The following is a 56,837-nucleotide window of genomic DNA, read 5'->3' on the forward strand; positions in this document are numbered from 1 at the left end:
AGAGTATGGCGGGGCCGGTCTCGGTCATCTGCACCGCTACGTCGTGACCGAGGAACTGCTTGCACATGGTGCGCCGGTTGCTGCGCACTGGATTGCCGACCGTCAGGTCGCGCCGGCGTTACTCGTGTACGGATCCGAGGAACAGCGCCGTCGCATCCTGCCGCGCATCGCCCAGGGACGTTTCTACTCCGCGATCGGCATGAGCGAGCACGGTGCTGGTTCGGATCTCGCCGCGGTATCGACTCGTGCCACCAGAACATCGGGCGGTTGGGTGCTGTCCGGCTCCAAAGTCTGGACCAGCGGAGCCCACCATGCCCATCAGGTCGTGGTGCTCGCCCGTACCAGTGCACCTGACCCGGAGCACCGCCACGCCGGACTGAGCCAGTTCCTGGTTCCGTGTGATGCACGGGGCGTAACGATCGATCCCATCGAACTGATGTCGGGTGAACATCACTTCAACGAGGTGTTGTTCGACGAGGTTGAGGTTCCAGACGCTGATGTGTTGGGAGAGATCGGGGATGGCTGGCATCAGGTCACATCGGAACTGTCGTTCGAACGAAGCGGACCCGAACGAATACTGACCACGCTGCCGCTGATCGCCGCAGTGGTGGCCCGAATGGCCCGCACCAATGACATAGACGATTCGGTGGCGGCCGATATCGGTCACCTGGCCGCTCGGCTCACCTCCCTGCGTCAACTCTCGGTGGCAGTGGCCAGGGCTTTGGTCGCCGGACAAGCCGCCGCCAACCAGGCGGCGTTGGTCAAGGACCTCGGCACACGTTTCGAACAGGAATCCGTCGATATCGTGGCTGATCTGTTGGACAGGACGTCGGCCGATCCCGATCCCGCCATCCAATCGATGTTGAATGCCGCATGGCTACATCGGCCACTGTTCACGCTACGCGGTGGCACCAACGAAGTACTGCGCGGAGTTGTGGCGCGGGGAATGGGACTGCGATGACGGCCATCGACTCTGTACTGGCCAACGGTGTGTTCGGTTCGGCCGCCGGGGTGAGCGAATTCGAGGCTGTCCGGGATCTCGTGGGTGACCTTGGCCGGCGCGCCTTCGACGCCCGGCTGGGCCGTCGGCGACGGCCGGAGACCTTCGACGGTCAATTGTGGGATGCCCTGACCGGCAGTGGACTCGACCGGCTGACCAGCGTCCCCGAGAACGAGGCGGGTCCCGCCGACCTGGCGGTGGTGCTCTATGAGCTGGCTCGGTACAGCGCCGCCGTTCCGGTGGCCGAGACGGACCTGCTGGGCGCCTGGCTGGCGCACCGTGCCGGGATCGATGCACCGTCTTCCGGACCGCTGACCTCCGGTCGTGGGGCGGGTACGGTTCTGGGTGGTCTCGTCACCGGGGCGGCCGGTGCGATGCCGTGGGCGCGAACGGCCGTTGCCCGGGTGGTGTTGGTCGAGATCAGAAGCGCCGGTTCGCCGGCTCCGACCCAGCACGTCGCACTGCTCGGCGCCACGGACTCGGTGGTCACAGACGGTATGAATCTGGCCGGCGAACCTCGCGATGAGGTGTCCTTCGCGATCGACGCGCGAACTCTGCAGCCCGTCGACCCGGCGGTCGCCGATGAGTACGAGTGCCGAGGGGCATGGGCCCGTTGTGTCCAGCTAATCGGCGCGCTCGATGCCGCGGCAGCGTCCTCGGTGCTGCACTGTCGGGAACGGGTACAGTTCGGCCGTCCGTTGAGCCGCCAGCAGAGTGTGCAACACACCTTGGCGATCATGGCTGGTGATATCGAACGTGCCCGTGCCGCAGTGACTCTGGCCGTGGCCGCCGCCGCTGACTTCGGATTCGCCGACCGCCGAACCGAGTATGCGGTGTCCGTGGCGAAGACAGTCCTGGGGCCGGTGGTCGGCTCGGTGACCGCCGCCGCCCACCAGCTGCACGGCGCGATCGGCACCAGCATCGAGCACGCGCTCTGGTTGTCGACATTGCGCGCGAGAAGCTGGATTGACGAGTTCGGCAGCACCGCAACGCATGCCCGACGCCTCGGGCGAACCATCCTGAGTGAACCCGACTTCTGGGATTGTGTCACAGGATCACAACAGGCCTCGGCGCCACAAACATAGCAGGGGAGACGAATCGAATGGGTCAACTCGACTGGACGGTTGCCGATGGTATCGGCACTCTTGTCATCAACCGTCCCGAGTCGCGGAATGCGTTCACCATGAGCATGATCCGCGATTGGGAAGAGATCCTGCGGTCATGCCGCACCGACGACGGCGTGCGCGTGGTGATACTGACCGGTGCTGGTGACCGGGCATTTTGCGCCGGCATCGACCTGTCCTGGCTCACCGAAGGCCACACGCCACTTGAGCGAAAGACGGACCTACACGCGGGTATTCAGCGCATAGCTCTGGCGGTCGAGGATCTCGACAAACCGATCATCGCCGCCATCAACGGGGTCGCGGTGGGCGCGGGCCTGGACATGGCGCTGATGTGTGACATGCGGGTGATGTCCAGTACCGCACGGGTCTCCGAGGGCTACGTCAAACTCGGGTTGGCGCCCGGCGGCGGGGGCGCGTACTTTCTGCCCCGGCTTGTCGGTCTCGCGAAGGCGCTTGAGTTACTGCTCACCGGTGAACCGGTGGACGCCGCTGAAGCATTGCGAATCGGTCTGGTCAACCAGGTGGTGGCGCCGCACGAGCTGGCGGAGACAGTGTTGACACTCGCGCGTTCCATCGCCGCCAACCCGCCGGCCAGTGTCCGGATGATTCGGCGTGTCACAAGGCAATCGGCAAGTCTGGAGCTACGGCCGGCCCTCGACCTGGTGTCGTCACACGTCGCGGTGCTGGCGACGACAGACGATGTCGGCGAGGCACTCTCGGCGATGACCGAACGGCGTGACGGCAAATACGTCGGTCGTTAGCCAGACTGGGCGAGAACCGACCCCGACAAGGTCCCGGACGAAATCGATACGAGGATCGTTCACTCGCCGTGAACCGGCAGCAGCGAAACCGCGGATCGATCTCGTCCGGGAGCAGTCAGTGGGCCTCGCCCGTCCAGGACGGATCGTTGAGCACATCGTCACGGCTGGCGTCGAGTTCCTCACCGGTCCAACGAATGGATCCGGGCGTACGCCCGAACCGGGGGACCACTGCCGGCATCCGCATCGGGCCGAACAACGGATCCTCGACGGTTTCGATGCTGCCCCTGGCCCGGTAGTGAGGATCGCTGAAGATGTCGGCCGCGTCGTATTCGATGCAATAGGCCACGTCTCCGTCATCGCAGATCTTGGTCAACTCGGCCGTGCTGTGCGAGTTCACCCAGCCGGCGAGGATCTCGTCGAGTTCGATCCGGTTGGCTACGCGCAACGCGTTCGTTGCGAACCGCTCGTCGGCTGCAAGGTCAGCGCCGCCCACGGTCTGGAGAAGTCGCTCGGCAACCGGCTGGGTGCTGGCTGTCAACGAAAACCATTTTCCATCAGCTGTTTTCCACGTACCGACCGGCGCCACATAGGTGTTCGAGGTGCCCTCACGACCTATCACCCGGCCCTCTTGGTCGAACGTTGCGGTCATCAGTTCCATCAGCCGGAAGCACGCTTCGTAGAGCGCCAGGTCGATTTCCTGTCCTTCGCCGGATTTCTGGCGCTCGAAACATGCCGCGAGTACAGCCGCAGCGCCGGTGAGTGCGCCGAAGTAGTCACCTACCGGAATGCCGGGGTGGATGGGCGGACGGTCCGCAAATCCGTTAACGGAGGAGAATCCGCTGAACGACTGCGCGATGCGACCGAAAGCCCGATTCGACTTGTTGGGTCCAGATTGTCCGAAGCCGCTGACACGCAGCATGATCAGCGCCGGGTTGACAGATCGCAGCACCGGGTAGTCCAAACCCCACCGCTCCATTGTTCCGGGTGTGAAGTTCTCGATGAAGATATCGGCCGATTTCACCAGCTTCATGAGAACGGCACGATCGGACTCTTCGTGCAGATCCAGTGCGATCGAACGCTTACCCCGGCCGTTGATCTTCCACCACAGCGGCGCGCCGGAGTGTGACCCGAGCTTGCGGATCGGGTCACCTATGCGCGGTTGTTCGATTTTGATGACGTCGGCACCCCAGTCGGCGAGATACGTACCGATCATCGGGCCGGCCACCAGCTGGCCCACATCAAGCACCTTGAGTCCCAACAATGGACCACGTGCTTCGGGTCGGACGTTCTGCGTCGTCATGATGTCTCTTTCGCTGTGAGTATGCTTCGGGTCGGCCACATTCGAGAGCGGGCTTCGCCCCAAACAGCAGGCTAACTGTGCTCGCTGGCGACGAAAATAGTTGCGATGCCACCATGGTTGGGTAGGCATGTGACGGCATCACCTGCAGCGTATGGGGGTTGGTAATAGTGCATGGTGTACCAGCTCCAGGGGCCACTGTGTCCGATAGATTCACCACGTGGACAACCCGCTGCGGGACGCCGCGACGATCGTCGGTGTCGGGTGCACCGATTACTCCAAACGATCGGGCGTATCAACGCTGACACTTGCGGTCCAAGCCATCAGCGCGGCGCTGGCCGATGCCGGACTGACGGTGCGCGACGTAGACGGAGTCGCTTGTCACCGAATTGCCGACTCTGCCGATCCGGCGCTGGTCGCCCAGGTGCTGGGCGTTGCCGACGTGAAGTTCATCCGAGATGTGTTCGGCGGGGGAAGTTCCTGCATCGCTCCGCTGGCGGCGGCGGTCACGGCGGTGGCAACCGGGCAGGCGCGCTGTGTTGTCGTGTGGCGAGCCTTGAACGCACGTTCGGGTCCGCGCATGTCAGGGGCAGCAGCCATGAAGGGGCTTTCCTCGGACGCGCAATACTTCCTTCCTTACCGGCATATCTCCGCGCCTGCCCAGTTCGCGATGTTCACCCGCGCCTATATGCACAAGTACGGAATCGGCGAGGAAGACCTCGGCAGGGTGGCGATCATTCAGCGCGACAATGCGATCCACAATCCCAGAGCGATGATGCGACAGCCGATGACGATGGACGACTATCTGGCTTCCCGGTGGATCTACGAGCCACTGCGATTGTTCGACTGCTGTATCGAATCCGATGCCGCCGTCGCTTTGGTCGTCACTTCTGCCGTGGACGGTCGCAACACCCGTCGCACGCCGGTGCGGGTCTGTGCCACCGCTTCGGGCGGCGGTAGTCAGTTGGCCTCCAATCATCGCTCAGACCTGACCGTCACGGGCGCGGCGCAGATGGCTCCGCGACTCTACGAGGCAGCCGGAGTCGGCCCCGCCGATATCGATGTGGCCGAGTTCTACGATGCTTTTACTTCGCTGGTACCGCTACAGCTGGAGGCATACGGATTCTGTGAGCCGGGCGGGGCGGCGGCGATGATCGCGGCCGGTGAAACGCGTATCGGAGGCCGACTGCCGGTCAACACTCATGGCGGTCATTTGTCGGAGGCGTACGTGCACGGCCTCAACCACGTGGTCGAGGCGGTGCGACAGCTCCGGCACGAGTGTGGCGAACGCCAAGTCGAGGGCGCCGAAGTGGCCTTGTCGACCGCCCAACCGGGGATCAACAGCGGTATCACCGGCGCTGTCATTCTCAAGCGTGAGGATCAGACATCATGACAAATCATCCTCTGGCCGACGAGGACTCCCAAGCATGGTGGGACGCGATGGAACGCGAGGAGCTGCTGATACAGGACTGTGCGGACTGCGGGCGACTGCGCTGGCCGGCGCGAGCCATATGTGGCCGATGTGGTTCGTTGCAGTGGAATTGGGTTCCGGCAAGTGGGCGCGGCACCATCGCTTCGTGGACGGTCGGTCATCGGACAACTGGAGCCGACCCGGGGACATCGGTCGTGGTTCTCGTGCGGCTGGAAGAACAGGACGACCTGTTAATGCCTGGATACATCGACGGGCCGACCGATGGTCACGATCTGCGCATCGGTCAGTCGGTCGATGTGGGATTCGACGACGTCGAGATCGACACCCAGGGGTGGCGGGTGGCAGTCCTACGATGGCGTCGGCAGTGAGTTGCCGTTATCAGCCGGCCAGCAGGCTCGCCATGCGATCCCGCGACTCGTCGTCGGCGAGCATGTGGACCATCAACAGCATGTTGGGATGCTCTAGCGGTCGCAACTGCATGAGTCGGGCACGGACCTGGCCGACCAGGGGATGGTCGATGGTCTCCACATGATCGGCTACGCCTTGGACTTCGTGACGATCCCAGATGTCTTGAAAGAAACTGCTTTCGGCGGCGAGCGTGTCGACGACTCTGGCGAAATGGGGATCGCCGGGGTATTTCGCCGCCTCGGCGCGGAAGCGGCCGACGGCACGCCGGGTCTCCAGTTCCCAGTCGACGAGGCAGTCCCGCAGCTCCGGGCACATCACCTGGATCCACAACCCATTGCGGTTCTCCGGAGACAATGTGGCGGGGTCGACAAACAGCTGCGCATAGGAGCGGTTCCACGTCACCAGGTCGGAGGCGGGCAGCATGAGGTGCGCGGCATTTGGCAACAGATTGTCGACGAGCGCCACCATGCTTGCACCGATGCGCCGCTGATCGGTGTAGGTGTTGCGTGGCGTCACTCCGGCCAGACGCCGTAGATAACTGTGCCCACTGTCGTCGAGTTGCAAAGCGCGGGCGAGGGCTTCGATCACCTGCGGCGTGGTGTGGATGTCGCGCCCCTGCTCCAGCCAGGTGTACCAGGTGACGCTTACCGCGGCGGTGTCGGCCACCTCGTGACGACGCAAACCTTTGACTCGCCGGCGGCCCCGACGCGGGATCCCGATGTCCTCGGGCTGCAACGACTCTCGACGTACACGCAGGAACGCTGCAAGCGCGTTGCGGCGGGCCTGATCTTCGGCGGTCCGCTTGCGGCCACTTACTGCGGAGGATTCGAATGATCCGGGATCGGTACACAAGGCCGGTGCGTGTCCGGGCAGGGTCAGGGTGTAGTCGTCCATGGAGCAAACTCCTCGTCGCAGCGCTGGATCCGCCTTGGGGGAAATGGGCGGTGATACGGTTCGCGAACTGGTGGCCGTGTCGGAGCGGTGTCGTCGGCTTCCAAGATCGGCCGTCGGCAGGGGATGAGCAGGGGGCTTCGAACGTTCTGTCGCGTCCATCCGCTTGGGGGCTCGAACTGGAACACCATTGTTCACATCAGGAAGACTACACTACACCGACTAGTTTAGTTTGATATTCGTCACACTTTGGAGATGATGCAGGTTATGTCCACCCCGACTCCCGCACCGAGCCGACGCGGGCGCTCAGAGAAGAAGCGTCTCGCGATTCTGAACGCCGCCCAGGAGCTGTTTCTGGCCGCGGGATTCGGCATGACCAGCGTTGATGCGATTGCGGCGCGCGCCGACGTATCCAAGCGGACTGTGTACGACCACTTCGGCGATAAGGAGAACATCCACACCACGGTGGTGGAGCGGCTGGCGGAAGGGGTGCTGGTGACCGTCGCAGCCGCCCTCGCCGACGAGCTGCCGCCGGGTTGTGAACCGCGCACTGGTCTGTTGGCGTTCGTGCGTCGGGTCGCTGCCGAGGCGCTGCCGTCCACCGACTACATCAAGTACCGCCACCTGATGAATTCGGCTACCGGCAGCGCCCAGACTCCGAAGTCAACGCGGAGTAAACCGATGGAACTGTTCATCGAGCGGATGGTGCAGTTTGTCGAAGAGGGCACGGTCCGCACAGCAAACCCGTCCCGGGCCGCGGAACACTTCATTGCGCTGACGATCTTGCTGGCGCAGGACACCATCGATGACTCGACCGTGTCGGCCGATGATGTCCTGGATTCGATTCTCGTCGACGGTGTCGACGCCTTCATCAGGGCCTATACCTGACCTTCGGCGATCACCATCGACGATCAGTCGTCGATGGTGATGGCCCGCTTCGGGCACGCATTGACGGCTTCGTATACCTCCGTGCGCTTTGCCTCCGATGGATTCTCATCGATGACGTAGAGAAGCTCGTCTTCGCGCACCTCGAAGACATCCGGTGCGGCGAAGCAGCACAGCGCGTTTGATTCACACAGGTCATAGTTCACCGAGATCTTCATATGTGTCATCGTGCCGAATGCGCGCTCGCTCAGCGAGACCTGCGCCGATGAGGGTATCGCTACCACCACACAGCCGCAGGACGTGCCGAACCGGCGACCCTCACAACAGTTCGACCACGGTGGCATTGGCGGTGCCGCCGCCCTCACACATGGTCTGAAGTCCGTATCGAATGCCTTTGTCCCGCATGTGGTGAAGCATTCTGGTCATCAGAATTGTGCCGGAAGCCCCGAGTGGATGGCCCACCGCAATCGCACCACCGAGGGGGTTCAGCACGTCATCGGGTACGTCGAAATGGTCTTGCCAGGCCAGCGGCACGCAGGCGAATGCCTCGTTCACTTCGAAGACACCAATGTCAGGGATCGTCAATCCCGTCTTGCGTAAGAGCTTTTCGGTAGCGGGGATCGGTCCGGTGAGCATCTGCACGGGATCCGAACCTGCCACGACACCGGCATGGTAGCGCGCAATGGGGGTGAGCCCGAGCTCTCGGGCTTTCTCCTCGGTACATATGAGAGTCGCCGATGCGCCGTCGGAGATCTGGGAAGCATTACCTGCGTGGATGACTCCGTCATCTTGGAACGACGGTTTCAGTGCGGCCAAGGTATCTGCGGTGGTGTTCCGGCGCAATCCCTCGTCGGACAGGAATTCTGGCTTCTCGGGCAGAGGCGCCAACTGTCGGTCCAGGGCTCCCGAGTCGATTGCCCTCGCGGCCAAAGCGTGAGATCGCGCGGAGAACTCGTCGAGGCGGCGCCGGCTGAGTGCCCACCGCTGCGCGATCAACTCGGCGCCCACACCCTGGTTGAAGTCGTGACCGGGGAAGTCACCCGCTTCCAGTTCCGACCGATAGCGATCCCTGACCAGTGGTCCGAACGGCCGGCCGAGCTCCCGGCCGGAACCGAGCGGAACCCGGCTCATCGACTCCACGCCGCCGGCGACCACGACGTCGTAATGCCCTGAACGCACAAGTCCGGCAGCGAAATCGAAAGTCGACTGACTGGATCCACAAGCCCGGTTGACCGTTACCGCCGCGACGCTCTCCGGCCACCCTGCCGCCAGCACCGCATAGCGGCCGATCTGAGCTGCCTGGTCACCGACCTGGTTGACACAACCCCAGATCACATCGTCGATCACGGCCGGGTCGATGCCGGTGCGGTGCTGTAGCGCACGCAGCACATGTGCCGACAAGTCTGCCGGGTGAACATCGGCCAGCGATCCGTTTCGTCTGCCGATCGGTGTTCGTACTGCCTCGACGATAACGGCCTCGTGCATGTGCCCTCCAGGCTCGGATACGGCTCATCGCGCACAAAACGCCGCCGGCATCCGACGGCCGGCGATGCCGTAGTCAATGATGTTGTAGCGCTGAATATCTGAACGCGCGCCACGGGTTCGTCAAATGATGCTACGTGGGGAGCCATCGGACAGTGTGGTGCCGAGACTGCTAGGCCGCAGGCTGTCGAGACCTCAGCGTGGCAGTGCCACTGATGGCATGGTCGCAATCTGGTCCGCAACCGCGTCCGATGCAGATACTGGACGGGACTGACGGAGGTAGATATGCACGACAACGATCGCGGTTCCGGTGTCCTCCTGGTGGAGGGTAGCGGCAGTGTCCGGACGGTGACCCTGAACCGGCCGGACTGGATGAACGCGGTGAACCAGGATTTGCACTCGGCGCTGGCCGATGTCTGGGCCGAACTTCGTGATGACGACGAGGTGGGGGCGGTCGTCCTGACCGGCGCGGGTAAGGCTTTCTCGGCCGGCGGCGACATGGACTTCCTCGGTCGAATGTCAACGGATCCGGATTTCCGTTATCGGAACATGGCCGAGGCTCGGCGGATCGTCACCGAACTGCTCGCGTTCCCGAAACCGGTGATCGCAGCCGTGAACGGACCGGCAGTCGGTCTCGGCTGCAGTCTCGCCGTCATGTCGGACGTGGTGTTCATGAGTGAGCGGGCCTTCCTGGCGGACCCGCACGTGACGCTCGGCATCGTGGCGGCTGACGGCGGTGTGTTGGCATGGCCGTTGGTGATGAGCATGTTGCGGGCCAAGGAGTATCTGCTGACCGGTGACCGCATCGATGCGGCGACGGCCGAACGTCTCGGCATGGTCAATCACGTCGTTGCGCCCGACATGGTGTTGCCGAGCGCGCATGCGCTGGCCCGCCGTCTGGCGCAACAGCCGAAACAAGCATTACGAGACACCAAGCGCGCCCTCAACATGCACATGAGCGCGGCCATCGGCAACGTGATCGACTTCGCGTTCTCGGCGGAGAGCGAAACCTTCGCGCTGCCGACCTTCCGCGAACAACTGGACAACTACACGACCGACCGAAACATCGGTAAGTCAAAGGCCGCCGCCGCGTCATCGTGACGGCGGCTCACGATCGAAGGAGAAATAATGACGGACATTTCATTGGACTGGCTGGTCTCCGTCGACGACCATGTCCTGGAACCGCCGCACGTGTGGCAGGAGCGGCTTCCAGCCAAATTCAAGGAGGCCGGCCCACACATCGTCAGTGATGCCGACGGTGAAGCGTGGGTCTTCGAAGGCAAGCGAAAGCCCACAACCGGGTTGGCGGCGGCCGCAGGCAAGAAGCGTGAGGATTTCAGCCCGCTGCCCATCACCTATGCCGACATGCGGCCAGGATGTTACGAGCCGAACGCGCGGATTGAGGACATGAACCGCGCAGGTGTGCTCGCTTCGTTGTCGTTCCCGTCGTTTCCGCGCTTCTGCGGTCAGGAGTTCACCGAAGCAGAGGACCGTGAACTCGGCCTGCTGTGTGTACAGGCATACAACGACTGGATGATCGAGGAGTGGTGTGGTGCAGCTCCGGATCGGCTGATCCCGATGGTGATCCTGCCGCTGTGGGACCCCGCACTGGCCGCTCGGGAGATCGAACGCACGGCCGCCATGGGAGCCAAGGCGATCGCGTTCAGTGAGAACACTTATCAGTTGGGGTTGCCGTCCATTCACGACCGCAGCGGGTACTGGGAGCCGGTGATCGCGGCAGCCAACGACACCGAGATGCCGATCTGCATGCATCTCGGCTCGTCGTCACAGTTGCCCTCGACATCACCGGACATGCCGATGCTGGGTGTCATCGCGCTGTCCCCGGTGGCGAGTACAGCCGCGGCGTGCATCGATTGGTTGTTCAGCCCCTGGTTGCCGAAATACGAGAATCTGAAACTGTGCTTGTCCGAGGGTGGCATCGGCTGGATCCCCTACGTTGTCGAGCGTTGTGACCACGTCGTCGAGGTCCAGCGTGGCTGGGCGGGCAAGGATGGTTTCAGTGCCGATGACTACCTCAAGGGCTGGGGTGGTGACGAGAGCAATATCGGCGGGCTGGATCTGTCGGTGATGCCCTCGGAGTTGTTCCGTAAGCACGTTTTCGGGTGCTTCATCGAGGACCCCTTCGGAGTGGCATCGATCGAGAAGATCGGTGTCGACAACGTCATGATCGAGACCGACTACCCGCACACCGACTCGACGTGGCCCAACTGCATCGAGGTGGCCCATAAGGAGTTGGCCGGGTTGTCCGATGAGGTGAAGCGAAAGGTCATGCAGACCAACGCTTCGCGAGTGTTCAACTTCGCACTTCCTGAACCACCCGCGATTCGGCAGTGACGACAGGACGTCCCCGCAGGCTGGATGTGTGGCTTTCGCTACCCTTCCTGCCTGCGGAGGGCCTGGTCGCGCTAACCCGAGCCGCCGAACAGGCCGGGGTGACCGGAGTCGCCCTCTCCGAGCACCCAGCGGTGCCCGCCGAATTCTCGTCACCGTACCCCTACGGCGGCGGACGGCCCGCCAGTCTGCCGACCGACACCCTGTTGCCGGACCCAATCGTCGCGATTGCGCACTTGGCGGCGCAGATGCCGAGGATCCGGTTCATGACCGCGGTACTTCTCGCGCCACTGCGTCATCCGGTGATGCTCGCGAAGGAGACGGCGACTGCGGCGGCAATGTCGGCAGGTCGCTTCGAGCTCGGCGTCGGAGTGGGCTGGCTTCGCGAGGAGTACGAAGCCTTGGGAAACAGCTGGTTCACTTCTCGCGGCGCGGTGCTGGACGAGATGCTGGAAGTGATACCCAAATTGTGGACCGGGAAGCCGGTCGCCCACCAGGGACGCCACTTCCGATTTGAAGCTGTTGCCGTCAATCCCACTCCACCGCAGCCGATACCGATCCTGGTCGGCGGCACATCCCGGGTTGCAGCCAGACGCTGCGCCGCTGTCGCCGACGGTTGGGTAGGCGCGAATCATTCGATCGAAGACGTGACGACCATGCTGGCTCGTCTGGACGCCGCCCGGAAAGCGCTGAACACAGCACACCGACCGTTCGTGACACGAACGGGACTTCGCGGCGCCGTCACGCCGTCGTCGGTGCGGGCGTTGCGTGAACTCGGAGTCGACTCACTCTTGCTCGCGCCGTGGCAGATAGGGGAGCGGCGTTCATCGATCCACAACCTCGACGTCGATGCGATCGCCGAGGCACTGCCGAATTTGGTCGACATGATTACCAGTGAATAGGAGTTATCCGATTTGAAGCGAACGATCTTCGACGACGAGCACGAGATGTTCCGCGATGCGGCAAGAACCTTCGTCGGCAGGGAGCTCACCAAGGATTTCGAGGAGTGGGAGCGCCGCGGAATAGTCGACAAAACGGTCTTCGAAAAAGCCGGCGCGGCCGGGATGCTGGGCGTCGCCGTGCCAGAGCAGTTCGGGGGAGGTGGTATCCGGGATTTCCGGTTCAACGCCATCTTTCTCGAGGAGGTCTGTCGTGCCGGTGTGATGAATGCCGGCCTCGGGATCTCCAACCATGCCGATGTGGTGATTCCCTACTTCGTCAAGTACGGCACTGCCGAGCAACAGCAGCGTTGGCTGCCCGGACTGGCCTCCGGTGAACTCGTCGGTGCCATCGCGATGACCGAACCCAACACCGGTTCAGACCTCGCTGCGATCTCCAGCACAGCGGTCCGCGACGGGCAGTCCTACGTGCTCAACGGCAGCAAGGTGTTCATCTCCAACGGTATCAATGCCGACCTTGTCATCGTGGTGTGCCGAACCGGATCCGACGGGCCCGCACAGCGAAATCTGAGCCTGTTGGTCGTCGAAGCAGACCGTCCAGGGTTCAGCCGTGGACGAAACCTGGCGAAAGTCGGTCAACACGCGGCGGATACCGCAGAGCTGTTCTTCGACAATGTCGTCCTGCCGGTGGAGAACCTGCTCGGTGAACAGGACCGCGGGTTCTATCAGTTGATGAACATGCTTCCGCAGGAGAGGTTGTCGATCGCTGTGATGGCATTGGCTCATGCGCGAGCTGCGTTCGATGAGACATTGAACTATTGCAAGGAGCGACACGCATTCGGGCAGCCGATCGGTTCATTTCAGAACTCACGTTTCCAACTCGCGACGATGCGCACCGAGATCGACGTGGCACAGGCCTTCGTAGACGCCCAACTGACCGCACACCACGCCGACGAACTCACCGGTGAGGAAGCGGCCCAGGCGAAATGGTGGTGTACGGATCTCAATAATCGAGTACTGCAGGCCTGCGTCCAGTTGCACGGCGCATACGGCTATATGGAGGAATGTGCAGTGGGCCGAGCCTGGCGTGACGGCCGTGCGATGGCGATCTACGGCGGTACCAACGAGATCATGAAGGACATCATCGGTAGACGAATGCTGGGTGTCTGATGGAGCTGGGTAGCACCGGTCTGCGAGTCGAGCGCCGGCGTCGCACGGCGTGGTGCACGGTGGACAATCCGGACCGGCCCAAGACGATGTCGGATGAGATGTACACCGAACTCGGCAAACTCATCGACGCCGTCGAAGCGGATGCCGGACTCGATGCCCTTGTGGTGACCGGAGCCGGTGACGTTTTCATCGCCGGTGGTGATCCGGCCACTCATACCGAGGACTCGGATCAGGCCGAGGATGTCGAGCTGCCCTTCGCGAACCTGCACCGAACGGGACTGCCCGTGGTCGCCGCGATCAACGGACACTGCCAGGCCAGCGGCGTGTGGTTCGCCGTGCTTGCCGACGTCGCGATCGCCAGCGACCGAGCCAGGTTTCGCCTGCCGGAACTGCGACTGGGTGTCGCCGCCCCGTGGAGCTCGGCGATACTACCCGCGGTCGTGGGCCTGGCATGGGCGAAAGATCTCGCCTTGACCTCCCGGTCCATCTCGGCTGCCGAGGCGCTCGAGATCGGCCTGATCAGCAGAGTGGTAGCGCATGATGAGCTGGCGGACGCAGCTGAACGCGTCGTCGCTGAGCTTCTCGAGGCCGCTCCCGCAGCCCGAGCTGCCTGGAAAGCGGCCGTACACAAACATATTTCGACGATCGATGATCGCAGCGTGGGGGATTCGATCAGGACTCCGGAAGCCAACGAAGGCTTCGCTGCATACGCCGAACGCCGGCCACCGAACTGGTCGTCGCGGCATCCGAGAAGGGCTGGCACACAAAAAGATGACTGACGTCTGGTACGGGCCTCGTGATGAGCCGAGTGTCGTCGGGCTCCTGCGGCAGCGGGTCGAAGAGGTGGGGGACCAGCTGTTCCTGGACTTCAGTGGGCAGCAGTACACCTACCGCCAAATCTTCGACCGCGCGGCGGGGCTGGCCTCCGGGTTGGGTAAGGCCGGGTTGATGGCCGACCAGACGGTGGCGACGATGCTCGACAACAACGTCGAGGCGGCGGCCCTGTGGTTCGCCACGAACCTGCGAGGCGGGATCTGGGTTCCGGTCAATACCGCGCTCAAGGGCAGCTTCCTGGCTCATGTGGTAGCGGATTCCGGTGCCCGAATCGTGGTGTGTGAGCAGGACTTCCTCGACCGATTCCGGGCTGAGATCCATAATCTGCCGCAACTCGAACTCATCCTGGTGCGCGGGGGCTCGGAATCCGACACGATCGGCGCCGTCTCGGTACGACCGTTGGCCGATTACCAACTTGAACCAGACGAGTCGGCTCACGTCGCGAGAACCACTCGCGACACTGCGCTCATCATCTATACCGGCGGCACAACCGGGCCCTCGAAGGGCTGCGTCATCTCCAACGGTTACGTCCTCAGCTCGGCCCGCGGTTTCATCGAACAGTGCGGTCGCGTTGAAGGTGAGATGAACTGGAGCCCACTACCGATCTATCATTTCAACCTGGTCAGCGGAACGATTGTCGGAACCATGCTGCTGCGCAGTTCCGCGTCGATTGCCGCCAGGTTCTCGGTGTCCGGCTTCTGGCCGGAGATGCAACGTTGCAAGGCTCCGGTGGTCAATCTGCTCGGTTCGATGGGTTCGCTGATTGCCCGAATGGACGACACCCCCGAGATGGTGCAGTGCCATGGCCAGATTCGCGTCGTGCATGGCGCCCCGTTCCCGGCCGCCCTACAGGACATTTGGCGCTCCCGCTTCGGCGTGCAGGTCGTCGGCGGCAATTCGTACGGGCTCACCGAGGGCTTCCCGTTGACCACGTTGGCAGCAGGTACTCCCACCCCACCGGGGAGTTCAGGCAAGGCGAACGTGGAGAGCTTCGACGTCCGAATCTTCGACGACGCCGACCGCGAGGTCGAACCGGGTGCAGTCGGTGAGATCGTCTGCCGACCCAAGCGCCCCGGCGTCATGTTCGATGGATACTGGCACCGGCCGGACGCCTTCGCATCGGCGATGGGAAATCTCTGGTTCCACACGGGTGATCTCGGCCGCTTCGATGAGGAGGGTTTCTTCTACTTCGAGGACCGCAAGAAGGATTATCTGCGGCGCCGTGGTGAGAACATCTCCAGCCAGGAAGTCGAGCTGGTTGTTCTCGGTCACGAGTCGGTAGCCGAGGTGGCGGTGCACGCGGTGAAATCGGATGTCACCGAGGATGACCTCAAGATCACTGCGGTACTGAAGCCCGACACACATCTCTTAGAGGTGCAGCTGTTCGAATGGCTCAAGGATCGGATGCCGTACTTCGCCTTGCCGCGTTATATCGAGTTCCGGGCGGCGTTGCCGGTGAGTGCAGTGGGTCGTGTGCACAAGTACCAACTGCGCGAGGAAGGTGCCACCGCGGCAACCTGGGACCGGGAACACGCCGATGTCACCTGGGACCGCCGGTAAACCCCGACGCCCCGCCCGATTCCGGGCGGGGCGTGAGGGTTTATGGTCAGAGTCGGCGGTGTGATCGTTAATGCGCTACGGGCGTGCGGGAATCGGTCCTGACATCGATGAGCAGCGGGCCGGTCCGGCGGCTCAGTGCCTCGGCGATCAGCGGTAGTTGATCGGGTGTGTCGATGCGCAGCGCCGACATGCCCATTGCCTCGGCGGTGGCGGCGAAGTTGACATCGCCGAGCAGAGGTAGCTCGTGGCCCTTACCGATGCGGTCGGTGATGGCAAGTTCGGCGCCGTAGGCACCGTCATTGAACACCACCACGACCACATCCAACCCGTACCGCACCGCGGTGAGCAGCTCCTGCAGCCCCATACTCAGGCCACCGTCACCGACGGTCACCAGGGTCGGTCGATCGGGCCGGCCCACGGCGGCCCCGAGTGCCGTCGCCAGCCCGAGTCCGATGGAGCCGAAAGCCACCGTCTCGATGAACGCGGAAGGTTCGGGGACCCGAAGCCATGCCCATCCAGGCACCACGAACAGGCCGGAATCACAGACATACGTCCGTTCGCGTGGGAACTCCCGTTCCAGGATCAGGGTGAGTTCCCGATTGTCCACCAGATCACGTTGCTGCAGAGTGAATTCCGAGCGCGGGTCGAATTGAGCAAGACGGTCGGCCAGCGCCGGCGTGCACAGCGTCCCGGATCGGGGCAGATTGACTTCGTCAAACCAGTCCACCAGGGTGCTGGCGGTAAGCGCAGCATCGGCGTGCACGGCGGCCGACACCTGAATATGGCGACCGAGCTGTGCGGACTCTACGTCGATGTGGACCACACGCTTGTTCTCGAGCAGTGAGCCTTCGGCGGTGGTGTCTGGATTCAGGCTCGCGCCGAAGGCGATCACACAATCTGCCGCCAGAATCGTCTCGGTGGCTGTCGAGTGCGACAGTGTTCCGCAGATCCCCAGATCGTAAGGCTCACCACGGAAGAAATCCTTGGCGCACAGCGTGGTGGCGACGGGGGCACCTATCCGCGCTGCCAGTACCGAGAGCGGGGTCCGTGCGTCGGAAAGAACTGCACCCCGTCCGGCGAGGATGACGGGTCTGCGGGCGGCTGCAATCGCTCCGGCAGCCAGATCCAAGGCTGCGGGATCGGGTCCGATGGCCTGCGGCGCCGCTATACGCGACTTCGCCGGTGAGTATGTGGTGCGGCAGCGTTGAATGTTGACAGCCACATTGAGCACTATGGGCCGGCGCTCGGATCGGGCACGGCCGATAGCGCATGACACGTCATCGGCGATCGAATCCGGCGAGTGCACCTGGTGGAAGCCGGCACCGGTTGGTGCGATGAGGGCTGCCTGGTCGATTCGCTGGCGGCCGTGCGGAAAGTGTGGGTCGGTGTCGCCGGCAAAGAGCACGATCGGCGTTCGGCGACGAGTCAGGTGCGTCAGTGCGGTTATCGTGTTGGTCAGACCCGGACCGTGCGTCACCGACGCCACTCCGACCTCGCCGGTGACGGCGGCGTAACCGCCTGCCATCAGTACTGCACCGTCTTCGCGGGCAGCCTTCACATAGCGCACACCGTGGGTGTCACGCAGCTCGGCCAGCACCTCGATGTTGCCTTCGCCGATGACTCCGAAGACGGTGCTGACGTTCTGATCGACGAATGCTTGGGCGAGGGCCGTGTGGCCGGATATCTCTTGCGACATTCTGGTCATCGAATCATATGTTCATGGGTGAGATCGACTCAGCGCGAAAGTCATTGGTTGCTACGGGGGTTGAGGTGATACCAGCATTACCAGCGACTTGTGCACCACCGGTGACTGGCGCAGCATCACGGTGAAGAACGGTACATCCCAAGGAGGAAGACGTGTCAACGGTTCTCGACGTCGATAGCCATGAAATGGCGCCGCTGGAGCTTTGGGGTGAGGTGTTCGGCGACGAGATCGCCCGCCGCATCAACGAAGTCGGATTCGATATCCTGACAAGGACTCGGGCCAATTCGCTGTCTGTGCCTGGACTGCAGGCGGATACCACGCCGATCAATCAGGAGACGGTTTGGCAGCTCAAAGGTGCTACTGCTCCGTCGGCGATCGATCTGCGTCGTCGCCCCGCGGTGCTCGACGAGATGCAGATATCGCGCCAACTGGTTTTTCCCACCTTCGGCCTCTTCGCCCTGATCCTGATCAACGATCCGAATGCGCATGCCTGGCTCGGGTTTGACGCGCAGAAGTTCGACGGACGCGATATCGGCCGGCGGGCGGTGGAGGCCCACAACGACTGGGCGGCCGAAATCACCCGATCGACGTCGAGTCGGGTACGACCGGTGGGCATCGTGATGACCGACGAGCCGGCCGAGTCGATCGTCGCTCAAGCTCAGCGTGCCATCGATCGTGGTATGCGGGCCCTGATGATCCCCGCCAATGTGCCACCCGCGGGTGCCTCACCGGCCCATCCGCAGCTTGACCCGTTCTGGCGTCTCGCCGCCGAGGCGGATATCCCGGTCACCATCCACCTGGGCACCGACAGTGGGTTCATCAGTTCTACGGCCTGGTCGCAGGGTGTCGAGATCTTTCATCCCTCCGACAAGTCCAGTATCGAGCTTCCGATCGAGCCGTACCGTGCGACCAACATCCACTATTGCGCGGAGAACATGGTGTCCACGATGGTGCTGGGTGGCGTCTTCGAACGGCACCCGGGGCTGCGGTTCGGTGCCATCGAGCTGGCCGCGGGCTGGGCCGGACCACTGGCCGACCGACTGGATGTCTGGGCCTCCACGATGTTCCGCTCTCGGCTGAAGGACACCTTATCCCTGCGGCCGTCGGAGTATCTGGCCCGAAACGTGCGTGTCACCCCGTTCTACTTCGAGCCGCTGGCGCGTTATTACGAACAGCATTCCAATGTGTGGCCGATGTACTGCTACGCGACCGACTTCCCGCATGTCGAGGGCGGCAAGGACTCTCGAAAGGTGTTGGAAGACGCACTGTCGTCGGCTCCACCCATTGCCAGTGAGCAGTTCTTCAACACCAACGGCGAGTTGCTCCTGCCGGCATAGGCCGCAGCGCTTTTCACCGTACATACGAAAACCAAGGTAGCTATGACACAGATGCAAACCGGTGACGGCCTAGAATCCGCCAATGCCGAAGGGTCGGCGATCACGTTCGACCACCTCGATCCCGAACTCAACTATGACAAGCTGCAGCAGGTATACCGCGGTCTGGCCGCCGGGTGTCCGGTTCCCAAGACCGACGCCCATGGCGGTTATGCGTTGGTGACCCGCTACGGCGATGTCATTGAGGTCGAGAAGGACTCCAGTACCTTCGCATCGAGCAGCGGTGTGTTGCACCCCCCGCATGAGGGCCGGCCGCCCAGCATCCCGATCGAGTTCGACGGTGCTGAGCACGTCGCGTACCGAAAGCTCTTCATGGAGGTCCTCAGCGCACCGCGGGTACGAAAACTGCTGCCCTACTTGGATGATCTGGCCGAGCGTGTGCTCGACGGCTTTGCCGTCGGAGATGACACCGACTTCGTGCAGAATGTCGCCGTTCAGATTCCGATTCGCGCGGTCGGTCACCTACTGGGCCTGGGCGAAGCCGCCAATGATCTGATCCAGAACTTCGCCACCAAGGTGTTGGAACATGCCGGGACGCCCACGATGGTGGAGGCACTCCAGGAACTTGACGTCGTGGCGGCCAGGTACTTCGACGACCGCCGCGCCAATCCTGTTGATGATTACCTGAGCATGTTGGTGCACATGGACTTCGGCGGTCGCAAACTCACCGACGACGAACTGAAGAACATCTTCCGGACCTTCGTCTTCGCAGGATTCGAGACCACTGCACACGCGATCGGCAGCTTGGTGCATCACGTGGTCAGCGACCCCCAGTTGCAGGCCGACATGAGGTCGGGGGCTGTCCCGCTGGAGGGACTGGTGGAGGAGGGGCTGCGCATGCTTCCGCCGGTGCAGACGATGTTCCGCACGGTGACCGAGTCGACGACCCTCAACGGTGCCGACTTGTCCGCTGGCGAACGCCTGGTTCTGCTCTATGCAGTCGCCAATCGTGATCCCGCCCAGTTCGAAGATCCTCAACAGTTCTGCCCGACTCGGATCAATCCGCGCCAGCACGTCGCATTCGGCATCGGTCCGCATTACTGCGCGGGAGCCACTTTGGCGCGCGCAGAGATTCATGTCCTACTGAAGGCTTTGATAAAGCGGCCGGCACTCGAACTGGTCGGCACCCCACGTCACAGCCCACACCTGATGATGGGCCAGATGATGGGAATCGACTACCTGCCGGTGCGATTTCAAGAGCAGGAGCGATGACCGTGCGCTGTGCCGTGCTACACGAGTTGGGCGCAGACCTGTCAGTCGAGACGGTCACCCCGTTGGCGCGGGGTCCGCGCGACGTCGTCGTCGAGATCCGCGCCAGCGGTATCTGTCATACCGACCTATCGATGCGCAACGGCCTTTTTCCAGCGATGTTCTCCGGACCGATGATCGGTGGCCACGAGGGTGCAGGTGTGGTCGTCGACGTCGGTCCACAGGTTTCGCGGGTCGCTGTTGGAGACCGTGTCATCACGTCGTTCCGGCCGGCATGTGGCACCTGCACCTACTGCACGGCCGGTCGCACCCATCTGTGTGATTCGCTGGCGTCGCTGCTACGGCGTCCACGTGCCGCTCGGGAGGACGGAACGCGGGCCAACGCAATGAGCGGTATCGGTACATTCAGTGAATCGCTCACCTGTGACGAAGCGTCGGTGGTACGGGTGGAGACCGATCTTCCCGACGCCCACCTGGCGCTTCTCGGGTGTGGAATGACGACCGGCGTGGGTGCGGCGCTGTTCACCGCGCGGGTCCAGCCGGGTTCGACAACGGTGGTCGTCGGCTGCGGTGGTGTGGGCCAGGCAGTCGTCCAGGGTTGTGCGGTTGCCGGAGCGTCACGCATCATCGCAGTGGATCCTGTCGCGTCGAAACGCGCTCTGGCGCTGCGGGCCGGTGCGACCGACGCCATCGATCCGGAGAATGGTTCCGCAGTCGATCAGGTACGGGAATTGACCCGCGGGTTGGGAGTCGACTTCGCGTTTGATGTCGTCGGAGGGCCGGTCACCGTGCCATCGAGCTACGCCATGCTCGACAAGGGCGGAATGCTGGTGCTGGTGGGCTACGGGCCCATCGACAGCGAATTGCGCTTGCCGGCATTCGATCTGCAGTCGCAGGAAAAGGTCGTCAAAGGCTGTGTTGCAGGATCCGCCCAGATCCGCAGGGACTACCAGAAGTTCATCGAACTCATCGAGCACGGACGGCTGAATACCGATGATCTGGTATCCCAGGAGGTCGCGCTGGGTGATATCAACGGAGCGATGCAGGCGATGCTGTCCGGTGAAGTGGTTCGCAGCGTGATCACCACCTTCTGATCGGCGTACCGAAGCGGGTAGTACGGGAACTATCATCGCCGAGCCTCTTGGCCCCCAATTGGACGGCCCGTAACGTCTGAAACAACCCTTGGAACGAAAGGTCGTCCATGCCCAAGTACTACAAGATCAGCGAAGCCGACTTCTTCGACGTGATAACCCCGCCGGAGCTGAAGTTCGCCAGTGCGGCAACACGTGAGGTGATGCCGGGCTGGGATCTCGGCTCCATCGTGATGGGGGAGGATCCGACCGACCCGGACACGGCTGTGGTCTCCATGTTGAAAATCGCTCCGGGGGACACACTTCCGCGACATGCGCACGATTGTTTCCGCGTCGAGGTCATCATCCAGGGGTCCATCACACTTCCGGACGGTGATGTTCTGCATTCGGGCGACATCATGACGTCGGGGCCGTCCGAATACTACGGACCGCACACCGCAGGTGACCAGGGTTGCCTGTCGGTCGAGATATTCTCCGCCTCCAGGGGCATGCTTCCCATCGGGGATGCCGACGACGAGGCTGCAAGTGATGTCGCGAGCCGCGTCCACGAGGTGACTTCACGCCTGCAGGGGAGGTCACAGGCATCGGCTGTGTGACATCGCCGAGGAACATCGCCGGATCGGCTTCGGCCGGCGATGCCAACCGAATAGTGCATCGAGTGGGACGACAACGGGATAACTGATACGCCTCACCCCACCAGCGCCGGACGTCAGCCAGATCGCGTCCGGCGTTTGGCGTCTTTACCAACAGTCCAGTAGTCAATCAACAGCGGAGGTCGCGGCAAGTGAACGTGAAACAACCCTTGGTGGTCGGTATCGGTGGGACCCTGCGGGCCGATTCGTCGACCGAACGGGCTCTGCGGCAATGCCTTGCCGCAGCGGAGCAACTCGGCGGCCGAACCGCGTTGTTCTGTGGCGCCGATCTCGACCTGCCGATGTACAACCCGTACGAATCCACCCGCTCATCCAGAGCCACCGCCCTTGTGGAGGGTCTACGCGCCGCCGATGCGGTCGTGGTTGCATCGCCGGGATACCACGGCGCGGTTTCTGGGTTGATCAAGAATGCACTCGACTATGCCGAAGACCTGCGCAGTGATGACCGGACCTATCTCACCGATACCCGGTGGGGAGCGATTGCGTGTGCATACGGGTGGCAGGCTGCGGTGGGAACCCTCGGTCAGCTGCGAACCATCGGGCATGCATTGCGTGCCTGGCCGACCCCGTTGGGCGTGGCGATCAACTCGGCCACGACGGTGTTCGGTACCGACGGATCCGTTGACGATGAGGTGGTGTTAGGTCAAATCAGATCGTTGGCAACACAACTCGTGGGATCCGTACACGCCACCACGTGACATTCCAAAATGCACGATGGGGCGGGTAGCCGAAGCCACCCGCCCCATCGCGTGTCACTGCGTCGAGGTGTACGCGCCGTTGCGTTACCTCGAGGCGAGCAGCACTGAGTCGGCAAGCATGGACTGCGGCGGCTCGGGATGGTGATAGAGCGCGGCAGCGTTGCCGTAGCAGATCTTCTTGATCGTCTCGACAGGAAGAGTCTCCAGTTCGGACCGGAACAGTTCCTGGCTGTCGGGCCAAGAACTGTCGCTGTGCGGGAAGTCCACTTCGAGCATCATCCGGTCCTCACTGATGACATCCAGCCTCCGGAATGCGGACGGGTCCTCAATGGAGGTGAACCAGAAGTTGCGGTGCAGGACGTCGACCGGGTGTATGGACGAGCCGGCCCAGACATCGGGCTCGGCCTCCCGCTGACGGTAGGCGCGGTGCAGACGTTCCACGACCATTGGAACCCAGGAGATACCCGCCTCGGACAGCACAATCCGAAGATCACTGTATCGCTGTGCGATTCCGGAGAAAATCCAGTCAACCACCGTCTCGATCCCGTTGAGCGGGAACAGCGCGACCTGTGCCGGGACCGGTGTGTCGGGTGAGGGGCAGCTGATCCGGCCCGACGAACCGATGTGCAGATTGATTGCCGTCTCGGTCTCGGCGCACGCCCGCCAGAACGGTTCCCAGTGGTCGGAGTGCACGCTGGGGAATCCGAGCTGAGCGGGATTCTCGGTGAAGCTGACCGCGTGGACGCCACGTTCGGCGTTGCGATAGATCTCCTTGGCGGCCAGCTCGGCGTCGGCCAGGTAACTCAATGCGCACGGGATGAAGCGATCAGGGTGCGAACCTGCCCACTGTTCGACCGCCCAGTCGTTGTAAGCCTGGACACACGCAAACCCGAGGTCCTTATCGGGTAGGCGCGACAGCGTGGTGCCGGCGAATCCCCAGGTGATGGAGGGAAAACACAGCGATGCCCACACACCTGTGATGTCCATGTCCCTGACCCGCGCGTCGGTGTTGTAGACCGATTCGCGATAGTCCTGCAGCCGCATCTTCATGGAGCGCCACTCGGTGATGGGACGACCTGCTGCGCCGTCCATACCGCTGAAGAAGAATTGCTTGTCACCGATCTGCCACGCCGGTCGTCCGTCGACTTCGACCATCCGGGGGACATCGTCTCGATACTTGGCTGCAACGGATTCGAACAGCGTCGCCGGCTCGAAGCAGTGGTCGTCGACGGAGATGACGGGACACCAGACCGGCATCTCCTCGGGCTCCGGCAGGAGCGACAACTCGTAGTCGGGACCGATGGTGAAGATGCTCGAGTCGGCGAGCGAGTCCTCTAATTCACTGGGCATGGGTAGCTGTACCTTTCCACCGCCCGTGGGCGGTTTTCCTCAATATCGAAGGGACTAGAACAACGGAACTTGCTTGGGTTCGGTATAGGCGAGCAGGCCTTCGATGCCGCACTCGCGACCGATCCCACTTTGTCGGAAACCGCCGAACGGTCCGTCGAAGCTGCCGCCCACACCGTTCACGAGAACCATCCCGGCTCGCACCCGCTTTGCCAGTGCAACGGCGCGGTCGATATCCGTGCTCCAAACACTGCCGGCCAGACCGTATTCGGAGTCATTGGCGATCGCCAGGCCTTGCGCATCGCCTTCGTACGGGATGACACAGACCACGGGGCCGAAGATCTCCTCGCGGGCGATCCGCATGTCGTTGGAGACGGCGGTGAACACCGCCGGCTCGACATACCAGCCGGTATCCAAACCCACCGGACGGCCGCCCCCCAGCGCCAGCTTGGCACCCTCTGCCTGGCCGATGGACACATAACTCTCCACCCGCTCACGCTGCCGGCTGGATACCATCGGCCCGATCTCGGTGGCCGGGTCGCTGGGATCGCCGATCACCATCGAAGACACCATGTCGCACAATGCATCGGTGAACTCATCGATCCGGCTGCGGGGAACCAGGATACGAGTCTGATTGGTACAGGTCTGTCCGCTGTTGCGGAAGGCGGCATCGCGCAGGCCGGTCATGGTGACACCGATGTCGGCATCGTCGAGTATCAGTGCGGCGGACTTGCCGCCGAGCTCCAGTGTGCAACGTCGCAGAGCACGGCCACAGATCTCGGCGACCCGGCGACCGGCCTCGGTCGATCCGGTGAAGGCCACCCGGTCTACGTCAGGATGGCTGATGAGATGCTCGCCGGCCTCGCGGTCTGCGGGCACCACGTTGAGCACTCCGGGGGGAAGCCCGGCCTCCTCGAATATCTGCGCCAGCAGCAACCCGTCGAGTGCCGTCTCCGGAGACGGTTTTGCCACCACCGTGCACCCGGCGACCAGCGCGGGTGCAATCTTCATCAGCATCAACGCCTGCGGGTAGTTCCAGGGCGCGATTGCTGCCACCACACCCGCAGGGTCGTGGATGACCGTGGCCGGAGAACTCAACTCGGTGCGTTGCTGTTCGACCTCGAATCGGTCACCCAGGGCGGCGTAGTAGGCCAGGATGTGCTGGGCAATCGGGCCTTGCGCATTGCGGGAGAACGTAATGGGGCTGCCCATTTCGGCAGTGACCAGCTCGGCAATCAGATCGGAGTTGGCCGCGTAGATCTCCCCCGCGCGGTGCAGGTATCGAGTGCGTTCGGTGATCGGCAGGCTTGACCAGCCACCGTCGTCGAACGTGCGCCGTGCGCTGGCCACTGCTCGATCCATATCGGCCGGCGATCCATCCGGTGCATGACCTACGACTGTCAGATCTGCCGGTGAGATGATGTCGCGGTTCGGCCCGCTCGAGGCCACCCACTGGCCGTCGATGAAGATCGTGTCGCGCTCACGGGAATCCAGCGAGGGACGACGAGCTGACATGGGTGACCGCCTTACGATTCGACATGGTGACCTGGTGCCGGTGCTGTGCCGGTACTCAACGTCCGATCTACACCGCACGCGGTGTGCCACTGATTTTTCTGAATCGTGTTGCTTCAAGCCTGTTGCGGTGTGTAACCCAAGCTTCATCGGAGCTGCCCTCGCGGTCAAGAAATCTGCGTGGTGGTGAGAGTGCCCCACTCGGCGCGAGGGGTGTCATCACAACCACTATCGGTGGCTGGGCCGGCATTAACGTTGGGACCACATTGATCGTGCTCTTGTCACAGTGGATAGAGAGAACTCCGGGTAATGATGGACAGATGGGCTGTGGGCGCGGTGGGCCCGGACGGTTTGGGTGGCGTCGCCGACGTAGCCGAGGCGCAGCTTGACCTCGTCGAGATGCGTTATCTGAGTGTTCCCATCGGAATTCGGTCCTTTCGATTGCCCAACGGTCACCGCACACCGACCGATTTGCCGGCGCTGGTGATCAGGCTGACCGACGGCGCCGGTGCTCAGGGTTTCTCGTTGCTCTGGTTCCAGCAGCCCAGCCAGGTGACTCTGGTCGGAGCGGGACTGCGGTACCTGGGTGGGGAGATGACAACGGGTATCCGGGACCTGGCCGGATTGGACCGGGCGCTTGACGCTGCGACCAGATTCATCGGCGAGCATGGTGTCGCCGCATTTGCGGTGTCCGGACTGCGAATGGCGTTCGAAGACCTGATCTGCAGGCGACGGCGGGTCAGCCTGGCCGACCTCGTCGGACGACGACGCGACCGGGTTGGTGTCTACCGGACCGGACTGATGCTGCAGTCGAGTATCGACGAACTGGTCCAGGAGGCCGAGGCCGGTTATGCCGAGGGCTTCCGGGCGATGAAGATGCTCGTCGGCAAGCCGGACCTCGAGGAAGATGTGGACCGGATCCAGGCTGTCCGGGGATGTCTACCTGCCGATGTGGTGCTGATGGTCGACGCGCTGCAAGGCTGGGACGGTGCCGAGACCGCTCTGCGCGCCGCCGAGCGGTTCGAGAGTTTCGGGCTCAAGTGGATCGAGGATCCGCTTCGGCAGCAAGATGTTTCCGGTTACCGGGAGCTGGTCCAACGGTCTCCGGTACCGATCGCCACCGGCGAGACGTTGTTCGACCAGCCAGACATCGAAGAGCTGGTCGAGGCGGGTGTGCCGTATATCGTTGGTGAACCTGAACGTGTTGGCGGACTGCGTGCGTGGATGCGCACTGCCGATCGCGTCCGGGAATCAGGCGCGACCATGTTGCCTCATCTCTATCCGCATGTGTCGGTTCAAATGCTTGCGACGCTGCGCCAGGACGAGGTGTGGCTCGAGTACGTGCCGTGGTTCGATCACCTGGCAGTGGAAAAACTATCCTTCGGGGAGGACGGCACAATCGGCGTCGATGCCGGCCCCGGAGCAGGGTTCACCCCTTGTCCCGATGCTTTGGACCGCATGGCCGGGGGCCCCTGGATACGGATCGACGGTCGGTAGCTGCCGACGCTCGCGTGACCGTTCTTGTAATGGTGTCACACCTACTACGCCCTGCCGTTGACTGAGCGCTGATGTGCAAATGAAATCAATGATGCCAACATCTTTCGCTGCGTTCAGCGAGATGTCGGTGAGCGCCGGGCGGGAACGAAGTAGACCGTTTTTCGACACCTCGTGACGGAGGGTAGGAGTGATCGTGGACTGGTTCGAACGTCGGATCGTGCAATACATGCTGCAGTGGCATCCCTTTGGTGGGCCGCCCGAGGATGACGTGTTGCCGCACTTTGGTATGAGCCCGCCGCAGCTGGAACGCCGATTCAACCGAATCGTGAAGAAGATGGAAAACGAACGAGATTCCTTGCGTGAAGAAGATTCGTCGCTGCTGACCGCGGTGTATCGGATCAAAGCTCGAAGCTGCGGTCAGGCGTGAGCTCAATTCGGTGGCGCCGATGTGGCGGTCACTGTCGAACAACAGAGAGGACCGGTCTGCGTGACGGCTGGTGTGATGTTCAGTTCTTCTGAAGTGGCCGACCTGGCTGCCTATGATTCAGCGTTGCTTGTGTTGCGCCTTGTACTAGGGCTTGTGATGGCGGCGCACGGTTGCAACAAGCTCTTTGGAGCTGGCGGTATCGACGGCACAGCCCGGTGGTTCGACAGTATCGGTATGAAGCCCGGCGCTTTTCATGCTCGGATGGCCTCATACTCCGAGATCGTCGCCGGGGTGTGCCTCGCGGCCGGACTGCTCACTCCGCTCGCAGCTGCGGTTTTTGTCGCACTAATGACGGTAGCCGCGTGGACGGTTCATCGCGGCAATGGTTTCTTCATCGTCAAGGATGGCTGGGAGTACAACCTGGTGCTGGCTGTGAGCGCCGTCGCGGTTTCCGGTACCGGCGCGGGTCGTTTCAGTCTGGATTATCTGGTGTTCCGCGACTTCCCTGTGTGGCATCTGCTGCATGGCTGGGCCGGTCTTGGTATCGCGCTACTGCTGGGGTTGGCTGGTTGCATGGCCATGCTGGTGATCTTCTTCCGGCCGCCGCCACCTCCACCGGTGTAGCGCCGCGGTAGAGCAGAGAAGCGCAGAGATGGACTGGAATCCGTTGCCCGCAAGCAAGATTCTTCGATCGAAGCAATGGTCAAACGGGGCACAATCGGTACCTGGGGATGCCAGCTCCAACTCCTTGACCGTGCTGGAAGCGCTTGGCTATAAACGGCAAAGCCGCTAACTGTGGCGTGGATAACATCCGGTCGCGGATGCCAGTTCGATGAGGAGTTTGAGAGACATGTCTACGAAATCTGGGTCCGTGATCCGGCTAGACCAAAGTGATTCGGAGCAGGCTGGCCCGCCAGACACCTCCGTTGTGGGGTGTCCTGGTACGTATGTCCCTGCGCCGATGTTCGTGCGAGTGACAACGGCTCCCCGCACGTGGTCGCTGGTGCCGGATTCCTGGGGTCAATGGCTGCGAGTGGGTGCCGTTGCGGTGGGACTGGGCTTCGCGCTGACGACTGGCCACGGTGTCGCTGCTGCCGACACCTCAAGCGGTTCGGACTCGTCGGGCACCTCGGCCTCGGACCGCGGGTCTTCACCATCGGGTTCGCGGCCAACGACTTCTCGCACCCAGAGTGACGTTGACAAAACTGACAAGGACCGCGGGTCTTTACCATCGGGTTCGCGGCCAACGACTTCTCGCACCCAGAGTGACGTTGACAAAACCGACGAGGAGCGCGGGTCTTTACCATCGGGTTCGCGGCCAACGACTTCCCGCACGCAGAGTGACGCTGACAAAACCGACAAGGACCGTGGCGACAAGGACCGTGGCGACCTCGCTGACGCCGACAATGACGCGGGTGCTGCCGGCAGCTTGACGGAGGAAAACGGTGACGCGGTCAAAGAGTATGACGGCCACTCGGTCGAGAGCTCAGCGGACCCTGACACACCACCTCTGCTCACTCCGGGGCGGACCATCGACCAGGCAAGCGACCGACAGAATGACCAACGACTCAGTGCGCCAACAGGCTCAGGATCCGACGCACCGCACACTCCGCCATCGGACGTGCCGGCGTTTGAGTTCGGCGCGGCCCGAGCGTCTGAAGCAGAGCCCACCGCGGTCCCGGCGGTGGCCTGGTTCGCATTCGGTGGCCGGTGCGGCCTGATTTGCAACGGTGCCAATGGCACGCAGGAACGGCCGAATGGGGTAGGTGGCGGTTGGCTGACCGGCAACGGTGGCGTTGGTTGGTCGAGCACCGAGGCGGGCGTGGCTGGTGGCAGCGGCGGCTCCGGGGGTCTGCTGTGGGGTAACGGCGGAGATGGTGGTGCCGGCGGGCTCGGTGCTGCGGGTGGGCGCGGCGGTAACGCCGGATTTTTGAGCGGTAACGGTGGCCGAGGTGGCGACGGTGGCGACGGGATCACCGGAGTTGGCGGGGAGTCTGGCGTGAACAGCGGCCGGGGCGGCGATGGCGGAGTCGGTGGCAACGGTGGTTCCGGCGGCCATGCCGGCCTGTTCTTCGGCTGGGGTGGCGAAGGAGGGGCCGGCGGCGTCGGCGGTACCGGTGGTGCCGGAACGCACGGGACCACGGCCTCGACAGCTGAAGAGAACGGTGGTCCCGGTGGAGACGGCGGCAATGGAGGCATCGGGGGTACCGGTGGTTCCGGCGGCCGTGCCGGTCTGTTCGTCGGAAACGGCGGTAACGGCGGTTCCGGTGGCGCGGCCGGCGCTGGTGGTGCCGGAGGATTCGGTGGCACCGGAGGGGCCACCGTTGTCACGCTGGCCGGCGGCCAACTCACCGACAGCGCCGGTGTCGGCGGTGTCGGCGGCTTCGGCGGTGCGGCCGGTTTCGCGGGGCTCGGTGGCGTTGGCGGTACGCGCAGCCTCTTCGGCCACGCCGGTGTAAACGGAGCCAACGGTTCGGGTGCGTTGGCCGGCACCGATGGTGGTATGGGCGGAAACGGAGGACTCGGCGGACGGCTGCCGCTAATCGGTCTCAACTCCGCCACTTCTGCGCAGGCCGCGTTGGCAGCGCTCATGAAGCGGTTGGGGCTACCGATCCAGCAGGCGACCGGAATTCAGTTGGAGGACATCAACGGACTGCTGCTCGGTCCGCTTAATGCCTACCTCTACAACCCGGTCATCGGCGAGGCGATCTTCAACATCGGAAGTACTTTCTCCTCGTCGACGCTCTCAGCGCGGGTCAAGGAGATCGTGATCCTCTCGGTCGGCGGCCAGTGGGGCTCGCCCTACGAGCTCTACGCCCATGAGCTTGTCGCCCGCATGGTGGGTGTACCCGAGGCCGCTGTCGTGTCGCTGGCCAGCGGCCAGCCCCCGGTCGGCCTGACTGGCGACGAACTCGTTGCGGCACAGTTCGTCCAGGAGCTTATTTCCACGCACAGGGTGAGCGCGGCCACTTACCAGGACGCCGTGGCGGCTTTTGGTGAGACCGGGGTTGTCGACATGGTCACTCTGGCGAGTACCTACCTGGGTGTGTCGGCGACATTGAACGCCTTTAACGTGCGCGGACCGAATCCTGCTGCACCGGCGGTGCTTCCGACGCCGGTGCCCGCCACCCCGCCGTCCTCGGACGGCCCGAACGGGTTGGGTGGCCGGTTGCCGTTGCTGGATCTGGATACTGCCTCACCAGCTCAGCTTGAGCTTGCGGCCCGGATCAAGGCTCTCGCGTTACCGATTCAGCAGGCGACGGGTATCGAGTTGGTGACACCCGAGGGGCAGTTGATTGGCCCGTTGAACGCATACCTGTACAGCCCGGTCATCGGCGGAGCGCTGTTCGACGTGGGCGACACGTTCTCGTCCTCGTCGCTGTCCCCACGGGTAAAAGAGGTGGTCATTCTGTCTGTTGGCGGGCTGTGGGGCTCAGACTACGAAGTCTGGTCGCATGCGAAGGTGGCTCGTCTTGTGGGTCTTCCGGAGGAAGCGATCGTGTCGCTCGGCAGCGGTCAGGCTCCGGTCGGGCTCAGCGGCGATGAGCTGATCGCTGCCCAGTTCGTGCAGGAGCTGGTGTCGACCTACCGTGTCAGTGACGAGCTGTACTACGCAGCGGAGGCCGCATTCGGACGAGTTGCTCTGGTCGACTTGGTCAATCTAGCTAGCACCTACCTGGGCGCCTCGGCGGTGTTGAACGCCTTCGAGGTTCCCGTTCCACCGGCGGCGACCGCCTCCGTGTAGACAGGCACGGCACACGAACGGGGCGTCTCCATCACGGAGGCGCCCCGGATCGCGTGCCTTGGCACTACACCTGCGGGGCGCCCAACGGGAACTGCGTCATCGCGCGGTCGAGTACGTCGCGCAAGGTTCCGGCGGCGGGGACGTCTAGCCAGTATTGGACCGCGGCGTGGATGGCAGCGACAACGGTCGCCGCGATTAGGCGTGGGCCGAGGTCGAGAGTCGGGTCCGAACCGCTGCGAACTCCAATTTCGGTAGCGATGGTGCGTTCGATCGCGATGTCGGACTTTCGTTGTTCGGCCTGTAACGAGGGTTCAGATCGAATTAGGCGGGCACGAGCCATCCAGTCCCGATCCGGCTCATCGTTGAATAGAGCAGCAGCGGCGGCGGCCAAGGAGTCGCGCAACGGCTCATCGGGGGGGCGGTCGCGCAAGGCCGCGCAAAGGACATCAGTTCGAATCGCTGCGACACCGACGATCGCCGCCTCCTTGTTCGGAAAATAGTTGTTGAAGGTTCGGGGAGAGACGCCGGCTTCTGCTGCGATGTCTTCGGTGCGGACCGATGCGACGCCGCGTTCGACGGCGAGGCTGAGGGCGATAGCGCTTAGCCTCGCATGCATGTCGCGCTTTTTGCGCTCTCGCAAACCCAGTGATCGTTCGTCAACGCTCACAGATCCGGTCCTCCCCTTACTCGCTCGGCGCAGATCTGTAGTTGTACAGATCTTTTGGCTTTCTCGACGGCAGTCGTGCGAGCGTACGCGGCAGTGAAGTGGAAAGGAAAAGGTTGCGCGCCGCAATGCCGAATCGAGTCCTGGGAACCGTGATGTAGGTGAACAGGTGGGCCTGCTTGCTGGCGACTAGGGGGCGCTGTGCAGCCTCGTACCGGGCAAATGCCTGCTGTGGGGCGGCGTGGGAACTTAACTCGCCGGCGAGTCGGTAAGCGCCGGTGAGTGCCAACAACGCTCCCGCCCCTGACGCCGGCGACGCGCAGTACGCCGCGTCGCCTACCAGTACGACGCGTCCCATTGACCACGACGGCAGCTTGATCTGGTCCAACGCGTCGAAGTAAAAGTCCGGCGCTGCGTCGGCGGCGTCGAGCAGGGCGGGCACATGCCATCCGAGATCACAGAATGCATTGCGGAGCAGTCGACGCTGCGCGTCGACGTCGCGGTAGTCATAGTCGATCGGATTGACGCTGTGGAAGATGAAGTTAATCAGTCCGTGCCCGGGCTCGCCGCGGTACACCGCGGCCGACTTTCCTGGTTCGTTGTAAAAAGTCGTCCAATGCTGTTCTCCCACTCTGAGATCGGCACTGGCAACCGCGTAATAGTGATGCTTGAAGATGCGAAACGCATTCTCGGGGCCGAATGTCAGGCGCCGTACGCCCGAGTGCATTCCGTCTGCGCCTATGACGAAGTCGAACCTCTGAGGTGGCCGGTGAGTGAACGCGACGGTTACCCCTATGTCGTCTTGTTGTAGCTCGGAGACAGTGTCGCCGAAAATATACTCGACGTCGGATTCGGTTGCCGCATATAGCAAGCGCGCCAGGTCGCCACGGGTGATCTCGATGTCTTCGGAGCCCACCAGCCTCTCGACGTCGGCCGCCGCGATGCGCACGCACTGTTGGTCATCGCGGTCGACGAAACGCATGCCTTGGTTGACTAACGCGCGCTCCTTGATCGCCCGACTGAGCCCCATGCGCTCAACAACCGCCAGCGCTTCGGACCGGACGTCGACCCCATTCCCGCCGCGTCGGAGTTCAGGTGCCTGCTCGACGATAGTGACCTCAAATCCGGCGCGAGTGAGCCAGAAAGCGGTGGCCGGTCCGGCGATACTGGCACCGACGATAAGAACTTTGGCTTTCGGCATGAGCGACACTCTGACATAAAGTTGCCTATTGCGCAAAATTGCTGGGACCGCAAAAATGGAGGATGTGTCGCAGAAGGACCATGGGCCCAAGGTGTGTTGCTGGCCTGGCTGCTGTGGCTTGGTTCGCTTCTATTGGCGGCGGATCCACGTCTAACCTGTCGGGCATGGTGACGCTGGGGATCGGCGCGGGACTCAAGATCACGTGGCACTTCAGAGGGAGTGCCCTCCTCGAATACGACACGCCCTGAGACAGGTCCCATTTGACCTGCCGTGAGACACCGCCGATCACTGCAGGGGTCAGCAATGCCGCCATATGGCAGTGGATCTGAGAACCTACAGTCAACAGACGCGGCTACCGTCCCAGACAGCCACGTCCACGCACCCAAGGGAGAGACCAATGCCGATCAACCCGAACGCCGTCGGTGCCAAGACTGCGCCCCAGCCGTTCGAGTGGACCGATCGCGAGACCCTTCTCTACGCGCTCGGCGTCGGCGCGGGCGTCAACGATCTGGCGTTCACCACCGAGAACAGCCATGACATCGAGCAGCAGGTCCTGCCGACGTACGCCGTGATCGCGTGCCCGGCATGGGGTGCCGTCGGCGAGGTCGGCACCTTCAACTTCGGCATGCTGCTGCACGGCAGCCAGCAGATCCGCCTGCACGCACCGCTTCCGCCGGCCGGCACGCTCAACGTGCACTCCGAGGTCGTCGACATCCAGGACAAGGGCGAGGGCAAGAACGCCATCCTGGTGTTCAAGGGCGTCGGCACCGACCCGGAGACCGGGGAGGTCGTCGCCGAGACGGTGTCCACCGCCGTCATCCGCGGCGAGGGCGGTTTCGGCGGGCAGCAGGGCGAGCGTCCCGCCGCCCCGGTGTTCCCTGACCGCGAACCCGACGCGACGGTCGCGCTGGCCACCACCGTCGACCAGCCGCTGATCTACCGGCTGTCCGGTGACCGCAACCCACTGCACAGCGACCCGTGGTTCGCCCAGACTCTGGCCGGGTTCCCCAAGCCGATCCTGCACGGGCTGTGCACCTACGGCGTCGCCGGCCGCGTGCTGGTCGCCGAACTCGGCGGTGGTGACGCGACGAGGATCCGCGCCGTCGGCGCGCGCTTCACCTCACCGGTGTTCCCGGGCGAGACGCTGACCACGTCGGTGTGGCGCACCGAACCCGGCCACGCGGTGTTCCGCACCGAGGCCGCCGAAGCCGACGGATCCAACGCGCGGCTGGTGCTCGATGACGGCACCGCCGAGTACGTCGACTGAGGCTGGACAGCTAGCTCAGCTCACGGCGCGCGCAAGTGATGCCAGTGACTCCTCGATGAAATCCGGGCCGAAGACCGGCGCCCCGATCTGGTCGCGGAACTCCTGCGATGTGCCGGACCAGTCGTAGGTCAGAGTGACGTCGGTCCCAGAGCCGTTGGGCGCCAGGTCATAACGCCACCACCAGCCGCCGGGAGCGTGGTTGCCCGCCTCATCGAGCTGGCCGGGTAACCAGCCTATGGTGCGGTCCTGATCGAACTCGGTGACCAGGTTGTGCATGACGTAGTGACCGCCGGCCTGTTCCAGGAACATGTTGACCGCAAAGAGCGTGCCGGTGCCGGTGATCGGTTCGGTGTCCACGGCGTCGCGTACCCAGTCGCCGGGTTCGGTGTCCCTGTGCCGGGTCGGGTCGGCCAACACCGCGAAGACCGCTGCCGGGCTCGCGGGGATGGTGCGGGTGATGACGTAGCGCTCCTGGGTCGGGGCGCTCATCGGTCGACTCCGTTCGGGCCGTAGAGCCTGGCGACATCGGGGGAGTCGAGCCACTTCGAGTAGGTCGGTGACTTGGGCCAGCCCTCGGGTGAATCCTGCCATTCCTCCTGGCGGCCCCACGGCAGGATGTCGACCAACGCGAAGGTGTAGCTGAGTTGCTCGGTGCCGCGACCGTTGGTGTGCCACGTGCGGTACACGGTATCGCCGTCACGCAGGAACACGTTGACCCCGAAACCCTGTCCGGGGGCCGCGTCGACGTCAGCGCCGAAGGAGCTCTCCGACGACGAGTACCAGTCCATCTTGTTGCCGACCTTGGCCTTGTAGGCCAGCGCCTCTTCGATGGGCCCGTTGGTGACGATGACGAAGCGGGCGTCGTAGTTGTCGAGGCCGCCCAGCCGGGCGAACTGCGAGGTGAATCCCGTGCAACCGCCACACTGCCACTCCGCGCCATCGGTCCACATGTGGTTGTAGACGATCAGCTGGGAGCGGCCGTCGAAGATGTCGGCCAGCTTGATGGGGCCGTCCTTGCCGATGAGGGTGTAGTCGGGCAGTTCGACCATGGGCAGGCGACGACGTTGCGCGGCGATGGCGTCGAGTTCGCGGGTGGCGGCCTTCTCGCGTCGGCGTAGGTCCTCGAGTGCGGTGCGCCAGGTGTCGTTGTCGACAACCGGGGGGAGCGCGGTGGCGGTCTTCTCGGTCACTGTTCCTCCAGAGTCGTTAGGTCGTGCTGCTCTGATGTGTTGACCGGCGCCGCGCGCGGAAATCATCGCGCCGGGCTACTCGATCTTGGTGCCGTTCCAGTCCAGCAGTGTCCAGCCGTCGGTCGGATTGCCCCGAACGACGACCTGACCGGTGTTCGGCAGCGGCTGGGTCTCCGCCAGCTCCAGCGGTGGATCGACGACGTTCATCATCGTCCAGACGGCGATGGACCCGCCGTGCGCGAACACGACCGGCCGCTGGTGGCCGCTGTGGTAGATCTCGTTCACGGCGTCGGTGAAGCGGGCCTCGAACTCGTTGCCGTCGATCGACCCGGGGATGCGGGCGTCACGGTCGCCCTGCATCCACTGCGTCAGTGTTTGGTAGAAGCCGTTGCCGGCGTCCTGTTCCGGCTGGCCCTCGAAGTCGCCTGCCTCGATCTCGCGCAGGCCCGGCAGCACGACGATCTGCTCGCGGAGATCGTCGGCGAACGGTTGTGCCGTCTGCTGGGTCCGGATCATGGTCGAGGCGTACACGCCGTCGTGCGGACTGCGCATCAACGCGACGGCGGCCTCCTTGGCCTGTTGTTCACCGAGCGGTGTGAGAGACGGGCCGGGGACCGAGGTGTCGGCGCGGCCGCTGGCGTTGCCTTGAGATTCGCCGTGCCGGACGAACGTGATGGTGATGTCGGGGTCGGTGTTGGCCGCGGCGGGTGCTGCGGTGAGGCAGGCGGCGAGTATCAGGGTGGCGAGGGCGCCGGATGTACGGCGGAGGGTCGACATCACCTGAACCTATCGTCTCAACCTTTGTCTTAGTCGACTCGGTGCGTATCGAACATCTGTTCGATAGGCTGGGGGGCGTGGGTTGGCACAACGGACCGCCGAGCTGGGCCGAGATGGAGCGAGTCCTTGGTGGCAAGCCCCGCCGGGCGGGCATGCCACTCGAGGAGCCCGTGGGTGACGGCGGTGACAGCCCGGCCTGGTCGCGCAAGCGGGGTGCCTACGAGCCGGTGGACAGGCCCGCGGGCACGGGGGCGTCAGTCCCGTATGCCGAACTTCACGCCCACTCCGCGTACAGCTTCCTCGATGGGGCCAGCACACCCGAGGAACTCGTGGAGGAGGCCGCCCGGCTCGACCTTCGGTCCATAGCGCTGACCGATCACGACGGGCTCTATGGGGTGGTGCGGTTCGCCGAGGCCGCCCGCGAACTCGACGTGTCCACGGTGTTCGGTGCGGAGCTGTCGCTGAGTAACGTCGCGCGCACAGAGGACCCCGATCCGCCGGGGCCGCATCTGCTGGTGCTGGCGCGTGGGCCGGAGGGGTACCGGCGGCTGTCCCGCGAACTCGCCAGGGCACACCTGGCGGGCGGGGAGAAGGGCAAGCCGCGCTACGACTACGACACGCTGGCTGAGGCTGCTGGTGGGCACTGGCACATCCTCACCGGGTGTCGCAAGGGTCATGTCCGCCAAGCGCTCTCGACGGGCGGGCCGGAGGCGGCCGGGGCCGCGCTCGCTGATCTGGTGGACCGGTTCGGCGCCGACCGGGTCAGCGTGGAGGTGACCCGACACGGTCATCCGCACGACGATGAGCGCAACGCCGTGCTGGCCGGGCTCGCACCCCGCTTCGGGGTCGGCGTCGTCGCCACCACCGCCGCGCACTTCGCCGAACCCTCACGGGGCCGGCTGGCCATGGCGATGGGCGCCATCCGTGCACGGAACTCGATGGACGAGGCGGCGGGGTGGTTGGCGCCGCTGGGCGGATCGCATCTGCGCTCGGGGGAGGAGATGGCGCGACTGTTCTCGCACTGTCCCGAGGTCGTCACCGCCGCAGCGGATCTCGGTGAACAGTGCGCGTTCGGCCTGGCGCTCATCGCCCCGAGGCTGCCGCCCTTCGAGGTGCCCGACGGGCACACCGAGGGAAGCTGGTTGCGGCACCTGACGATTACCGGCGCGCGCAACCGGTACGGTCCGCCCGAACGGGCCGCGCGCGCGTACGCGCAGATCGAGCATGAGCTCAAGGTCATCAACCAGTTGAACTTCCCGGGTTACTTCCTGGTGGTGCACGACATCACCCGGTTCTGTCGCGAGAACGCGATCCTGGCCCAGGGCCGGGGGTCGGCGGCGAACTCGGCGGTCTGCTACGCGCTGGGTGTCACCAACGTCGACCCGGTCGCCAACGACCTGCTGTTCGAACGGTTTCTCTCGCCGGCGCGCGACGGGCCGCCCGATATCGATATCGACATCGAATCAGACCTGCGGGAGAAGGCGATTCAATACGTCTACGACCGGTACGGCCGCGACTACGCCGCACAGGTCGCCAACGTCATCACTTACCGGGGCCGTAGTGCGGTGCGCGATATGGCCCGCGCGCTCGGATTCTCCCAAGGCCAGCAGGACGCCTGGAGCAAGCACATCAGCCGGTGGAACGGCCTGCCCGACTCGCCGGATGTCGAGGAGATCCCGAAGCCGGTGATCGATCTGGCGTTGCAGATCAAGAACCTGCCCCGGCATATGGGCATCCACTCCGGCGGCATGGTGATCTGCGACCGTCCCATCGCCGACGTGTGTCCGGTGGAGTGGGCGCGCATGGAGAACCGCAGCGTGCTGCAGTGGGACAAGGATGACTGCGCGGCAATCGGTTTGGTGAAGTTCGACCTGCTGGGCCTTGGCATGCTCTCGGCTCTGCACTACGCCATCGACCTGACCGCCGAGCACAAGGGTATCGAGGTCGACCTGTCGAGGCTGGATCTCTCCGAGGCGGGCGTGTACGAGATGCTGCAGCGCGCCGACTCGATCGGGGTGTTCCAGGTGGAGTCCCGCGCGCAGATGGCCACGCTGCCCAGGTTGAAACCGCGGATCTTCTACGACCTGGTGGTCGAGGTGGCGCTCATCCGGCCCGGGCCCATTCAAGGCGGGTCGGTGCACCCCTACATCCGGCGCCGCAATGGGGAGGAGGCGGTCACCTACGACCACCCGTCGATGGAACCGGCGCTGCGCAAGACGTTGGGAATACCGCTGTTCCAGGAGCAGCTCATGCAACTTGCCGTCGACTGCGCGGGCTTCTCCGCGGCCGAGGCGGACCAGTTGCGCAGGGCAATGGGGTCCAAGCGCTCCACTGACAAGATGCGCAGGCTGCGCGACCGCTTCTATGACGGCATGCAGACCAGACACGGCATCACCGGCACGGTGGCCGACCGCATCTACGAGAAGCTGGAGGCCTTCGCCAACTTTGGCTTCCCCGAGAGTCATTCGTTGAGCTTCGCCTCGCTGGTGTTCTATTCGTCGTGGTTCAAACTGCACCATCCGGCGGTGTTCTGCGCGGCATTGCTGCGGGCGCAGCCGATGGGCTTCTACTCGCCGCAGTCGTTGGTTGCCGATGCGCGGCGCCACGGCGTCGTCGTGCACGGGCCGGACGCGAACGCCAGCCTTGCGCACGCCACGTTGGAGAACTGCGGTCTCGACGTCCGGTTGGGGCTCGGCTCGGTCCGAAACATCGGCACCGACCTGGCCGAGCGTATCGTCGACGAACGAAACGCCAACGGGCCGTTCGTATCCCTGGTCGACCTGGCTGGCCGGGTGCAGCTGTCAGTACCGCAGACCGAGGCGCTCGCCACGGCGGGGGCGCTGAACTGCTTCGGGGTGTCCCGGCGCGAGGGGCTGTGGGCCGCAGGGGCCGCCGCCACCCAGCGACCCGACCGATTGCCCGGCGTCGGGTCGTCGTCGCACGTCCCGTCCCTGCCGGGGATGACGGCACTGGAACTCGTCGCCGCCGACGTGTGGGCCACCGGTGTCTCACCGGACAGCCATCCCGTGCAGTTCCTGCGGGAGCGTCTCGAGCAGCTAGGCGTGGTGCCGGCCAACCGACTGTTGTCGGTGCCCGACGGAACCCGGGTCCTGGTCGCGGGTGCGGTGACGCATCGGCAGCGCCCGGCGACGGCGCAGGGGGTGACGTTCATGAACCTGGAGGACGAGACCGGAATGGTCAACGTGCTGTGCTCGCGCGGCGTGTGGGGACGGCATCGCAAGCTGGCGCAGACCGCGTCGGCCCTGGTGGTGCGCGGGATCGTGCAGAACGCGACCGGGGCCGTCACCGTGGTCGCCGACCAGATGCGCGCCATGGACATGCGCGTGGCCTCGAAGTCGCGCGACTTCCAGTAGCGCGCAGACGCGCCTGCGCGCTGTCCCCCGATCGGTGGACATGGGATTCACCCGGTGCATCCACCGGTCGCCCGACAGACCCCGAGTCGAGATCACGACATAGTTGTCTCATCGCCGGAACACACCGGCAAGCAGGCCAAAAAGTCCACTCGCACAGAAGGATTCACGACATGACCACCACCATCGCCCGCATCTTCGTCCTCCCGATCGTGGCCGCCGGCATCTTCGCCGGTGCGGTCCTGGGAATGTCCGGTATGGCCCACGCCCAGAGCCTCGGCGGCCAGGAGCCCAGCGGCCCCGGCAACCTGTTCAGCCCGCAGACCTACGCCGACCCGGCGCCGACGGTCATGCCGGGCTGGTACCACAACCACGGCCCCGCCTACATCACCTACCTCACCGGCGGGGACGAGGCGTAAAGGCAGCCGGGCGTTGAGACTGCGCTGAGGGTCGTGATTCCCGACGAATCACGACCCTCAGCGCATTCTCGCGAGCCGGGGGTCAAGCGGTGGGCGTGGTCCACACCTTGTCGATGCTGATCCTGATGCGGGTGCTGTAGTCGCCCATCGACTCGGTGAGCCCAAACTGGTCGGCCGACGGACCGAACTTCGCCCAGTAGGGGCCGTCCTCTCGGCAGTCGACACCCTCGGCGTCGACGGTGGCCTCCCCGCCGATGACGATGATGCCGCCGCCGCTGCCGTCCGAGTCGAGATTCACACTTACCTTCGGGCGCTGCCTGATGTGCGCCACCTTCGCCGCGCTGGGCATCGTGTAGACGAACAACGCAGTGCCGTCGAAGTGCAACCAGATCAACTTCGGCACGGGCTGGCCCGATTTCGCGACCGTGGTAAGCCAGGCGAAGTGGGCGGCGGACAGGCGATCGGTCACATCCGGGGTCAGGTCAGCGCTCATAGGCGCGAATGTAGTCTCCGGTCATGACGCCTTCGAGCCCCCTGAACCTCACCGTCGATGAACTCCTGACCACCACCCGCTCGGTCCGCAAGCGTCTGGACTTCGACAGGCCGGTGCCGCGCGAAGTGATCATGGAATGCCTTGAGCTGGCATTGCAGGCGCCGACGGGATCCAACGCGCAGGGCTGGCAGTTCGTCTTCGTCGAGGATGCCGAGAAGAAGAAGGCGCTCGCCGACATCTACCGCACCTTTGGCACGCCGTACCTGGATTTTCCGCCGCCAGAGCGTGGCGACATTCGTGACGAGCAGATCGGTGCGGTGACGAACTCCGCGAAGTACCTCAACGAGAACTTCGAAAAGGCACCCGTGTTGATGATTCCCTGCCTCGAGGGCCGGGCGGAGGGCGCATCGGCGGGCATGTCCGCGTCGTTCTGGGGGTCGCTGCTGCCCGCGACGTGGAGCTTCATGCTGGCATTGCGGTCGCGTGGCCTCGGCTCGGCGTGGACGACGCTGCACATGATGGACGACGGTGAGAAGAAGGCCGCCGAGATCCTCGGGATCCCGTTCGACCGGTACACCCAGGGCGGGCTGTTCCCGATCGCCTACACCAAGGGCACCGACTTCAAGCCGGCCAAGCGGCTGCCCGCCGAGCAGCTCACCCACTGGAACACCTGGTAGATCGCCTCAGATGGCGCCGGTGAAACCCTGCTGGCGCCACGCCTCGTACACCACCACCGCCGCGGCATTCGACAGGTTCAACGACCGCCGGCCCGCAAGCATGGGGATGCGCACCCGGGTGGTGATGTGGGGGTCGGCGAGCGTGTCGGCGGCCAGGCCCGTCGGCTCGGGACCGAACAATAGGACGTCGCCGGGTACGTAGTCCACGTCGGCGAACGAACTGTCGGCGTGCGCGGTGAACGCGAACACTCGCGCGGGCATGACGGCCGTCCAGGCGGCGTCCAGATCCGGATGCACGGTCACCGAGGCCAGGTCGTGGTAGTCCAGCCCGGCGCGGCGCAACTTCGGTTCGGTGAGGTCGAATCCCAGCGGTTCGACGAGATGCAATTCGCAGCCGGTCGCGGCGACCATCCGGATCGCGTTGCCCGTGTTGGGCGCGATGCGGGGCGAATAGAACATCACCTTGAACACGGCGATAATGGTCGCATGGTCGCGCAGAGTCACTGGATGCAGAAGGTCACGGCCGATCCCGGACACTCGCACTGGTACGTCGAGCGGTTCCGTGCCATGGCGCGCGCCGGTGACGACCTGGCCGGCGAGGCACGCTTCGTGGATGCGATGGCTCCGCGCGGTGCCCATATCCTCGACGCCGGCTGCGGTCCCGGCCGGCTGGGCGGTTATCTGGCCGCCGCCGGTCACCACGTCGTCGGTGTCGACGTCGACCCGACCCTCATCGAGGCCGCCGAGCAGGACTGTCCCGGACCGACCTGGCTCGTCGGCGACCTCGCTGAACTCGACCTGCCCGCGCGCGGCATCACCGACCCCTTCGACGTGATCCTGTCGGCAGGCAATGTCATGACATTCCTTGCCCCGAGCACCCGGGTTCAGGTGCTGGTCCGGTTGCGTGCCCACCTCAAGCAGGATGGCCGGGCGGTCATCGGCTTCGGCGCCGGTCGCGAGTACGAGTTCGACGAATTCCTCGACGACGCCGCGACTGCCGGGTTCGCGCCCGAACTGCTGCTGTCCGCCTGGGATGTGCGACCGTTCACCGAGAACTCCGACTTCCTCGTCGCGCTTCTTCGGCCGGCGTAGTAGATATCGGCATTTGCTCGTATAGCACACGATCTGGCAACGCCGCGGTAACGACTCTGTCCGTTCAGTAAGAATTGTGGAATCGGGTGCACTTCGCTGGCATACTCGACCAATTGCCGGGCGATGACGCCTGCCCATGTCAGGGCAATGAGCTGCAGGAAGTCTTATGAACGACGCGCGATCACCGAAATTTGGACAAGCGGCCGGTAGTGCGGCCGGGCTGTAATGACGTCCTTCGAGCAGCAACCACACGGCGCCGTCGCAGCGGAATTCGATCTCCATGCGGCGCAGCCACCGAAGCGGCCGCCTCGGTGGTCGATGAGCAATTGGCCGGTTCGCTGGAAAGTCGTCGCAATCGTCTTGGTGCCGCTGCTCCTCGCGGGGATATTCGGTGGGCTGCGGGTCTACTCGGGCTGGAATGAGGCGGGCGATCTGCGGCTGGCCGCCGACCGCGCCGAAATGGCGCCGGCGATCGCCAACTACATGGCCGCGCTCGAGGGCGCGCTGCTGGCCAACTCCACCGGTGGTGACGCTCAGGCGGCGCTGACCGCATTCGACTCCAACAAGCGGGATCTCGCCCGGGCGCTCGAGACGACTGACGTGGTGCCCGACGTCGGCACGGGTGTCACGAATCTGCTCGACGGCGGCCAGGCGCTTCTGGACCGGGTCATCGCCAACAGCATCCCGCTGCGCGAGAAGGTCACGACCTACGCGCCGATCCTGCTCACCGCCGAGGACGCAGTGATCGGATCGGTCCGTGTCGAGGACGAGAGAATCCGCGCCGAGGGGCTCGGGCTGTCCCGCGCGATGGGCGCGCGCGGGCAGATGATGATGCAGCAGCTGCTGGTGAACCTCGGTGCCGAGCTGCCCGAGCCCGAGCTTCGCACGTCGATGATCACCCTGGCCGGTACCGAGCCCTCGACGTTGTTCGGGATGGCCCAGGTGCTCGGTGTCGGGTCGGCCGACGCGCAGAAGCTCCAGGCCGAGATGGTCAAGCGGATGGCCATGATGTCGGATCCGGCCGTGCCGCTGGTCAACAACCCGGAGATCACCGCCTCGCTGCAGGCGACCGATGACATCGCCACGCAGGTGATCGACTCGACCACCACGGCCGTGACGACGGGGGTCGAGGATCAGGCGTCGGCCAAGCGGCAGGAGGCCATTAGGGACTCCGTGATCGTCGGCGCCGCGGTGCTGCTGGCGCTCCTGCTCGTGACGCTGGTCGCGCGGACACTGATCCGTCCGCTGCGCACGCTGCGCGACGGCGCGCTCAAGGTGGCCCACGAAGACCTCTCCCGTGAACTCGAACGCGTCCTCGCCGGTGGTGAGCCGGGTCCGGTGAAACCGCTGCCGGTGCACACCACCGAGGAGATTGGACAGGTCGCGCACGCTGTCGACGAACTGCACGAGCAGGCCGTGCTGCTGGCCGGTGAACAGGCCCGGCTGCAGGTCCAGGTCGGCGACATGTTCGAGACGCTGTCCCGGCGCAATCGCTCGCTCGTCGATCAGCAGCTGTCGCTGATCGACTACCTGGAACGCAACGAAGAGGACCCCGAACGACTCCAAAGTCTGTTCCACCTCGACCATCTCGCGGCTCGCATGCGCCGCAACGGCGCGAACCTCCTGGTGCTGGCCGGTTCGCGGGTGGCTCGCGAGCAGGCTGACCACGTGCCGGTCTCGGCGCTGATCAACGCCGCGGCCTCCGAGGTGGAGGACTACACCCGCGTGGTCACCGCGTCGGTCCCCGACAGCGAGGTGCTCGGCGTGGTGGCCGGTGACCTGGTGCATCTGCTGGCGGAACTCCTCGACAACGCGCTGCGGTACTCACCACCCACCTCGCAGGTGCGGGTGTCGGCGGTGCACACCGGCAATGGTGGCCTCGTCATCGAGATCAGCGACGTCGGCTTGGGCATGACGGATTCCGATCTGCGCGTGGCGAATACGCGACTGCAGTCCGGTGGTGAGGTCAATCCGTACACCGCGCGCCACATGGGGCTCTTCGTGGTGGGCCGGCTCGCCGCTCAGCACGGGCTGGTCGTGCGGCTGCGCAGCACCGTCGCAGGTGACCCGAACTCGGGCACCACCGCCGGTGTCTACGTACCGGCCGAACTGCTGCTGCGCGGTGGCGCCGGGTTGATGGACACGCCTGCGTTCGGCGTGCCGGCTCAGCCCGAGGAGAGCTACCCGCCAGCTCAGTTCGCGCAGGACGAGCCCGAATTCGAGTCGGCGCCCGCTGCGCCCGCGGCGCCCGCTGCTCCGGAGTACCGAAACGGGCACGTCGACCCGGGTGTCTCCTTCCTGCCGCAACGCGATCCGGGGGCCAGCGGGATCGCCCACATCCCGGCCGGTCCACCGGCGTTCACGGAACTCGCACCGGAGCCGACGCCCGAGCCGGTGTCGAGCCAGTGGTCGGACGACCAGTGGCCGGAAGACTCGATGCCCGCCCAGTCGCTCCCGCAACGTCAGGCTCCGACTGACACGTCGGCGTTCTTCGCCTCGCGTGCACAGGCCGCCGAGCCGAAGCCGCAAGCGCCGCGGCAGGAGCCGGAGCAGTCGCAGGAGCCGGTGCGGGCCGAGCAGGCCCCGGCACCGGCGAGCGGTGACGGCAGCATCTTCGACAAGATGCTCTCGGAGTGGCTCATCGACGATCCCAACGAACTGGCCAACAGCACCGACCTCGACTGGCAGACGGTGTGGGACCGGGGCTGGTCTGCGGCGGAGGCGGCTGAGCAGGCGCCGGTGGCCGAACACACCGAGCACGGTCTGCCGATCCGCGAGCCCGGTGCCCGTCTGGTGCCCGGCGCCGCCGAGGACGATGACGGTCGCAACGGTCGACATCGCAACGGCACCAACGGCGTCCAGGACAACGGCCGCAATGACACCAGCCGCAATGACGAAGAAGGGCTTCCGGTGCGCGACCCCGAGGCGGTGCGCGCCAGCATCAGCAACCACTTCGGCGGAGTGCACGCTGGCCGGCAGGCCCGTGAGAGTAGGGAGGCAGACAGCGAATGACCCGTTCCGCCCAGCGTGAATCACTGGACTGGCTGGTCGCCAAGTTCGCCAACGAGGTCTCCGGGGTATCGCACGCGATCCTGGTGTCGGCCGACGGGTTGTTGATGGCGGCCAGTGCCCACATGCCCATCGAGCGCGCCGACCAACTCGCGGCCGTCGCCTCCGGGCTGGCCAGCCTGTCCGCCGGTGCCGCGCAACTCTTCGACGGCGGCTACGTGCTGCAGTCCGTCGTCGAGATGGAGAACGGCTACCTGCTGCTGATGCGGGTTGGTGATGGTTCGCACCTGGCCACGCTGGCCACCCGAACCTGCGATATCGGCCAGATCGGTTATGAGATGGCGATCCTGGTTGAGCGCGTCGGTACCGTCGTCCAGTCAGCCCGTCGCACCGCGCAGCGTTAGTGAGACGTCATGGACAGGTGGCGCGACGGATGGGAGTCCAGGGAACCGCTGGGTGAGCCCAGCCTGGTGCGGCCATACACCCTGACGTCGGGCCGCACGAACTCCCGGGTCGAACTGCCGCTCGAGGCACCGGTCGGGACGCTCGAGCCCGGCCCCGCGCCGCGCTGGCCGGGTAACGACATTCGGGCCCGGATTCTTCAGCTGGGCGTGAGCAGCCCATCGGTCGCAGAGATCGCCGCGTTGTTGTCCTTGCCACTCGGCGTCGCGCGCGTGCTGATCGGCGATTTGGTGACGCAAGGGTATCTTCGGGTGCATGCCACCCTTTCGGAGTCGGCGACCACGGATGAACGACGAGAGCTGATAGGAAGGACCTTGCGTGGCCTACGGGCACTTTGATGGTCCCCGAGACACCGCAACCCAGCGGCGGCGGGAGACCGCCTCAACGAAGATCGTGATCTCCGGCGGATTCGGTGCTGGCAAGACGACATTCGTCGGTGCGGTCTCGGAGATCATGCCGCTGCGGACCGAGGCCATCGTGACGAACGCCTCACAGGGGTTGGACGGTCTCGAGGCGACACCGGACAAGACCACCACCACCGTCGCCATGGACTTCGGGCGCATCACCCTGGCTGACGATCTGGTGCTCTACCTGTTCGGCACGCCCGGGCAGCGGCGGTTCTGGTTCATGTGGGACGACCTCATCCGCGGTGCCATCGGCGCGATCATCCTGGTCGACGTGCGACGCCTACAGGACAGTTTCGCCGCCGTCGACTTCTTCGAGGCCCGCAAGCTGCCGTTCGTCATCGGTGTCAACGAATTCGACGGTGCACCAAGGTATCCAGCGCAGGAAGTGCGCAAGGCGCTCGCGCTGCCCGACCACATCCCGGTAGTCCTCGTTGATGCCCGTGACCGCCACTCGGCGCGGGCGTCGCTCATCGCGGTCACCGAGTACGCGTTGACCAACCTCAGCAACGCGTCATAAATGGCGGATTCCGAACAGGTGTGGGTGGACCAAGAGTTCACCGGCCACGACTTTCGCGACGAGGACCTCAGCCGACTGCGTACCGAGCGGGTGGTGTTCACCGACTGCAACTTCTCCGGTGTCGACCTGACCGAGTCGGAGCATTACGGCTCGGCGTTCCGCAACTGCGACTTCCGGCGGGCATCCCTGCAGCACAGCACGTTTGCGCAGTGCAGTCTGCTCGGATCGGTGTTCTCCGAGAGCCGGATGCGGCCGGCGACGTTCACCGAGGTGGACCTCACGCTGACCGTGCTCGCGGCGTGTGACCTGCAGAAGGTGGACCTGTCGGACTGTCGCCTCCGGGAGGCCAGCCTGGTCGGCGCGGACCTGCGCAAGGCGGTGCTGCGGCGCGCGGACCTGATGGGCGCCCGCACGCAGGACGCCAAGCTCGAGCAGGCCGATCTACGCGGGGCGCGCGTCGACGCGACGTTCTGGACCACCGCGAAGCTCCGCGGGGCCAGGGTCGACATCGATCAGGCGATGGCCTACGCCGTGGCGCACGGCCTGGTCCTCGGCGGCGACTGACCCGCGGGCAGCTGGGCGGACCTAGCCGGCCTTGAGGCGGATCTTGAACCGCACGAAGCTCAGGTAGAACACCGATAGCGCGGCCAGCATGGCCATGTCGAAGAGCCACGCCCCGGAGGTGTGCCTCCAGTGCGCGTCGTCGGGCATGATCGGCGGCTTCACCATGTCTGTGACGCCTACCGTTGACGCCGTCGCCGCGAAACCCCAGCGGGCAGGCGTCACCCACGACATCTGGTCGAGCGGTGCCCGGCCCGTGACCGGGATCAGGCCGCCGGAGAACACCAGCTGGCTCATCACCGCCACGACGAGCAGCGGCATGATCTGCTCGCTGGTCTTCGCCAACGCCGACAGTGCGAGGCCGACCGTCGCCGCGCACACGGTGGTGGCGGCCATTCCCAGGAACAGCTCGATGGCGGCAGCCGTTTCGCTACTGCCCAGCATCACCGCGCCATTCTTGGGCATGCCGACGCCGATCAGCGTGATCGCCGTGACGATGCCGGACTGCACGATCGCGAACACCGAGTAGATGCAGACCTTCGCCAGCAGATAGGCAGTGGTGGACAGGCCGACCGCCTGCTCGCGCAGGAAGATCGCGCGTTCGCCGATCAGGTCGCGGACCGTCAGCGCGGTGCCCATGAAGATGGCGCCGACGTTGAGCAGCACCAGCACCTGGCCCGGCTGGTTGGGCGCGTCGCCGAGCGGATCGGGTTGACCGAAGCCGGTGGAGCCGGGCACGGAGAGCGACAGCACGCCCATGATGAACGGCAGGATGGCCAAGAAGATGAAGTAGCCGCGGTCGGAGACGATCAGCCGGATCTGTCGTCGCGCGATGGTCGAGAACTGCCGCATAACGCTGGTGGCGGCTGGGCTGCCGAGATCGGCGGGTTCACCGGCCTGCGGTGCGGGACCCGCTGGACCGTTGCGTTCGAGGAACTTGCGGCTGGCACCGTCGGGGTCGCTCGCGACGGCGCTGAAGATATCGGCCCAGTTGGTGGTGCCGAGCTGCGGCCCGATCTGGCTGGGCGGCCCGGCGAACGCGGTCTTGCCGCCCGGCGCCAGGAGCAGCACCTGATCGCAGACATCCAGGTAGGTCAGCGAGTGCGTGACGACCAGCACCACACGGCCGGCGTCGGCCAGCTGGCGCAGCATCGTCATCACCTGGCGGTCCAGTGCGGGATCCAGGCCGGAGGTGGGCTCGTCGAGGATCAGCAGCGACGGGCCGGTCAGCAGCTCGAGTGCAACCGATGCGCGCTTGCGCTGCCCGCCCGACAGCTTGTCGACGCGGGTCTCCAGATGTTTGGTCATCTCGAGTTCCTCGAGCACCTGCATGACGACCTGCTCGCGGTCGGCCGTAGTGGTGTCCGGTGGCAGCCGCAGTTCCGCGGCGTACATCAGCGCCTGCTTGACGGTCAGCTGGCCGTGCACGACATCGTCCTGGGGGACCATCCCGATTCGGGAGCGCAACGAGGCGTAGTCGGCGTGGACGTCGTGGCCCTCGAAGGTCACCGTGCCGGAGGTCGGATGGGTGTATCCGGCGACCAGTCGGGCGAAGGTGGACTTGCCCGCGCCGGACGGCCCGATCACCGCGGTGAGGGTGCCCGGTCGCGCGGTCAGCGAGATGTTGTCGAGCAGCGTCTTATTGCCCTCGATGGTCCAGGTGACGCCGTTGACGTCGAGCCCGCCAGTGCGGGTGGCGGCTTCGGTCTCGGTGCGCCGGGCCAGCGTTCCGCCCGTGAACACCAGGTCGACGTTGCCGATGGTGACCACATCGCCGTCGCGCAGCAGTGCCGCGTCGACACGGGTGCCGTTGACGAATGTGCCGTTGATGCTGCGGTTGTCGCGGATCTCGGTGCCAGTGGGGGTGAGCACCAGGGTGGCGTGGTGGCGCCCGGCCAGCACGTCGGGGATGACGATGTCGTTATCGGTCGCGCGACCGATCTTGACCGACCCCGCAGGAGCCTCCGGCGCCCGTCCGGGGCGCAGGATCTTCATCATGCTGGTGGCGAGATTGCCCTCACTCTGGCGCGGTGCGGCCGTCGGGCCCAGCTGGGTGACCGGTTCGGCCGACGGCCCCGAGATCGGCTGCGACACGTGCGGTGGCGGGTACGCCTGCTGCGGCGCGCTCGGGTAGGCATGCGGCGCACTGGGGTACGACGACTGCGGGCCGCTCGGATAGGCGGGCTGTCCGCCGCTGGGCGGCATCGGCGTGGGGCCCGACGGGTAACGCGGCTGCTGACCCGACGGGTACATCGGCTGTGCGCGCGGTCCCGGCGGTGGCGGCATCGGGGGCCGGTTGGCCGGCGGCGCGTGCGGCGGCTGGGTGGGCCATGCGGCGCTGGGCCGACCTGCGACCGGCACCGCCTCGGTCGGCGGTGGCGACCCGGCGGCGCCCTGGTGATGCCCGACCTCGAAGGTCAGTCGGGGCCCATCGGGGTTGCCGATGTTGACGCCGAGCCCGTCGGCGATGTCGGCGACGGGGGCGCGCTGGCCGTTGACGTACATCCCGTTGAGGGAGCCGTTGTCGATGGCCAGCCATCGGCCCTGGTCGAATCGCAGGATCAAGTGGGCACGCGAGGTCAGCGGGTGGGCAATCCGGACGTCGGCACGGAGATCGCGGCCAACGACAACGTCGTTTCCTGGCGCGAAGGTGCGGGACGAACCGTCATACCGAACGGTCAGCGCGGGCGGTGAGGGTCGCGTCATCGAAGGCAACTCTATCGGTACCGCGCACGGGCGTTGATTTCGACGGGTTAACGATTTGGTATTCGTGCCCACGATTGACGCCCTTGGCGAGGTTGGTCGTGGTGTCGTAGCTCCATGGCGATGACGAGTCCCCGGGTGCGTGCAACGGCCGCCGTGGGCGTGATCGCAGTGGCTCTGTGCGCCAACCTGGCAACGGGTGATGCTCTGCCCTCGGCGTCCGCGGCGCCGGGCGATCTCACGATGGACAGCAATGGTTTCGTGACATCGGCGGCACGCTGTGATGGGCCGCAGCGTCCGGTGCTGGTCGGTCGCACCGCGCGGTCCCTGATCGCGATCTGCGTCGATGGCGGCGGCCAATACGAGTACCGCGGAGTGCGCCGCAGTGACCGCGCGCTTCTCACCCTGCCCGCGACGGCCCTGCAGAACGGCTGCTTCGGCGTCCGTACCGAGGACGTGAACTACACGGTGTCGGACAAGAAGCTTCTGCTGACCTCCGGGCTGCGCATCGTCCGCGACGAGGTGATGCTGCAGTTCAAGGACTTCCGCCAGCCCGAGGCCGCGCCGGTGTCCAAGGCCGCGGGACGCTAGCCGGGGGACCCGGTCAAGACGCAGTGGGTGTGGCTGTAGATGGTGACCACGCAGTCATTGGTGTGCGTGCAGACCGACCTCACGGTGTGCGCGTCGCCGTCGGCCTTGATGCGGTTCAACAGATCGGGTTCGGCCAGTAGTGCTCGTCCCATCGCGATGAACTCGAATCCCTCGGCCATCGCCAGATCCATCGTCTCGCGGTTGGTGATGCCGCCGAGAAGGATCAGCGGCATCGTCAGCTCGGCACGAAACAGGCGGGCATCGTCGAGCAGATACGCGTCATAGTAAGGGTATTCGCGGACGACTTTGGCGAGCGCGGGGACGTCCTTGCCCGGCGCACCGCCCCGGAACGTGTACATCGGGTTCACCAACGAGCTGCCCGCGGTGAGCTCGATCGCATCCAGGCAGCCGTCGTCCTGAAGCCATTTCGCCGTCTGCAGTGACTCCTCGACGGTGATCCCGCCGTCCACTCCGTCAGCCATGTTGAGCTTGGCGGTCACGGCGATCTTGCCCGCTCCGGCGTCGTCGACGGCGCGGCGCACCGCCTCGACCACGCTGCGTGCCACCTTCGCGCGGTTCTGCAGGGAGCCGCCGAACTCGTCGTCGCGCTTGTTGATCAGCGGGCTCAGGAAGGAGCTGACGAAGTAGCCGTGCCCGAGGTGGATCTCGACGGCGTCGAACCCCGCGTCGATCGCGAAGCGGGCGGCACTCGCATGCGCTGCGACGATGTCGTCGATGTCGTCGCGGGTGGCACCCCTCGCGCGCTTGCTCGTCATCGGGGCTAGCGCTTCGGTCTTGTTGGACTGAGCATCGGCGACGGGGCCTGCGTGCGCGATCTGCGCGCTGACGGCCGCACCCTCCGCGTGGATGGCGTCGGTCAGGGTGCGGAGTCCGGGGATGGCCTCCGGGCGCCACCAGATCACCGGACCCTGCGTGCGACCGCCGGGGGTCACCGCAAGGTAGGCGACCGTGGTCATGCCAACCCCGCCCGCTGCGGGCAGGCGGTGGAACTCGATCAGATCGTCGGTGACCAGCGAGTTCGGGCTGGACGCCTCGAAGGTGGCCGACTTGATGATGCGGTTGCGAAGCGTCACCGGGCCGAGCTGGGCCGGGGTGAACACATTGGGCGGAGTGTTCATCTTGGTGAGCCTGCCACAATGGCTTGCGTGGGAGCGATCATTCTGGACGGCAAGGCCACACGCGACGAGATTTTCGAGGACCTGAAGAAGCGGGTGGCGGCTCTCACCGCCGCGGGCCGCACGCCGGGTCTCGGCACGATCCTCGTCGGCGACGATCCGGGGTCGCAGGCCTACGTGCGGGGCAAGCATGCCGACTGCGCGAAGGTCGGCATCACCTCGATCCGGCGCGACCTGCCCGCCGACATCAGCCAGACGGCGCTCAACGAGACCATCGATGAACTCAACGCCAACCCGGAGTGCACCGGCTACATCGTGCAACTCCCGCTGCCCAAGCACCTCGATGAGAACGCGTCGCTCGAGCGCATCGATCCGGGCAAGGACGCCGACGGCCTGCACCCCACCAACCTCGGCCGCCTGGTCCTCAACGAGCCCGCACCGCTGCCGTGCACGCCGCGCGGCATCGTGCACCTGCTGCGACGGTTCGACGTGGAGATCGCCGGGGCGCACGTCGTGGTGATCGGTCGTGGTGTCACGGTGGGCCGACCGATGGGCCTGCTGCTGACCCGCCGGTCGGAGAACGCCACGGTCACGTTGTGCCACACCGGGACACGGAATCTGCCGGACATCACGCGCCAGGCCGACATCATCATTGCCGCGGTCGGAGTGGGACACATGCTCACCGCCGATATGGTGAAGCCGGGTGCGGCGATCGTGGACGTGGGCGTGAGCCGCGACGAGGCAGGCAAGCTCGTCGGCGACGTCCACCCCGACGTCTGGGACGTCGCCGGGCACGTCTCGCCGAACCCGGGCGGCGTCGGACCGTTGACACGGGCCTTCCTCCTGACCAACGTCGTCGAGCTGGACGAAGCCAAAATTAAGTGACACCAAGGGAGTTCGCCCGCAAGGTGTTCGCCGGTCAGTGGCCGATCCTGACCGTCGGACTGTTCTTTCTTGCGGCGTTCGGGCTGGTCGCCGCGGGCTATTGGCGCCGAGGCGCGCTGGTGCTGGCGATCGGGGTGGGTGTCGCGGCCGCGATGCGCCTGACCATGACCGATAGCCGCGCCGGTCTGCTCGTGGTGCGATCACGGACCATCGACGTTGCGACCACCGCCACGGTGAGCGCGGCAATGTTCTTCATCGCGTGGACGATTGACCCGCTCGGCACCAGCTAGACATATGGGTGCCTACCGACGCAGGCCGTCCGGGGTCAGCCATTGAGAACAACTTTGCGGGCATCCGTCTTGGCCGCATCAGCGAAGACGTCGTAGGCGTCGAGGACATCACCGAGGTCGAAATGGTGGGTCGCGAATTTGTCGACATTCAGAACGCCATCCTCGACCAACCGCAACAGCATCGGCAGCGTGTTGGTGTTGACCAGGCCCATCGAGATGTTGATGTTCTTGATCCACAAGTCCTGGAGCGCGAGGCTGACTGAGCGACCGTGGACACCGACATTGGCGACGTTCCCTCCGGGGCGCACGATATCCAGCGCCATCTGGAATGTCGCGGGAATTCCGACCGCCTCAACCGCGACGTCGACTCCTTGCCCATCAGTGAGTGCGAGTACCTGGTCATACCAGTCGAGTTCACTCGAGTTCACCCAATGGGTCGCACCGAAGTCGAGGGCGTTCCGCGCTCGGGTCTCGTCCACGTCGATGGCGATGACGCGGGCGGCCCCCTGGAGGCCGGCGGTGGTGATCACGGCCAGGCCCACCGGTCCGGCGCCGATGACCGCGACAGCATCGCCGGGCTTTACCCGCCCATACAGGACGCCGATCTCGAACCCGGTGGGAAGTATGTCGGAGAGCATCACCCCCTGCGCCATGGTCACGCCTTCGGGGAGTTTGTGTACCGATGTCTCCGCGAAGGGAACCCTGACGTACTCGGCCTGAGTGCCGTTGATCAGATGCCCGAGGATCCAGCCCGTTCCTGGGGCGCCTTCGGCTGCGGCGCAGTGCGAGTGGATGCCGCGCCGGCAGTAGTCACAGTGCCCGCAGTTCTTGATGCAGGCCAGAATCACCCGATCGCCGACTCGCAGTGTGCCGACCGCACTTCCCGTCTCCACGATTGTGCCGACGCCCTCGTGCCCGAGCACCCGTCCCTCGCGGACGGTGGGGACATCGCCCTTGAGGATGTGCAGATCGCTTCCACAGATCGTTGTCGCGTCGATCTTCACGATGGCGTCGGTGGGAGCCTCGATCTGGGGGTCTGCGACGGTGTCCCACGACTTGCGGCCCGCTCCGTGGTAGACGAGAGCTTTCATTGCGATCTCCTTCGGTGAGTAGTGGACTTGGATGGGGCGCAGCGCTCAGACGAGAAGCGCCAGTTGGGTCAGTACGAGTTCGGGCTCCGCGTCGGCCGGCACCTCGGCAAACAGTGCGCGTCCATGCGGGGCGATGCCGTCGGTCCAGAAGGACTGCGGCACAACAGCACCCGGTTCGCCACCGTGGAAGAGCAATTCGGCGTCGGTCCGCAGAGCCAGACCCCAGCGATAGTGCTCGACCGCGTTCGACAACGGAGTGTAGGCGGCCAGATTCTCCTGCACCAGGCCGGTCAACGCCGGGTCGTCGTTGCGGCGGCCGTCGAGGAGCAGCAGCGTTATCGGCAGGGCCTCGAAACGCCGTAACCAGGCGGCCAGATACATTGATGCTGATTCACCGTGGTCTGGCTCGATGTCGGCCAGATTGTCGTTGCCGCACCGGGTTTGCGCTAGTGCGAGCCAGCGCAGCGGCGCAGGCACCTGCAACACGACGGGCTGGTGGCTAGTCTTGCTCAGCACCTCGACCAATCGGGCCGCCGACGCTGCTAGCTCGTCATCAGCCAGCAGCGTCTTCAGTGCGTACCCGGTACGGCCGCGCGCACCCATGGCGTCGAGCAGACCCGGTTGCGCGGACAACTGCTGATGGTAGGCGGCTCCGATGTCGACCAGGGTGGTGTCGGGCCGCAGCAACCCCTGTGCCTGGCCGAAATAGCTTTGGCATTCAATTGGCTCGGACCACGGCACGGGGGCACCGCGCAGGATGCGTGCCGACCCGTACGACGCGTGGTCGAGGATCAGGGGGACCGACCGCCCTGAAGGCGGACTGGTCAGGACGTTGTCGAACTTCGTGGCCATCGTGATTCTCCTCAGGTGGCGTGCCGTACTGCGCGGGACCCGCCGACCCTGGGGTGGGAACCGAGTCTCGGTTCCCACCCCAGGGTCGGGTCAGGCGAGGCGCCGCACGGTCTCACCGTGCTTGGACTCAAGCTCCGCGATCCGCGCCTCGAGTTGCCCGATCTTCACCTCGCGGCGGTCCGGGACCATGATGATTGGCATCTCGTCGATGGTCGCCTTAACCCGAGACGGCCCGTCGATCCCGAACACCGTGGCGGTCAACTCATCGGTGTCATCGCCCCAGGACCCGTAGTAGAGAAGGTCTTTCGGCGGCTCCGGGGTGACCCACTTGTCGACGAACTCCTGATACGGCCTGCCCCGCTCCAGTCGAACCTCCCGGGCCTGCGCGCGTGCCGTCTCAGTGGCTTCGGCATCGATGCGGAACGTCTTCTCGTCGTACACCACTGCGAAGATGTCGCGCGCCACCTTGGGGCTGATCCGACCGAGTTCGGCGTCGTTGATCACCGACTCCGGGTCGCGCTCCAGCGGGTCACCGTAGCCGCCGCCGGCGCCCTGGGCGATCATGTACAACTCGCCGTCCTTGGCGACGTCGAATTGCAGACCCATATGGGACGTCATGTACTTGCCGCCTTCGAACGGCCGCTCGTTCATGACCTTCTCGATGGACAGGTCGAACTTGCTGGAATCCTTACGGATGGCGTCATAGGCGTTGATCCCCTTGACCATTGACAGGGGGTAGGTGCCACAACCGTAGCCGCCGAACATGCCGTAGATCGAGGAGAACTTGGCTCCCGAGGTCACCGTCATGAAGCCCCAGTGCGGGCTGCCCTCGCTGGCGACGATCATCTCGTAGCCCATGCCGCCGGTGAATTTGCCGAATCCCATGTTGTCGCGAACCAGGCGTTTGGACACCAGCTGCATGAAGGGCACCTCCTCCTCCATGACCTCCTGCTCGGCGGTGTCGGCCATCGCGCAGAACAGCGGCGAGACCGCGTCCTCGCCGTCCCGAAATGGCTTGGCCCCGCCCGGCATGCCGTTGAGGTCGGCGCACAGGTTGCCCACCGAGTCCCCGTGCTGGGTGATACCGCCCCAGAGGAAGGTGTTGATCTGGTTGAACCAGTTCGCCACCACGTTGGAGTGCTTGTCTGGGGTGGAGAACTGCATCTTGCCGTAGAGCGACTGCAGCGCCGAGAAGCCACGGAAGGACGCCTGCAGCGACTGTCCCATCGGCGCGTCGTAGGACGCGTCGGCCCAGGTGCCCTCGTCGGAGATGATGTCGATACAACTCATCGCCGAGGTGCAGCGTGGCAGATCCGGCCACCAGAACGCCAGAATCGCCTGCATCATCATCGATTTCACCGAACACAGCGGCGAGTTCATGGCCCGGTTCAGGATTTCGGGGCCGGTGCCGCGCAGGTCGACGGTCATCTTGTCACCCTTGACGTGGATCTTGCACGCCATTTTGATAAGGATGTTCTCCTTCAACGTGCTGTCCATGAACTGGTTGAAACTCACTGTGCCGTCTGGCAACTCGCTGATCCGGCGGCGCACCTCGGCATCAACGTCCTCGATGGTCACTCGCAGTGCCCCGACGAAGGCCTCGACGCCGACCTCTTCGATGATGGCGTCGACACGTTCCATGATCCGGCGAACCGAGCCGATCTTGACCTTCAGGTCGGCGAGTTGGAGCTTCGGATCCCGTACCGAATGCTGCAGGAAAGTCAGCAGGTCGCGGCGCAGATGGCCGCGCTCGACGATCTTGAACGGGCTCATCCGCAGCCCGTCGTCGAACGCTGTCTCCGAACCCGA

54 protein-coding genes (2 of these 54 only partly in view) are annotated in these 56,837 nt (G+C 64.7%); 34 read left to right on the forward strand and 20 right to left on the reverse strand.

The annotated features are described in order from the left end of the window. The 3 genes in view from ABIA65_RS25105 to ABIA65_RS25115 are tightly spaced (at most 17 nt apart) and all read left to right on the forward strand, a layout consistent with a single transcriptional unit that may run on beyond the window. Positions 1-961 carry the 3' portion of an acyl-CoA dehydrogenase family protein gene (locus ABIA65_RS25105; RefSeq protein WP_354525251.1) on the forward strand. Its footprint begins 221 nt before the window's first position, so 961 of the gene's 1,182 nt are visible here — the last part of the coding sequence; its start codon lies beyond the left edge, outside the window; the stop codon is at positions 959-961. Then, complete coding sequence (locus ABIA65_RS25110) at positions 958-2,085, forward strand: acyl-CoA dehydrogenase family protein (RefSeq protein WP_354525252.1); 1,128 nt, start codon at positions 958-960, stop codon at positions 2,083-2,085. The genes ABIA65_RS25105 and ABIA65_RS25110 overlap by 4 nt, the downstream gene beginning before the upstream one ends. Positions 2,086-2,102: 17 nt before the next feature. Further along, positions 2,103-2,885 (forward strand): enoyl-CoA hydratase/isomerase family protein, encoded by a 783-nt coding sequence (locus ABIA65_RS25115; protein ID WP_241400639.1) that lies wholly within the window; start codon positions 2,103-2,105, stop codon positions 2,883-2,885. Positions 2,886-3,000: 115 nt separating this feature from the next. Here ABIA65_RS25115 and ABIA65_RS25120 read toward each other — a convergent pair whose 3' ends face one another. After that, complete coding sequence (locus ABIA65_RS25120) at positions 3,001-4,224, reverse strand: CaiB/BaiF CoA transferase family protein (RefSeq protein ID WP_354525253.1); 1,224 nt, start codon at positions 4,222-4,224, stop codon at positions 3,001-3,003. Between the two features lie 382 nt (positions 4,225-4,606). On the opposite strand from ABIA65_RS25120, the gene ABIA65_RS25125 reads away from it, so the two are divergent. After that, positions 4,607-5,575, forward strand: a complete 969-nt coding sequence (locus tag ABIA65_RS25125; RefSeq protein ID WP_241400637.1) for a thiolase C-terminal domain-containing protein — start codon at positions 4,607-4,609, stop codon at positions 5,573-5,575. Further along, a complete protein-coding gene (locus ABIA65_RS25130) occupies positions 5,572-5,982 on the forward strand; it encodes a Zn-ribbon domain-containing OB-fold protein (protein ID WP_241400636.1) in 411 nt (136 codons plus the stop codon). The genes ABIA65_RS25125 and ABIA65_RS25130 overlap by 4 nt, the downstream gene beginning before the upstream one ends. 10 nt (positions 5,983-5,992) lie before the next feature. Here ABIA65_RS25130 and ABIA65_RS25135 read toward each other — a convergent pair whose 3' ends face one another. Further along, complete coding sequence (locus ABIA65_RS25135) at positions 5,993-6,916, reverse strand: helix-turn-helix transcriptional regulator (RefSeq protein WP_241400635.1); 924 nt, start codon at positions 6,914-6,916, stop codon at positions 5,993-5,995. A 264-nt stretch (positions 6,917-7,180) separates the two neighbouring features. On the opposite strand from ABIA65_RS25135, the gene ABIA65_RS25140 reads away from it, so the two are divergent. Continuing rightward, complete coding sequence (locus tag ABIA65_RS25140; protein WP_241400634.1) at positions 7,181-7,801, forward strand: TetR/AcrR family transcriptional regulator; 621 nt, start codon at positions 7,181-7,183, stop codon at positions 7,799-7,801. A gap of 23 nt (positions 7,802-7,824) precedes the next feature. Here ABIA65_RS25140 and ABIA65_RS25145 read toward each other — a convergent pair whose 3' ends face one another. Together ABIA65_RS25145 and ABIA65_RS25150 are read right to left on the reverse strand one after the other, a co-directional pair. Further along, the gene (locus tag ABIA65_RS25145; protein ID WP_241400633.1) at positions 7,825-8,016 is read right to left on the reverse strand and encodes a ferredoxin; all 192 of its coding nucleotides are present in this window, start codon (positions 8,014-8,016) and stop codon (positions 7,825-7,827) included. 100 nt (positions 8,017-8,116) lie between these two features. Next, positions 8,117-9,283 carry a thiolase family protein gene (locus ABIA65_RS25150; RefSeq protein WP_241400632.1) on the reverse strand — a complete coding sequence of 389 codons (1,167 nt, stop codon included), beginning with the start codon at positions 9,281-9,283 and terminating at the stop codon, positions 8,117-8,119. Between the two features lie 282 nt (positions 9,284-9,565). On the opposite strand from ABIA65_RS25150, the gene ABIA65_RS25155 reads away from it, so the two are divergent. From ABIA65_RS25155 to ABIA65_RS25180, 6 genes are read left to right on the forward strand one after another with little or no spacing between them, the layout of a single operon-like run. Continuing rightward, a complete protein-coding gene (locus tag ABIA65_RS25155; protein WP_241400631.1) occupies positions 9,566-10,381 on the forward strand; it encodes an enoyl-CoA hydratase/isomerase family protein in 816 nt (271 codons plus the stop codon). Positions 10,382-10,408: 27 nt separating this feature from the next. Next, a complete protein-coding gene (locus ABIA65_RS25160) occupies positions 10,409-11,635 on the forward strand; it encodes an amidohydrolase family protein (protein WP_241400630.1) in 1,227 nt (408 codons plus the stop codon). Next, entirely contained in the window at positions 11,632-12,534 is a 903-nt protein-coding gene (locus ABIA65_RS25165) for a TIGR03619 family F420-dependent LLM class oxidoreductase (protein WP_241400629.1), read from the forward strand. The genes ABIA65_RS25160 and ABIA65_RS25165 overlap by 4 nt, the downstream gene beginning before the upstream one ends. Positions 12,535-12,546: 12 nt before the next feature. Continuing rightward, entirely contained in the window at positions 12,547-13,701 is a 1,155-nt protein-coding gene (locus ABIA65_RS25170; RefSeq protein ID WP_241400628.1) for an acyl-CoA dehydrogenase family protein, read from the forward strand. Continuing rightward, positions 13,701-14,480: an enoyl-CoA hydratase/isomerase family protein gene (locus ABIA65_RS25175; protein WP_354525254.1), complete on the forward strand. Its 780-nt coding sequence runs from the start codon at positions 13,701-13,703 to the stop codon at positions 14,478-14,480. Before ABIA65_RS25170 ends, ABIA65_RS25175 begins: the two co-directional genes overlap by 1 nt. Then, positions 14,473-16,095 (forward strand): AMP-binding protein, encoded by a 1,623-nt coding sequence (locus ABIA65_RS25180; protein WP_354525255.1) that lies wholly within the window; start codon positions 14,473-14,475, stop codon positions 16,093-16,095. The genes ABIA65_RS25175 and ABIA65_RS25180 overlap by 8 nt, the downstream gene beginning before the upstream one ends. Positions 16,096-16,162: 67 nt before the next feature. On the opposite strand, the gene ABIA65_RS25185 is transcribed toward ABIA65_RS25180, so the two are convergent. Beyond that, positions 16,163-17,800, reverse strand: coding sequence for a thiamine pyrophosphate-binding protein (locus ABIA65_RS25185; RefSeq protein ID WP_354525256.1), 1,638 nt, complete (start codon positions 17,798-17,800; stop codon positions 16,163-16,165). 152 nt (positions 17,801-17,952) lie between these two features. Here ABIA65_RS25185 and ABIA65_RS25190 point away from each other — a divergent pair, with 152 nt between their 5' ends. The 5 genes from ABIA65_RS25190 to ABIA65_RS25210 all read left to right on the forward strand — a co-directional run bounded on the left by ABIA65_RS25190 (position 17,953) and on the right by ABIA65_RS25210 (position 22,845). Further along, entirely contained in the window at positions 17,953-19,137 is a 1,185-nt protein-coding gene (locus ABIA65_RS25190) for an amidohydrolase family protein (RefSeq protein WP_241400624.1), read from the forward strand. 42 nt (positions 19,138-19,179) lie between these two features. Beyond that, positions 19,180-20,406: a cytochrome P450 gene (locus tag ABIA65_RS25195; RefSeq protein ID WP_241400623.1), complete on the forward strand. Its 1,227-nt coding sequence runs from the start codon at positions 19,180-19,182 to the stop codon at positions 20,404-20,406. Further along, entirely contained in the window at positions 20,403-21,497 is a 1,095-nt protein-coding gene (locus tag ABIA65_RS25200; protein WP_241400622.1) for a zinc-binding dehydrogenase, read from the forward strand. Before ABIA65_RS25195 ends, ABIA65_RS25200 begins: the two co-directional genes overlap by 4 nt. A gap of 107 nt (positions 21,498-21,604) precedes the next feature. Next, a complete protein-coding gene (locus ABIA65_RS25205) occupies positions 21,605-22,090 on the forward strand; it encodes a cupin domain-containing protein (RefSeq protein ID WP_241400621.1) in 486 nt (161 codons plus the stop codon). A gap of 194 nt (positions 22,091-22,284) precedes the next feature. Beyond that, on the forward strand, positions 22,285-22,845 hold the full coding sequence (locus ABIA65_RS25210; protein ID WP_371746848.1) for an NADPH-dependent FMN reductase: 561 nt from the start codon (positions 22,285-22,287) through the stop codon (positions 22,843-22,845). A gap of 84 nt (positions 22,846-22,929) precedes the next feature. Here the strand turns inward: ABIA65_RS25210 and ABIA65_RS25215 are convergent, their stop codons facing one another. Both ABIA65_RS25215 and ABIA65_RS25220 read right to left on the reverse strand, forming a co-directional pair. Then, on the reverse strand, positions 22,930-24,195 hold the full coding sequence (locus ABIA65_RS25215; protein WP_241400619.1) for an amidohydrolase family protein: 1,266 nt from the start codon (positions 24,193-24,195) through the stop codon (positions 22,930-22,932). Between the two features lie 54 nt (positions 24,196-24,249). Beyond that, positions 24,250-25,824, reverse strand: a complete 1,575-nt coding sequence (locus ABIA65_RS25220; RefSeq protein ID WP_354525257.1) for an aldehyde dehydrogenase — start codon at positions 25,822-25,824, stop codon at positions 24,250-24,252. A 189-nt stretch (positions 25,825-26,013) separates the two neighbouring features. Here ABIA65_RS25220 and ABIA65_RS25225 point away from each other — a divergent pair, with 189 nt between their 5' ends. From ABIA65_RS25225 to ABIA65_RS25235, 3 genes are all read left to right on the forward strand, one after another. After that, complete coding sequence (locus tag ABIA65_RS25225; protein WP_354525258.1) at positions 26,014-27,201, forward strand: enolase C-terminal domain-like protein; 1,188 nt, start codon at positions 26,014-26,016, stop codon at positions 27,199-27,201. Between the two features lie 193 nt (positions 27,202-27,394). Continuing rightward, complete coding sequence (locus ABIA65_RS25230) at positions 27,395-27,628, forward strand: hypothetical protein (protein ID WP_241400617.1); 234 nt, start codon at positions 27,395-27,397, stop codon at positions 27,626-27,628. A gap of 102 nt (positions 27,629-27,730) precedes the next feature. Then, positions 27,731-28,252, forward strand: coding sequence for a DoxX family protein (locus tag ABIA65_RS25235; RefSeq protein WP_241405804.1), 522 nt, complete (start codon positions 27,731-27,733; stop codon positions 28,250-28,252). Positions 28,253-28,648: 396 nt separating this feature from the next. On the opposite strand, the gene ABIA65_RS25240 is transcribed toward ABIA65_RS25235, so the two are convergent. Beyond that, a complete protein-coding gene (locus ABIA65_RS25240) occupies positions 28,649-28,813 on the reverse strand; it encodes a hypothetical protein (RefSeq protein ID WP_241405943.1) in 165 nt (54 codons plus the stop codon). A 436-nt stretch (positions 28,814-29,249) separates the two neighbouring features. Between ABIA65_RS25240 and ABIA65_RS25245 the strand changes: the two genes are divergently transcribed. Beyond that, a complete protein-coding gene (locus ABIA65_RS25245; RefSeq protein WP_354525259.1) occupies positions 29,250-31,373 on the forward strand; it encodes a carboxymuconolactone decarboxylase family protein in 2,124 nt (707 codons plus the stop codon). Positions 31,374-31,437: 64 nt separating this feature from the next. Here the strand turns inward: ABIA65_RS25245 and ABIA65_RS25250 are convergent, their stop codons facing one another. Then, positions 31,438-32,040, reverse strand: a complete 603-nt coding sequence (locus tag ABIA65_RS25250; protein ID WP_354525260.1) for an acyl-CoA-like ligand-binding transcription factor — start codon at positions 32,038-32,040, stop codon at positions 31,438-31,440. A 16-nt stretch (positions 32,041-32,056) separates the two neighbouring features. After that, the gene (locus tag ABIA65_RS25255) at positions 32,057-33,238 is read right to left on the reverse strand and encodes an FAD-dependent monooxygenase (RefSeq protein ID WP_354525261.1); all 1,182 of its coding nucleotides are present in this window, start codon (positions 33,236-33,238) and stop codon (positions 32,057-32,059) included. Positions 33,239-33,635: 397 nt separating this feature from the next. On the opposite strand from ABIA65_RS25255, the gene ABIA65_RS25260 reads away from it, so the two are divergent. After that, positions 33,636-34,505: a MaoC family dehydratase gene (locus tag ABIA65_RS25260; RefSeq protein WP_354525262.1), complete on the forward strand. Its 870-nt coding sequence runs from the start codon at positions 33,636-33,638 to the stop codon at positions 34,503-34,505. Between the two features lie 15 nt (positions 34,506-34,520). Here ABIA65_RS25260 and ABIA65_RS25265 read toward each other — a convergent pair whose 3' ends face one another. From ABIA65_RS25265 to ABIA65_RS25275, 3 genes are all read right to left on the reverse strand, one after another. Next, entirely contained in the window at positions 34,521-34,994 is a 474-nt protein-coding gene (locus ABIA65_RS25265) for an SRPBCC family protein (protein WP_354525263.1), read from the reverse strand. Next, positions 34,991-35,695, reverse strand: a complete 705-nt coding sequence (locus ABIA65_RS25270) for a DUF899 domain-containing protein (protein ID WP_241400612.1) — start codon at positions 35,693-35,695, stop codon at positions 34,991-34,993. Before ABIA65_RS25270 ends, ABIA65_RS25265 begins: the two co-directional genes overlap by 4 nt. Before the next feature lie 75 nt (positions 35,696-35,770). Continuing rightward, positions 35,771-36,472 carry a histidine phosphatase family protein gene (locus tag ABIA65_RS25275; protein WP_354525264.1) on the reverse strand — a complete coding sequence of 234 codons (702 nt, stop codon included), beginning with the start codon at positions 36,470-36,472 and terminating at the stop codon, positions 35,771-35,773. A gap of 77 nt (positions 36,473-36,549) precedes the next feature. Here ABIA65_RS25275 and ABIA65_RS25280 point away from each other — a divergent pair, with 77 nt between their 5' ends. Next, positions 36,550-39,846 (forward strand): error-prone DNA polymerase, encoded by a 3,297-nt coding sequence (locus ABIA65_RS25280; protein WP_354525265.1) that lies wholly within the window; start codon positions 36,550-36,552, stop codon positions 39,844-39,846. A 170-nt stretch (positions 39,847-40,016) separates the two neighbouring features. Continuing rightward, a complete protein-coding gene (locus ABIA65_RS25285; protein WP_354525266.1) occupies positions 40,017-40,262 on the forward strand; it encodes a hypothetical protein in 246 nt (81 codons plus the stop codon). 82 nt (positions 40,263-40,344) lie between these two features. Here ABIA65_RS25285 and ABIA65_RS25290 read toward each other — a convergent pair whose 3' ends face one another. Beyond that, positions 40,345-40,755 carry a TIGR03667 family PPOX class F420-dependent oxidoreductase gene (locus ABIA65_RS25290; RefSeq protein ID WP_241400608.1) on the reverse strand — a complete coding sequence of 137 codons (411 nt, stop codon included), beginning with the start codon at positions 40,753-40,755 and terminating at the stop codon, positions 40,345-40,347. A gap of 23 nt (positions 40,756-40,778) precedes the next feature. On the opposite strand from ABIA65_RS25290, the gene ABIA65_RS25295 reads away from it, so the two are divergent. Next, a complete protein-coding gene (locus ABIA65_RS25295) occupies positions 40,779-41,432 on the forward strand; it encodes a nitroreductase family protein (RefSeq protein WP_354525267.1) in 654 nt (217 codons plus the stop codon). Positions 41,433-41,438: 6 nt separating this feature from the next. Here ABIA65_RS25295 and ABIA65_RS25300 read toward each other — a convergent pair whose 3' ends face one another. Further along, positions 41,439-41,903 (reverse strand): tRNA (cytidine(34)-2'-O)-methyltransferase, encoded by a 465-nt coding sequence (locus ABIA65_RS25300; protein ID WP_241400606.1) that lies wholly within the window; start codon positions 41,901-41,903, stop codon positions 41,439-41,441. Positions 41,904-41,918: 15 nt separating this feature from the next. Here ABIA65_RS25300 and ABIA65_RS25305 point away from each other — a divergent pair, with 15 nt between their 5' ends. The 6 genes from ABIA65_RS25305 (at position 41,919) to ABIA65_RS25330 (ending at position 47,483) form a co-directional block, all read left to right on the forward strand. Next, entirely contained in the window at positions 41,919-42,524 is a 606-nt protein-coding gene (locus ABIA65_RS25305; RefSeq protein ID WP_241400605.1) for a class I SAM-dependent methyltransferase, read from the forward strand. Positions 42,525-42,749: 225 nt separating this feature from the next. Beyond that, entirely contained in the window at positions 42,750-45,536 is a 2,787-nt protein-coding gene (locus ABIA65_RS25310; protein ID WP_354525268.1) for a HAMP domain-containing sensor histidine kinase, read from the forward strand. Further along, complete coding sequence (locus ABIA65_RS25315; RefSeq protein ID WP_241400603.1) at positions 45,533-45,937, forward strand: serine protease inhibitor; 405 nt, start codon at positions 45,533-45,535, stop codon at positions 45,935-45,937. Before ABIA65_RS25310 ends, ABIA65_RS25315 begins: the two co-directional genes overlap by 4 nt. A 9-nt stretch (positions 45,938-45,946) precedes the next feature. Continuing rightward, entirely contained in the window at positions 45,947-46,333 is a 387-nt protein-coding gene (locus tag ABIA65_RS25320) for a DUF742 domain-containing protein (protein WP_241400602.1), read from the forward strand. Then, on the forward strand, positions 46,314-46,919 hold the full coding sequence (locus ABIA65_RS25325; RefSeq protein ID WP_241400601.1) for a GTP-binding protein: 606 nt from the start codon (positions 46,314-46,316) through the stop codon (positions 46,917-46,919). Before ABIA65_RS25320 ends, ABIA65_RS25325 begins: the two co-directional genes overlap by 20 nt. Further along, positions 46,920-47,483 carry a pentapeptide repeat-containing protein gene (locus ABIA65_RS25330; RefSeq protein ID WP_241400600.1) on the forward strand — a complete coding sequence of 188 codons (564 nt, stop codon included), beginning with the start codon at positions 46,920-46,922 and terminating at the stop codon, positions 47,481-47,483. Between the two features lie 21 nt (positions 47,484-47,504). Here the strand turns inward: ABIA65_RS25330 and ABIA65_RS25335 are convergent, their stop codons facing one another. Then, a complete protein-coding gene (locus ABIA65_RS25335; protein ID WP_354525269.1) occupies positions 47,505-50,186 on the reverse strand; it encodes an ATP-binding cassette domain-containing protein in 2,682 nt (893 codons plus the stop codon). A 114-nt stretch (positions 50,187-50,300) separates the two neighbouring features. Between ABIA65_RS25335 and ABIA65_RS25340 the strand changes: the two genes are divergently transcribed. Next, entirely contained in the window at positions 50,301-50,774 is a 474-nt protein-coding gene (locus tag ABIA65_RS25340; protein ID WP_241400598.1) for a hypothetical protein, read from the forward strand. On the opposite strand, the gene ABIA65_RS25345 is transcribed toward ABIA65_RS25340, so the two are convergent. Next, positions 50,771-51,913, reverse strand: coding sequence for an NADH:flavin oxidoreductase (locus ABIA65_RS25345; protein WP_354525270.1), 1,143 nt, complete (start codon positions 51,911-51,913; stop codon positions 50,771-50,773). The genes ABIA65_RS25340 and ABIA65_RS25345 overlap by 4 nt on opposite strands. A gap of 27 nt (positions 51,914-51,940) precedes the next feature. Between ABIA65_RS25345 and ABIA65_RS25350 the strand changes: the two genes are divergently transcribed. Together ABIA65_RS25350 and ABIA65_RS25355 are read left to right on the forward strand one after the other, a co-directional pair. Beyond that, on the forward strand, positions 51,941-52,795 hold the full coding sequence (locus ABIA65_RS25350) for a bifunctional methylenetetrahydrofolate dehydrogenase/methenyltetrahydrofolate cyclohydrolase (RefSeq protein WP_241400596.1): 855 nt from the start codon (positions 51,941-51,943) through the stop codon (positions 52,793-52,795). Further along, the gene (locus ABIA65_RS25355) at positions 52,792-53,085 is read left to right on the forward strand and encodes a DUF3017 domain-containing protein (protein ID WP_241400595.1); all 294 of its coding nucleotides are present in this window, start codon (positions 52,792-52,794) and stop codon (positions 53,083-53,085) included. The genes ABIA65_RS25350 and ABIA65_RS25355 overlap by 4 nt, the downstream gene beginning before the upstream one ends. Before the next feature lie 35 nt (positions 53,086-53,120). Here the strand turns inward: ABIA65_RS25355 and ABIA65_RS25360 are convergent, their stop codons facing one another. The 3 genes from ABIA65_RS25360 to ABIA65_RS25370 all read right to left on the reverse strand — a co-directional run. Next, positions 53,121-54,176 (reverse strand): zinc-dependent alcohol dehydrogenase family protein, encoded by a 1,056-nt coding sequence (locus tag ABIA65_RS25360; protein ID WP_241400594.1) that lies wholly within the window; start codon positions 54,174-54,176, stop codon positions 53,121-53,123. A 45-nt stretch (positions 54,177-54,221) separates the two neighbouring features. Further along, positions 54,222-55,028, reverse strand: a complete 807-nt coding sequence (locus ABIA65_RS25365; protein WP_354525271.1) for a hypothetical protein — start codon at positions 55,026-55,028, stop codon at positions 54,222-54,224. 90 nt (positions 55,029-55,118) lie between these two features. Beyond that, positions 55,119-56,837 carry the 3' portion of a hydantoinase B/oxoprolinase family protein gene (locus tag ABIA65_RS25370; RefSeq protein WP_354525272.1) on the reverse strand. Its footprint extends 582 nt past the window's final position, so only the last 1,719 of its 2,301 coding nucleotides appear in the window; its start codon lies off the right edge, out of view — the gene reads right to left on this strand; its stop codon occupies positions 55,119-55,121.

The organism is Mycolicibacterium sp. 624 (assembly GCF_040548615.1).
Lineage (GTDB): Bacteria > Actinomycetota > Actinomycetes > Mycobacteriales > Mycobacteriaceae > Mycobacterium.

What these genes read in the sequence shown, in the direction of transcription:
- ABIA65_RS25295 (WP_354525267.1), top strand. Translation starts at nt 40,779, where the DNA reads ATGACGCCTTCGAGCCCCCTGAACCTCACCGTCGATGAACTCCTGACC.
- ABIA65_RS25330 (WP_241400600.1), top strand. Translation starts at nt 46,920, where the DNA reads ATGGCGGATTCCGAACAGGTGTGGGTGGACCAAGAGTTCACCGGCCAC.
- ABIA65_RS25135 (WP_241400635.1), bottom strand. Translation starts at nt 6,916, where the DNA reads ATGGACGACTACACCCTGACCCTGCCCGGACACGCACCGGCCTTGTGT.
- ABIA65_RS25110 (WP_354525252.1), top strand. Translation starts at nt 958, where the DNA reads ATGACGGCCATCGACTCTGTACTGGCCAACGGTGTGTTCGGTTCGGCC.
- ABIA65_RS25155 (WP_241400631.1), top strand. Translation starts at nt 9,566, where the DNA reads ATGCACGACAACGATCGCGGTTCCGGTGTCCTCCTGGTGGAGGGTAGC.
- ABIA65_RS25145 (WP_241400633.1), bottom strand. Translation starts at nt 8,016, where the DNA reads ATGAAGATCTCGGTGAACTATGACCTGTGTGAATCAAACGCGCTGTGC.
- ABIA65_RS25285 (WP_354525266.1), top strand. Translation starts at nt 40,017, where the DNA reads ATGACCACCACCATCGCCCGCATCTTCGTCCTCCCGATCGTGGCCGCC.
- ABIA65_RS25185 (WP_354525256.1), bottom strand. Translation starts at nt 17,800, where the DNA reads ATGACCAGAATGTCGCAAGAGATATCCGGCCACACGGCCCTCGCCCAA.
- ABIA65_RS25265 (WP_354525263.1), bottom strand. Translation starts at nt 34,994, where the DNA reads ATGAGCGCCCCGACCCAGGAGCGCTACGTCATCACCCGCACCATCCCC.
- ABIA65_RS25160 (WP_241400630.1), top strand. Translation starts at nt 10,409, where the DNA reads ATGACGGACATTTCATTGGACTGGCTGGTCTCCGTCGACGACCATGTC.
- ABIA65_RS25345 (WP_354525270.1), bottom strand. Translation starts at nt 51,913, where the DNA reads ATGAACACTCCGCCCAATGTGTTCACCCCGGCCCAGCTCGGCCCGGTG.
- ABIA65_RS25310 (WP_354525268.1), top strand. Translation starts at nt 42,750, where the DNA reads ATGACGTCCTTCGAGCAGCAACCACACGGCGCCGTCGCAGCGGAATTC.
- ABIA65_RS25365 (WP_354525271.1), bottom strand. Translation starts at nt 55,028, where the DNA reads ATGGCCACGAAGTTCGACAACGTCCTGACCAGTCCGCCTTCAGGGCGG.
- ABIA65_RS25200 (WP_241400622.1), top strand. Translation starts at nt 20,403, where the DNA reads ATGACCGTGCGCTGTGCCGTGCTACACGAGTTGGGCGCAGACCTGTCA.
- ABIA65_RS25255 (WP_354525261.1), bottom strand. Translation starts at nt 33,238, where the DNA reads ATGCCGAAAGCCAAAGTTCTTATCGTCGGTGCCAGTATCGCCGGACCG.
- ABIA65_RS25360 (WP_241400594.1), bottom strand. Translation starts at nt 54,176, where the DNA reads ATGAAAGCTCTCGTCTACCACGGAGCGGGCCGCAAGTCGTGGGACACC.
- ABIA65_RS25180 (WP_354525255.1), top strand. Translation starts at nt 14,473, where the DNA reads ATGACTGACGTCTGGTACGGGCCTCGTGATGAGCCGAGTGTCGTCGGG.
- ABIA65_RS25150 (WP_241400632.1), bottom strand. Translation starts at nt 9,283, where the DNA reads ATGCACGAGGCCGTTATCGTCGAGGCAGTACGAACACCGATCGGCAGA.
- ABIA65_RS25175 (WP_354525254.1), top strand. Translation starts at nt 13,701, where the DNA reads ATGGAGCTGGGTAGCACCGGTCTGCGAGTCGAGCGCCGGCGTCGCACG.
- ABIA65_RS25335 (WP_354525269.1), bottom strand. Translation starts at nt 50,186, where the DNA reads ATGACGCGACCCTCACCGCCCGCGCTGACCGTTCGGTATGACGGTTCG.
- ABIA65_RS25215 (WP_241400619.1), bottom strand. Translation starts at nt 24,195, where the DNA reads ATGCCCAGTGAATTAGAGGACTCGCTCGCCGACTCGAGCATCTTCACC.
- ABIA65_RS25130 (WP_241400636.1), top strand. Translation starts at nt 5,572, where the DNA reads ATGACAAATCATCCTCTGGCCGACGAGGACTCCCAAGCATGGTGGGAC.
- ABIA65_RS25305 (WP_241400605.1), top strand. Translation starts at nt 41,919, where the DNA reads ATGGTCGCGCAGAGTCACTGGATGCAGAAGGTCACGGCCGATCCCGGA.
- ABIA65_RS25225 (WP_354525258.1), top strand. Translation starts at nt 26,014, where the DNA reads ATGATGGACAGATGGGCTGTGGGCGCGGTGGGCCCGGACGGTTTGGGT.
- ABIA65_RS25340 (WP_241400598.1), top strand. Translation starts at nt 50,301, where the DNA reads ATGGCGATGACGAGTCCCCGGGTGCGTGCAACGGCCGCCGTGGGCGTG.
- ABIA65_RS25290 (WP_241400608.1), bottom strand. Translation starts at nt 40,755, where the DNA reads ATGAGCGCTGACCTGACCCCGGATGTGACCGATCGCCTGTCCGCCGCC.
- ABIA65_RS25260 (WP_354525262.1), top strand. Translation starts at nt 33,636, where the DNA reads ATGCCGATCAACCCGAACGCCGTCGGTGCCAAGACTGCGCCCCAGCCG.
- ABIA65_RS25320 (WP_241400602.1), top strand. Translation starts at nt 45,947, where the DNA reads ATGGACAGGTGGCGCGACGGATGGGAGTCCAGGGAACCGCTGGGTGAG.
- ABIA65_RS25195 (WP_241400623.1), top strand. Translation starts at nt 19,180, where the DNA reads ATGACACAGATGCAAACCGGTGACGGCCTAGAATCCGCCAATGCCGAA.
- ABIA65_RS25140 (WP_241400634.1), top strand. Translation starts at nt 7,181, where the DNA reads ATGTCCACCCCGACTCCCGCACCGAGCCGACGCGGGCGCTCAGAGAAG.
- ABIA65_RS25115 (WP_241400639.1), top strand. Translation starts at nt 2,103, where the DNA reads ATGGGTCAACTCGACTGGACGGTTGCCGATGGTATCGGCACTCTTGTC.
- ABIA65_RS25315 (WP_241400603.1), top strand. Translation starts at nt 45,533, where the DNA reads ATGACCCGTTCCGCCCAGCGTGAATCACTGGACTGGCTGGTCGCCAAG.
- ABIA65_RS25275 (WP_354525264.1), bottom strand. Translation starts at nt 36,472, where the DNA reads ATGTCGACCCTCCGCCGTACATCCGGCGCCCTCGCCACCCTGATACTC.
- ABIA65_RS25205 (WP_241400621.1), top strand. Translation starts at nt 21,605, where the DNA reads ATGCCCAAGTACTACAAGATCAGCGAAGCCGACTTCTTCGACGTGATA.